Raw genomic sequence first — 56,727 nt, 5'->3', positions numbered from 1 at the left:
AGTCGGACGGGCCGCGGGGCTTCTTCTGGGTGGGGCCCCACCAGTGGCCGGAGCCGAGGAGCAGGGATCGGGGGCGGGTGAAGGCGACGTAGCCGAGGCGGAGTTCCTCGGTGTGCTGGTGGTCCTTCATGGCCTCGTGGAAGGCCTTCATGCCCCGTGCGTCCCAGGAGTCGAGGTCGGGGAGCGTGTCGGCGTCGCCGCGCAGTCCGTGCGGCAGCACCTTGGCCTGCGCGGTCCACTTCTCGCGGCCCTGACCGCTGGGGAAGGTGCCGGTGACCAGGCCGGGAACGACGACGACGTCCCACTCCAGGCCCTTGGACTTGTGCGCGGTGAGCACCTTGACGGTGTTCTCGCCGCCGGGCAGAGCGTTGTCGAGGCCCTTCTCGTACTGGGCGGCGGTGCGCAGGAAGCCGAGGAAGGCCAGCAGGCTCGCCTCGCTCTCGTGGGCGGCGAAGGACGCGGCGATGTCGAGGAAGTTGGACAGGGTCTCGCGGCGGCGGGCGGCCAGGGCGTGCGGGGACGCCGACAGTTCGACCTCGAGGCCGGTGACGGCGAGGACGCGGTGCAGGACGTCCATCAGGGGGTCGGCCAAGGAGCGGCGCAGGTCGCGCAGTTCGGTGGCGAGCCGCGCGAACCGCACGCGCGCGTCCGGCGAGAAGGGCAGCCCGTCGTCGCCCGCGGCGCGGGTGCCGCCGTCGCCGTACAGAGGCGTCTCCAGGAAGGTGTCGAGGGCGTCGGCGAGCGAGATCACCTCGGACGGGTCGACCCCCTCGACGGCCTCGGCGAGGCGGCGGTCCGGGTCGTCGTCGCCGCCCGCGCGGGCGTGGCCGACGAGCAGCCGGGCCCGGCGGCCGAGAAGGGCGAGGTCGCGTGGGCCGATGCGCCAGCGCGGGCCGGTGAGCAGCCGGACCAGGGAGGCGTTGGCGCCGGGGTCCTGGAGGACCTCGCAGACGGCGACGAGGTCGGCGACCTCGGGCAGGTGCAGGAGTCCGGACAGGCCCACCACCTCGACGGGGATGTCCCGGGCGACCAGCGCGCCCTGGATCTCCGCGAAGTCGGTGGCCGTGCGGCACAGGACGGCGATCTCGCCGGGCGCCTTGCCGGTGCGCACGAGGTGCGCGACGGAGTCGGCGATCCAGTCCATCTCCTCGGCGTGGGTGGCCAGGAGGGCGCAGCGGACCACGCCGTCACGTTCGGCGCCGGGGGCCGGTCGCAGGGCCTCCACGCCCGCGTGCATGGCGCGCAGGGGCTCGGCGAGGCCGTTGGCGAGGTCCAGGAGGCGGCCTCCGCTGCGCCGGTTCTCGCTGAGCGACTGGCGCCGCGCCCTGCTTCCGTCGGTGTGCGCGAAGTGCTCGGGGAAGTCGTCGAGGTTGGCGACCGAGGCGCCGCGCCAGCCGTAGATGGCCTGGCAGGGGTCGCCGACGGCGGTCACGGGGTGGCCGGTGCCGCCGCCGAACAGGCCGGCGAGGAGGATGCGCTGGGCCACCGACGTGTCCTGGTACTCGTCGAGCAGGACCACGCGGAACTCGTCGCGCAGGAGCGGGCCCACCTCGGGAACCTGCGCGAGCTGCGCCGCAAGCGCGATCTGGTCGCCGAAGTCCAGCAGGTCGCGCTCGCGTTTGGCGGCCCGGTAGCGCAGCACCAGGTCGGTCAGTTCGCGCCGGGCGGCGGCCGTCTCGGGCACCTTGCGCAGGTCGGCGTTGGTGAGCTTGGCGCCCTCCAGGGTGTGCAGCAGTCCGGCGTCCCACGCGCGCAGTTCCTCGGGGCGGACGAGGTGTTCGGCGAGTTCGGCGTCGAGTGCGAGGAGGTCGCTGATCAGGTCGGCGAAGGAGCGGGTGAGCGACGGGTAGGGGCCGGGGGCCTCGCGCAGCACGCGCGCGGCGAGCTGGTAGCGGGTGGCGTCGGCGAGCAGCCGGGCCGTCGGCTCCAGGCCGATGCGCAGGCCGTGGTCGGTCAGGAGGCGGCCCGCGAAGGCGTGGTAGGTGGAGATCACCGGCTCGCCCGGCGGACGGTCGGGGTCGATGAGGTCGGGGTCGGTGACGCCCGCCCTGATCAGTGCCTTGCGGACGCGTTCGGCGAGTTCGCCGGCGGCCTTGTTGGTGAAGGTCAGGCCGAGGACCTGTTCGGGGGCGACCTGGCCGGTGCCGACCAGCCACACCACGCGCGCGGCCATCACCGTCGTCTTGCCCGACCCGGCTCCGGCCACGATCACCTGCGGGGCGGGCGGCGCGATGATGCAGGCCGTCTGCTCCGGGGTGAAGGGGATCCCGAGGAGCTCCTTGAGCTGCTCGGGATCGCTGATACGGGCGGGCATGGTGAGAGGCTAGCGGCGGGCACTGACAGTCGATGACAAATCGCCCGCCCCGACCGGGAGAAGCGCAGGTCAGCACGGTTGGTGCGGTCCGTCACACGCGTGCCGGGCGGACGGCCCGTCAGTCGACCACGTGCCGTCCTTCGGGCCGGGCGCTGCACGAGGCGCGGAACGCGCAGTGGGTGCACTGCTGGCCGGCGGTCGGGGTGAACCGCTCGTCGAGGACCTTGCCGGCCGCCGTGGCGAGGAGCTCGCCGACCCACTCCCCCTCCAGCGCCTCCTGTGCCTGGACCTTGGGCACGGTGTCGCCGCCGTCCTTCTTGGCGGCGCCCTGGCGCAGCTGGACGAGTTCGGCACCGCCGGGTGCGGGCCGTACGCCGTCGAACGCCTCGTCGACGGCGCCCTCGCGGACGGCGAGCTGGTAGACGGCGAGCTGGGGGTGGCGTTCCACCTCGCGGGCGGTCGGCGTCTGCTTGCCCGTCTTGAAGTCGACGACGTAGGCGCGGCCGTCGCCGTCCGCCTCGACTCGGTCCATCTGGCCGCGGACGCGGACCTCGTAGTCGCCCGCTTCGAGGGTGACGTCGAAGTCGTGCTCACTGGCGACCGGCGTGCGACCCGCGCGGTCCATCACATGCCATTGCAGGAAGCGTTCGAGCGCCACGCGCGCGTGTGCTTTCTCCTGCGTGGACTTCCAGGGCGCGTCGAAAGCGAGGGCGTTCCACACGGAGTCGAGGCGTTCCATGAGGACGTCGAGGTCGGCCGGGGTGTGCCCAGAGGCGACCTCGTCGGCGAGGACGTGCACCACGTTGCCGAAGCCCTGGGCGGCGGTGGCGGGGGCGTCGGCCTTCACCTCGCGCCCCAGGAACCACTGCAGGGCGCAGGTGTTGGCGAGCTGGTCCAGGGCGCTTCCGGAGAGCACGACGGGCTGGTCGCGGTTGCGCAGCGGCACCTTGCTCTCGGTCGGCTCGAACATGCCCCACCAGCGGTACGGGTGGGCGGACGGCACCAGGGGCCTGCCCTCCTCGTCGGCGAGCGCGGCCAGCCGGGCGAGGCGGTGGGCGGCGGCCTCCCGGAGCGTGGCGGAGGCGCGCGGGTCGACCGTCGTGGCGCGCAGTTCGGCGACCAGCGCGGCGACCGACAGGGGGCGGCGCGGGCGTCCCGTGACGTCCTTGGGTTCGACGCCGAGTTCGGTCAGGAATCGGGAGGGCTGGTCGCCGTCGTCGGCGGGCGCCTTGACGGCGGTGACGACGAGACGCTCGCGCGCGCGTGTGGCTCCCACGTAGAAGAGGCGGCGTTCCTCGGCGAGCAGCGCTCCCGGGGTGAGCGGCTCGGCGAGCCCGTCGCGGCCGATGCGGTCGGCCTCCAGGAGCGAGCCGCGGCGGCGCAGGTCCGGCCACAGGCCCTCCTGGACGCCGGCCATGACGACCAGGCCCCACTCCAGGCCCTTCGCGCGGTGGGCGGTCATCAGGCGCACGGCGTCGGGGCGCAGGGCACGCCGGGTGAGGGTGTCGGCGGCGATGTCCTCGGCCTCGATCTCGGCCAGGAAGTTCAGGGCGCCCCGGCCGCCGGTGCGCTCCTCCGCGCGCGCGGCGGTGGCGAACAGCGCGCACACGGCGTCCAGGTCCCGGTCGGCGTTGCGGCCGGCCGCGCCGCCGCGCCGGGCGGCCCGCTCCAGGCGCGCGGGCCAGGGCGTGCCGTCCCAGAGGTCCCACAGCGCCTCCTCGGCCGTACCGCCGCCCGCGAGCCGCGCGCGGGCCGTCGCCAGCAGCGCGCCGAGGCGCTGGGCGCCGCGCGCGTACGTCGGGTCATGGGTGACCAGCCGCTCCGGCTCGGCCAGGGCGCGCGTGAGCAGCTCGTCGGAGGGCGGCGGCAGCGCGTTGCCCGCGGCGCGCTCCTCCTCGCGCAGGGCGCGTCCGAGGCGGCGCAGGTCGGCGGCGTCCATGCCGGCGAGGGGGGAGGCGAGAAGGGCGAGGGCGGTTTCGGTGTCGAGCCAGCAGGCGTCCGTGCCCTCGGCGTCCTGATCCGCCGTCGGCGGCGGCGAGGCCTCCGCCGTCGCGACCGCGCGGAGGGCCGACAGCAGGGGCGCCACCGCCGGTTCGTGGCGCAGGGGGAGGTCGTCGCCGTCGATGTCGAGGGGGACGCCGGCGGCGGTGAGCGCGCGGCGGACCGTCGGGATGGTGCGGGAGCCGGCGCGGACCAGGACGGCCATCTCGCTCCAGGGCACGCCGTCCTCCAGGTGGGCGCGGCGCAGGATGTCGGCGATGTTGTCCAGCTCGGTACCGGCGGTCGGGTACGTGTAGACCTCGACCCGGCCGCCGTAGCGTGCGGCGGCCAGTTCGCGGTGGGCGCGGACCTTCTCGGCCGGCAGGCGGGTCAGCGGCATCCGCTGGGTCACCAGCCGGGTGGCGGCCAGGAGGGCCGCTCCGGAGCGGCGGGAGGTGCGCAGGACCTCGACGGGGGCGGGACGGCCGTCGGGGCGGGGGAAGGCCCCGGGGAAGTCCAGGATGCCGTTCACGTCGGCGCCCCGGAAGGTGTAGATCGACTGGTCGGGGTCGCCGAAGGCGACCAGGGTGCGGCCACCGCCGGCGAGGGCGTGCAGCAGCCGTACCTGGGCCGGATCGGTGTCCTGGTACTCGTCGACGAACACGGCGTCGTACTGCGCGGCGAGCCGCTCGGCGACCTCGCGGCGGTGGGCGAGGAGGACCGCGCGGTGGACGAGTTCCGCGTAGTCGATCACGCCGTGCAGGTCGAGCACGTCGAGGTACTCGGCGAGGAAGGCGGCCGCGGCGCGCCAGTCGGGGCGGCCGATGCGGTGTGCGAAGGCGTCCAGGGCTGCGGGGTCGAGGCCCAGTTCGCGGCTGCGGGCCAGCACCGCGCGGACCTCGTCGGCGAAGCCCCGGGTGGTGAGGCAGGCGCGCAGTTCGTCGGGCCAGCGCACGTGTGCGAGGCCGAGCCGTTGCAGGTCGAGCTGGCCGGCGAGCAGCTCGCGGACGGCCACGTCCTGTTCGGGGCCGGACAGCAGCCGCAGGGGCTCCACGAACAGGTCGGCGTCCTGGTGGGCGCGGACCAGGGCGTAGCAGTACGAGTGGAAGGTGGTCGCCTGGGGCGCGCGGGCGGCGCCCATGCGCTGCGCCATCCGGTCCCGCAGCTCGACGGCCGCCTTACGGCTGAACGTGAGCACCAGGATGCGTGCGGGGTCGCCCCCGCGAGCGATCCGGGCCGCCACGGACTCGACGAGCGTGGTGGTCTTTCCGGTGCCCGGGCCTGCGAGGACGAGCAGCGGGCCGGCGCCGTGGTCAACCACGGAGCGCTGTGCGGCGTCCAGACGAGGGGGATCCGGCCGGGCCGGCGGGGTACGGACCAGTCGGTAAGCGCCACGGTTCCCCTGTCGCCCCTGGGGGTGCGACAGGCGCCTGGTGGAGGAAGAGGAGCTCACGTGGTTCGCCGGTCCTGGTGGGTGTGCTGGTTGACGGAGCGCCGCTTCGGGAGAGCGGTGAGCCCGGGATGAGAGGGACGCGTGCGGCCGACGCTACGCCGACGGGCGGCCCGGAAGGATTGCTTCCGGTTCTTCCCTTGAGGCGCTCAGGGCACTCGAGGCACTTGATCCCCTCAAGACCCTCACAGCCCTCTCGGCCCGTATGCCACGCACGTCCCTCGCCCCTCGAACGTACGCCATGCCACCGACGTGCCCCGTTTGCCCCCATTCCCCCGAACGGGCAGCAAGATCCCCCCGATTCAGTCCGATGGCGAAAGCTGTCAGGTGTGACCTTCCGCGCGTTCGCCGCCGTCCCACCTCGCCCGCTTCATGTCGAGGCGGGGCACATGGCCCTCGGCGGACCTGCTCGCCTGCTTCAGAGGCGTGCCCTCGGCCCGGTAGCGGTCCAGCGCCCGCAGCTCGTGACCCGGCAGCAGCACCCCGTCCGCGCGCACGACACGCCACCACGGGACCCCGCCCCCGTAGAGGGCCATCACCCGGCCGACCTGCCTGGGACCGCCCTCCTCCAGCCACTCCGCGACGTCCCCGTACGTCATGACGCGCCCGGGCGGGATCAGCTCCGCGACCTCGAGAACCCGCTCGGCGTACTCCGGCAGTGCCTCGGTGTGCTCCGGGCGGGCGTCTTCGTACTCCGGTCGGGCGTCGTCCGGAAGGCTCTGCTCGCTCATCCGCCCCATCCTGCCCCACCGCACCGACAATGCGACGGGTCCACGACCCTGTGTGACCCTCGCTCCCGGCCGGTGCTTCAGGCAGACTGTGCGCCCCCGCGTTTGCACCCTGATGCCCCCGTGTGTCGGTGGGGCATGCCACCATCGTGCAGGCGGTGACCGGTGATACGAGATCAAGAAGAGACGATGAAGCAGCAGGGCGTGCATCCTGAGGACGCGGAAGGCACCTCTGATGCTGCGTCGCGCCCCGACACCGCCGAAGAGCCACAGGAAGAGGCGCGCATCGACGAGGTCGAGGGCGACGAACCACTGCTCCCCGCGCGCGTGCACCGCCCCTCCGACCTCATGCGGCTGCTGGTCGGGGTACTCGCCGTCGTCCTGCTCCTGGGCATCGCCGCCTTCGCACACGGGACGACCTCGGGCCTCGAACAGGACATCAACAAGGGCACCGGACAGGCCCCCGATCTCCTCATCAAGATCGCAGGGCTGGCCTCCAGCATCGCGATCCTGCTGGTCCCTGTCGCGTTCGCCATCGAGCGGCTGATCAAGCGGGACGGGCTGCGCATCGCCGACGGCGTGCTCGCTGCGGTCCTCGCACACGGTGTGACCCTCGCCACCGACCTGTGGGTCGCCAAGGCCGCGCCGAACTCGATCCAGGAGGCGCTCACCCAGCCCTCCCCCGGTGACATCCACGCCCTCACCGATCCGGTGCACGGCTACCTGGCGCCCGTCATCGCGTACATGACGGCCGTCGGCATGTCCCGTCGGCCGCGCTGGCGCTCGGTGCTGTGGATCGTGCTGCTCCTGGACGCCTTCTCGATGCTCGTCACCGGCTACACGACGCCGTTCTCGATCATCCTCACCGTCCTGATCGGCTGGACGGTGGCGTACGGCACGCTCTACGCGGTCGGCTCGCCGAACGTGCGTCCCACGGGACGGACGCTGATGGCAGGCCTGCGGCACGTCGGGTTCCACCCGGTGAGCGCGGCCCGCGAGGAGGGGGCGGACGCGGCGGAGAGCGACCGGGGCAGACGCTACTTCGTGTCCCTGGAGGACGGTCCACCGCTGGACGTCACGGTCGTCGACCGGGAACAGCAGGCCCAGGGGTTCTTCTACCGCGCGTGGCGCAATCTGACCCTGCGCGGCTTCGCCACCCGCAGCAGCCTGCAGTCGCTGCGCCAGGCGCTGGAGCAGGAGGCGCTGCTCGCCTACGCGGCCATCGCGGCCGGCGCCAACGCGCCCAAGCTGATCGCGACCTCCGAACTCGGTCCCGACGCGGTGATGCTCGTCTACGAGCACACCGGCGGCCGCACCCTCGACTCCCTGACGGACGACGAGATCACCGACGAGCTGCTGCGCAACACCTGGCACCAGGTGCAGGCCCTGCAGTCGCGGCGCATCGCACACCGCCGGCTCGCGGGTGACGCGATTCTGGTGGATCGTTCCGGCACGGTGATCCTCACCGACCTGCGCGGCGGCGAGATCGCGGCCGGCGACCTGCTGCTGCGCATGGACGTCGCCCAGCTGGTGACGACGCTCGGCCTGCTGGTGGGCGCCGAACGCGCGGTGATCTCCGCGGTCGACGTGCTGGGACCGGACGCGGTCGCGGACTGTCTGCCGATGCTCCAGCCCATCGCGCTGACCCGCTCCACGCGCGCGACGCTGCGCCGATTGGCACGCGAGCGTGCCCAGCGGGAACGCGAGGCGGTGCTGGAGGCCTCTCAGCAGGCCAAGCAGGCCCGGCTGGAGTCGACCGGGAACGACACGGAGACCGTCGCCCTCGAGAAGCCCGACAAGAAGACCGTGCGCGCGGAGGCACGGGCCGAGAAGCGGGCCATCGACGACGCGCTGGAGGAGGCACGCGAGGAGGATCTGCTGACGCAGATCCGGCACGAGGTGCTGCTGATCCGGCCCCAGGCGCCGGTCGAGCCCGCCCGGCTGGAGCGGGTGCGGCCGCGCACCCTGATGAGCTTGATCGCCGGTGCCATCGGCGCGTACTTCCTGCTGACGCAGCTCACCCACATCGAGTTCGGTCCGCTCGTCGCCAACGCCGAGTGGGGCTGGGTCGCCGCGGCCGTCGTGTTCTCGGCGTTGAGTTACGTCGCCGCGGCGATGAGCCTGCTGGGGTTCGTGCCGGAGCGGGTGCCGTTCCCGCGGACCGTGGCCGCGCAGGTCGCCGGGTCCTTCGTGAAGATCGTGGCCCCGGCCGCGGTCGGCGGGGTCGCCCTCAACACGCGCTTCCTGCAGCGGGCGGGGGTGCGACCCGGTCTCGCGGTGGCCAGCGTCGGCGCCTCTCAGCTGTTCGGGCTCGGCTGCCACATCGTGATGCTGCTGTCGTTCGGCTATCTGACCGGCACCGAGAAGACGCCGTCGCTGTCGCCGTCCCGCACGGTCATCGCCGGTCTGCTCACGGTGGCGGTGCTCGTGCTCGTGGTGACCTCGGTGCCGTTCCTGCGGAAATTCGTCTCCACGCGCGTGCGCTCGCTGTTCGCGGGCGTCGTGCCGCGCATGCTGGACGTGCTCCAGCGGCCGCAGAAGCTGGTCACCGGCATCGGCGGCATGCTCCTGCTCACCGCCTGCTTCGTGATGTGCCTGGACGCCTCCATCCGCGCCTTCGGCGACGAGACGACCTCGCTGAGCATCGCCAGCGTCGCCGTGGTCTTCCTCGCCGGCAACGCGCTCGGCTCCGCCGCCCCGACCCCGGGCGGAGTCGGGGCCGTCGAGGCGACTCTGACGGTCGGTCTGATCGCGGTGGGCCTGCCCAAGGAGGTCGCCGCTCCCGCGGTGCTGCTCTTCCGACTCCTGACGCTGTGGCTGCCCGTGCTGCCGGGCTGGCTGGCCTTCAACCACCTGAGCCGCAAGGGCGCGCTGTAGGAGGTCGCGCGCCCGTACCTCGTACGGACCGCGCCCCGCGCGCGTGCCCGCACGCGACCGCAGGATGAGATCATGCCGAACCCCTCCCGCCTGCGCGCCGCCGCCCTGACCGTCACCGCCCTGCTGCTGTCCTCCCTGGTGACCGGCTGCGGAGACGACGCGCAGGACGAGGATCTGACGGCGCAGCAGCTCGGCTGGAAGGACTGCCCGGCCCCGTCCCAGGCGGAGGGCGGCGGCAGCGCCCCGTCCCCGCTGCCGAACGGCGACCAGTGGCAGTGCGCCACGATGAAGGCGCCCCTCGACTGGGACGACCCCGAGGGCGACACCATCGGCATCGCACTGATCCGGGCCCGGGCCGGCGGCGACGAGAGCAGCCGGATCGGCTCGCTGGTCTTCAACTTCGGCGGGCCCGGCGGCTCGGGCGTCTCCACCCTGCCCGCCTTCGGCGACGAGTACGCGGCGCTGCGCACCCGCTACGACCTGGTGAGCTTCGACCCGCGCGGAGTCGGCCGCAGCGCCGGTGTGCGGTGCGAGAACGACCAGCAGCTCGACGCGTACTTCCAGCAGGACGCCACGCCCGACGACGCCGGCGAGCGCACCGCCCTGCTGGACAACACCAAGGACTTCAACGCGGCCTGCGAGAAGAACTCCAGGAAGGTGCTGCCGCATGTGCGGACCACCGACGCGGCCCGCGACATGGACCTGATGCGCCAGGTCCTCGGCGACGACAGGCTGTACTACTTCGGCATCTCCTACGGCACCGAACTGGGCGGCGTGTACGCCCACTTGTTCCCGAGGAACGTGGGTCGGGCCGTCTTCGACGCCGTCGTCGACCCGACGCAGACGTCCGAGCAGGGCTCGCTCGCCCAGGCCAAGGGCTTCCAGCTCGCGCTCGACAACTTCGCCGAGGACTGCACGTCCAAGACGGAGGACTGCCCCGTCGGAGACACCGCACAGGACGTGAAGGACCGGATCGCCCGGCTCCTGACCGACCTCGACGGCAAGCCGATCCCGGGCGTCTTCCCGCGCCCGCTGACCCAGAGCGCCGCCACCAACGGCATCGCGCAGGCCCTGTACTCGCAGGACTTCTGGGAGTACCTCACCGAGGGCCTGGAGCAGGCCTACGCCGGGGACGGCAGGATTCTGATGCTGCTGTCCGACCTGATGAACGGCCGTAGCCAGAACGGCGAGTACAGCAACATCGCGGCCGCCAACGTCTCCGTCAACTGCTCCGACGACAAGGCGCGTCACTCCACCGCCTATGTGGCGGAGAAGCTGCCCGAGTTCCGGGCCGCCTCCAGCCTGTTCGGGGACTTCCTGGCCTGGGGCCTGGTCGGTTGCACCGACTGGGCCGTGCCGGGCGCCGCCGACCACCCGGACGTGAGCGCGCCCGGGTCGGCGCCGATCCTGGTCGTGGGCAACACCGGCGACCCGGCCACCCCGTACGAGGGGGCGCGGAAGATGGTGGCGGCGCTGGGCCGCGGGGTCGGGGTCGAGCTGACGTACAAGGGGCAGGGGCACGGTGCGTACGGCAGCGGGAACCAGTGCGTGCAGGCGGCGGTGAACGGCTATCTGCTGAGCGGCAAGGTGCCCGCCGCCGGGACCGTCTGCTCCTGACTCCCCTCCCGAATTCCCGGAAAACCCGCAGGTCAAAAGGTTATCCACAGGCACCGACGGTCGAGTCGCCAGCCGCCTAATATGGCCTGACAGCCGTTCGCCGCCGAGTGCGGACGGCCTGCGAGGGGGGAAGTGCACATGGTGCGATTCGTACGGTGGACGGCGCTGGGGGCCGCCGCCGCGCTGCTGGTGGCAGGCTGCAGCGGCGGGTCGGACGGCGGCGAGGACGGCAAGGGCTCCTCGGCCGACGCACGACCCTCGACCGACTCCTCCGGGTCGACGGCCACGACGGGGGCCCTGCCCGCCTCCCTCACCGGGCAGAAGCTGGACTGGGGTCGCTGCGAGGGCACTGCGGACTCCGCGGCGCCGGGCAGCGACTGGCAGTGCGCGACGCTGAAGGTGCCGCTGGACTGGTCGAAGCCGGACGGCAACACGATCGATCTGGCCCTGGTGCGCACCAAGTCCAGCGCCGATGGAAGCAAGCGGGCCGGCTCGCTGCTGTTCAACTTCGGCGGCCCCGGCGGCTCGGGCGTGTCGACGCTCCCCGCGTACGGCTCGACGTTCTCCTCGCTGCGCAAGAGCTACGACCTGGTGAGCTGGGATCCGCGCGGGGTCGGCGCCAGCGAGGGCGTCCGCTGCCGCACCGACAAGGAGATCCAGGCCGCCGAGCCCCTCGACTCCACCCCGGACACCCCGGCGGAGGAGCAGGCGTACCTCCAGGACGCCACCGACTTCGGCAAGGGCTGCGAGAAGGCCGCGGGCGAGCTGATGGCCCATGTGTCGACGACCGACACCGCCCGCGACATGGACCTGATGCGCCAGGTCCTCGGCGACCCGAAGATGCACTACTTCGGCATCTCCTACGGCACCGAACTGGGCGGCGTGTACGCCCACTTGTTCCCGAAGAACGTGGGGCGGCTGATCCTCGACGCGGTCGTCGACCCGAGCGCCGACTCGGTGGGCCACGCGCAGAACCAGGCACGCGGCTTCCAGCGGGCGCTCGACGACTACCTCAAGTCGACGGGCGAGGATCCCGAGGCAGGCAGCAAGAAGATCGCGGCCCTGCTGGACGGGCTCGACAGCAAGCCGCTGTCCACGTCGGACGGACGGAAGCTGACCCAGACGCTCGCGGTCACCGGCATCGTCCTGCCGCTGTACAGCAAGGCGAGCTGGCCCAGCCTGACCAGCGCTCTGGAGTCGGCACAGGACGGGGACGGCTCGGAGCTGCTGGCGCTCGCCGACGGCTACAACGAGCGGGACACCTCGGGGCACTACGGCACGACGACCCACTCCCAACGGGTCATATCGTGCTTGGACGACAAGCAGCGGCCGACCGCGGAGGCCACGAAGAAGCTGCTGCCGGAGTTCGAGCAGATCTCGCCGGTGTTCGGGGACTTCCTGGGCTGGGACACGGCCGGCTGGTGCCACGACTGGCCGGTGGCGGGGCAGTACGACACCCCGGAGGTGAGCGCGGCGGGCGCGGCGCCGATCCTGCTGGTCGGCAACACCGGGGACCCGGCGACGCCGTACGAGGGCGCGCGGAAGATGGCGGACGAGCTCGGCAAGGGCGTCGGGGTACTGCTCACCTGGAAGGGCGAGGGGCACGGTGCGTACGGGAGCGGGAGCTCCTGCGTCGACTCGGCGGTGGACGACTACCTGCTGAAGGGGACGGTGCCGAAGGACGGCACGGTCTGCTCATGACGACGGCGGGGGCTTCGCGCACTCGTGGTACGCGAAGCCCCCGCCGATCGAACCGGGAAGCCCGGTGGGCAGAGCGGGCGGTCGGGTCAGTAGACCGGCTTGCTCGGCTCGATCTGGTGGACCCAGCCGATCACGCCACCGCCGACGTGCACGGCGTCCGAGAAGCCCGCGGACTTCAGCACGGCGAGGACTTCCGCACTGCGGACACCCGTCTTGCAGTGCAAGACGATCTTCTTGTCCTGGGGCAGGCCCTCCAGGGCGGTGCCCAGCAGGAACTCGTTCTTCGGGATCAGCTTGGCGCCCGGGATGGAGACGATCTCGTACTCGTTCGGCTCGCGGACGTCGATGATCTCGATGTTCTCGCCGTCGTCGATCCACTCCTTGAGCTGCTTCGGAGTGATCGTGGCGCCGGCCGCCGCCTGCTGAGCCTCCTCGGAGACGACGCCGCAGAAGGCCTCGTAGTCGATGAGCTCGGTGACGGTCGGGTTCTCGCCGCAGACCGCGCAGTCGGGGTCCTTGCGGATCTTGACCTGGCGGTACTGCATCTCCAGGGCGTCGTAGATCATCAGGCGGCCGACCAGCGGCTCGCCGATGCCCGCGAGGAGCTTGATGGCCTCGTTGACCTGGATGGAGCCGATGGACGCGCACAGCACGCCCAGGACGCCGCCCTCGGCGCAGGAGGGGACCATGCCCGGCGGCGGGGGCTCCGGGTAGAGGCAGCGGTAGCAGGGGCCGTGCTCGGACCAGAAGACGGACGCCTGTCCGTCGAAGCGGTAGATCGAGCCCCACACGTACGGCTTGTTCAGCAGCACGCACGCGTCGTTGACCAGGTAGCGGGTCGCGAAGTTGTCCGTGCCGTCGACGATCAGGTCGTACTGGCTGAAGATGTCCATCACGTTCTCGGCCTCGAGCCGCTCTTCGTGAAGGACCACGTTGACGTACGGGTTGATGCCGAGGACGGAGTCACGGGCGGACGCCGCCTTGGAGCGGCCGATGTCGGCCTGACTGTGGATGATCTGCCGTTGCAGGTTCGACTCGTCGACCTCGTCGAACTCCACGATGCCGAGCGTGCCCACGCCCGCCGCGGCCAGGTACATCAGCGCCGGCGAGCCCAGGCCGCCGGCGCCCACACAGAGCACCTTGGCGTTCTTCAGCCGCTTCTGCCCGTCCATCCCCACGTCCGGGATGATCAGGTGGCGGGAGTACCTGCGAACCTCGTCTACGGTGAGCTCAGAGGCTGGCTCGACCAGGGGTGGCAGCGACACGGGGACTCCGTTGGTCGGTCTATCACTACAGTTGTTCTCCTCGTAACACTGCCATGGCCTTCTTCATTCCGAGACACCCGTTCCGATCCGCGAGACGAGTTCGTCCCAGTAGCCGGGCATGCTCTCCCAGGGCCTGCCCGGGCCGCCGCGGTCGGCGCCGCAGGTTCCGTCGGTGAACCAGATCGTCGCGGCGCCCTGCCAGCGGGCGATGCGCAGCGCCTCGTCGAGGTGCCCGCGCGGCACACCGTGCACGAAGTGGCAGAAGCGCTCGGGCGGATGCTCCGCGGTCCACTCGGCCGCCTGCGACCAGCGGTAGTCGTTCCACGACCCGGAGAAGGTGACCAGCTGGTCGGCGTGCTCGGCGTAGTCCGGGTAGGGGTGGGCACCGTGGCCGAGAACGAGGTGGGGCGCGTCGTGCAGGGTGCGCAGCGCGCCGGCCGTGCGGCGCAGTTCGGGGAGCGCGGTGCGCTCGGTCGGGCAGTGGTCCAGGAGGAAGCCGTCGACCTGGTACCAGTCGAGGTACCGCTGCGCGTCGGAGATCACCTCGGCGAAGGAGCGGGCGCCGTAGAGGGTGTCGAGGCGGCCGAGGACGCGCACGCCCGCGTTGCGCAGTCGGCCCGCGTACTCCAGACAGCGCGGATCGGGGCGGACGCCGGGGCCGTCGGCGACGTCGAGGACGACCCAGTGCAGCGGTCTGTCGGGACGGGCGAGTTCGCGCCACTCGGTCGGCGCGACGAGGGGATGGGCGAGGCCGGGGACGCCGAGGCCGGTGCGGACGCCGGTGGTCCCGGCGCTCGCGGTGCCCGCCGGAGTTCCGGTCAGATACGACACGCCGCCTCCATCCAGATGTCGGCGAGGGACTCCTCGAGGTTGATCCGGGGCCGCCAGCCGAGCCGGTCGCGGGCGGTGCGCACATCGGCCTGCTGCCAGCTGCCACAGCCGTCCGGGTACGGGTATGCGACCGGGCCCCCGTGGTCGGGCTCGGGGCGGGGATGGCCGATGGCGGGCCTGAGGTGGCTGCCGGGCTGCCCGTCGAGCTCGTGGAGGGCGCCGCCGTATCCGGCCACGCGCGCGAGGGTCGCGGCGGCGTCGCGCAGTCGCACGGCACGGCCCGAGCCGATGTTGATGACGCCCTGGGCGGCGGAGAGCGAGGCGGCGTGCACGGCGCGGGCCACGTCACGGACGTCGATGAAGTCGCGCTGCACCCCGAGGCCGCCGAGCTTGAGCTCGCCGTCGCCGGACTGCATGGCGCGGCGCATGGCCTCGGCGAGCCGGCCCAGCGGGGAGCCGGCGGGCGTGCCCGGACCGGCGGGCGAGAAGACCCGGAGCACGACAGCGTCCAGACCGGAGCCGAGGACGAGTTCGGTCGCGGCGAGTTTGCTGACGCCGTACGGGCCGCCGGGGCGGGGCACGGCGTCCTCGGCCGTGGAGGAACCGGGCTGGCTCGGGCCGTACTCGGCGCCGCAGCCGATCTGCACGAGCCGGGCGCCGCAGCCGCTGCGGCGCAGGGCCTCGCAGACGGTGGCGACGGCGACGGTGTTGTGCCGGGTGAGCTCGCGGGCGCCGCCGCGGGTGGTGCCCGCGCAGTTGACGACGACCTGGGGGTGGACCGCGTCGAGGAAGCGGGTGAGCGCGCCGGGGCTGCCGGACGCGAGGTCGAAGCGGACGTCGGCGTCGTCGCCGCGGCCGAGCGCGGTGAGCTGGACGGCCGGGTCGGCGAGCAGCCGGTCGGCGACGAATCGACCGAGGTAGCCGTTGGCTCCGATCAGCAGGACCCTCATCGTGCGGCTCCCGGGGTGTGCGCTGGGGTCACCGCTGCCGCCGGGGCTGCAGAGGCTCCGGTCACCCCGGGTGCTCCGGGTGCTCCGAGCACTCCGGGTGCTCCTGTGGCCGCGGGTGCCCCGGTGGTTCCGGTCGCTCCGGATCGGGAGGTGGTCATCTGGTCTCTCCTTCAGGGGTGTTGCGGTGGGCTGCGGCTGGGTGGAGGAGCGCGTGCGGCGTGCCGTCGGGGCACGGTGGGGGCTGCGCTGCGTGCGAAGGCCGGTACGACCGACAGAGACACGGACGGGGACTAGGACTAGGACTAGGACTAGGACGGGGACGGGGATTGGGACGGCTTCGGGTCGGGGGTCGAGTCAGCACGGCCGGTCCGTTCGTGCGTGGGCCGAGGCCCTGGTCAGCGTGCGGCTCGCGTGGATCAGCAGGGTCAGGGCGGCGGTTCCGCAGACGAGTGACGGGACGCCGGCCGGACCCCAGGCGGCCACGAGGGTCTCCACGGGGGTGGCCAGGAAGCCGCAGCCGGGCAGCCGACCCGCGAACACCGTGGCCGGAGCGAGCACCTCGGCCGCGCCGACGACTCCGAGGGCGACCGCCGGGGCGTGGGCGAATCCGTGCACCGTGAGCAGACGGGCGAGGAAGAGGAGGGCGCCCAGGGTGAGGGTGTGCGCGTAGCCGGCGGGCTCGCCCAGGGCCGCGCCGCAGAGGGCGGCCAGTGCGGCGAGCGCGCACATGAACAGGGTGCAGGCGCCGAGCAGCAGCGGTTGCACGGAGGCGGCGAACTCCTCCAGGCCACGGCTGGTGTTCAGGCGGCGCCGGGCGTGCGCGGCGAGGAGGTGGGCGCTCCAGGCGGCGGGCGCGCAGGCCAGGGCGAGGGCCAGCAGGGGGGCGGCGGCCACCGGCCAGGGGCCGTTCGCCGTCCCGTCGGGCAGGCCGTCGGGGCCGCCGCCGACGGCTGCGCGCAGCAGGCTGTCGCCGAGGGCCGCGTAGCCGAGGAGCCAGCAGGTCCAGGCCTCCGTCCGGTGCAGGCCGGGGTGGGCGCCGTGCTGCGGACTCAACGGGCCCCGGCGCAGCGCCGCGTGCACGGCCAGGGCCACGGCGAGGAGGCCTGCGGCGGCTACGAGGAGACACGTGCGTCCGTGGGTGAGGCGGACGCCGGTCACGGTCGCGGCGCACAGGGCGCCCGGCAGGAGGGTGAGCAGCGCCCAGTCCAGGCGGGGCCGCAGGATCTCCGTGGGCGTGGTGAGCGGGGGCGCCTCGCCGTCGCGGGGCACGCGCGCGTACATCTCCTCCGCCAGGGAGAAGACGTCCCGGTGCCGGAAGCGGGCGGCGGTGCGGTCGGTGACTCCGTGGGCCTCCAGGCCCGCCGCGATCTCCAGCGGGTCCACGGCCCGCTCGCACAGCTCGCGGTGCCGGTGCATCAGCGCCTTCACCGGGTCCCCCGCACCGCGCCGCGGGCTGCCCCCGCCCTGCGTGCCGAGTGCCGACCGGTCGACTTCCGGTCCCGGTCGGCCGGCTTCCAGCCTGTCGGCTTCAGGCCGGTCGAGTCCTGACCGGCCGACTTCAGGCCTGTCCAGTCCTGACCGGTCCAGTCCTGACCGGTCCAGTTCGTCGAGCCCGCTCATCGTGCTCCCTCCGTCGCAGCGACCGGCGAAGTGCCCCGTACCGGCGGCCCCGCCGCCCAGCCCGGGCCGCGCCCGGTGCCGACCCGCGCGCCCGGAGTGGTCCAGAGGCCCGGCAGACGCGCCTCGGCCGGGACGGCGAACGGCCGGGGATCGCCGTCGTCGTCGAAGACGAACCGGCTCACCGGGGCCTGGGAGACGAGCTCCAGGTAGATGTCGTGGAACGCCGCGACGTTCTGCTCGACCGTGAACAGTTCGAGGGCGCGTGCGCGGGCGGCAGCGCCCAGGCGCGCACGGCGCTCGGGGTCGCGCAGCAGCGCCACGCACGCCTCCGCGAGTGCGCGCGGATTACGCGGCGGGACGACCAGTCCCGTGCCGCCGATGGCCTCGACCACCGCGCCGACATCGGTCGACACGGTCGCCCGGCCGCAGAACATCGCCTCGACCAGACCGACCGGGAACCCCTCGACCACGCTGGACAGGACGACGACCGCGCCGGCCGCGTACGCCTCGGCGAGGCTGGGCGCCTCCGGGCCGCCGATCTCCTCGAAGGACACCGGGTTGTCACCGACGGCGTGCGGTCCGTCCGCCTCGTCGGGGAAGAGCTGTGCGGCGAGCATCCGGCAGTGGCCGAGGTAGGCCCGGCCCTCCGCGCCGGCCGCCGCGCCGACTATCCGCAGGCGGGTCCGGGGCTCCTCCTTGCGGACCTCGGCGAAGGCGTGCAGCAGGGACACCAGGTCCTTGGCCGGTTCGACCCGGCCGACCCAGACCAGGGTGTGCGGGTCGGCGGCGTCCGGTGAGTCGCCCACCTCGGCGAAGCGGGACGCCTCCATGCCCGGGTAGACGGTGCGCAGTTTCGCGCGGTCGGCGCCGCACCGCTCCTGCCAGCGGCGGGCGTGCGTGTTGCCGGGCGTGATGCACGCCGCCTGCCGGTACACCTCGGCCGCGAGCCGGCCGTGGAAGGCGGCGAGCAGGGCGCGTACGGCGGGTGCGGCCTCGGCGGACGACGGGCTCCCGGAGCCCGTGGGCGACGTCCCGCTCCCCGAGCTCAGGTAGTGCGTCCGCAGCCGTACGCCGTACTCGGTCACGAGGAGCGGCACGTCGAAGAAGTGCCGTGCGAGCAGCCCGGGCAGGGCCGCGGTGCCGCCGGACGTGGCATGGCACAGGTCGACCGAGCCGAGGCCCTCGCCGCCGTCGCCGAGCGCGTCCTCGTACCAGTCGAGCGAGAGGGGGCGCAGGGCGTGTTCGAGGTGCGCGGAGACGGCAAGCAGGTCGGGGACGCGCGCCTCGCGCGCCGTTCGCAGTGCGCCGGGCGCACGACAGGCGCGTTCCAGCGTGCGCACGGCGCTCTCCGAGCGGAGCGCTCCCACCAGCCCGCCCTCGTCCCGGGCGAGTTCGGCGAGGCCGTACAGCGCGTTGGCGAAACGGTCCGCCTGAGCGGCTGAACCGGCGCCGGAAGGGTCCGCCGCGGCCGGCGGCTCCCCCTCGCACAGCGCGGCCACCAGCTCGCCGTGGAACTCCGCGAAGCGCCGACGCGCCCGTCGGCCGTAGGTCACCCCGTCGTCCTCGGCCGTCCACAGCGGCGCCGTACGCACCCGGCTGACCTGCGGCGGAAGCTCGATCCAGCCCGATTCCTCCTGGTGTTCCGCACGACTGAGCGCGTAGACCTCGAACTCGTGCTGCCCGAGCCTGCGCACGAGCCGATCGCACCAGAGCCCGGCGTCACCGCTCACATACGGATAGCCACCCTCCGTAAGCAGTCCGATGCGCACGCGCACCCCCGATCTCCCGTTTGGGGAGCCGCCGTTGACCCGGCGGCTCGCAGCGGGACGAACGTATGCGGACAAGGCGGGGGTGCGATGGACGGTTGTCCGTCGCACCACCAAAAGGGGTGAACGGTCGTAACTTTCCCGTGCGGGTCGCGTTCGGTCGCGCTAAGAGATCATTCGACTGCGAAACGTTACTGCACGGACATCACAGCATGCGTCACGGCGCACGTCCATGGCGCACGTCCATGGCACACGTCCATCGCGTACACCCATGGCGCGCCGCGCCTCACGCCGGACGCCGCCTCAGCTCATGCCGGAAGCCGCGTCAGTTACCCGGATAGGGCCAGGCGTTGGGCAGGCAGTGGATCCCGTCGTGGTCGAGGAATTTCGTCTGCTGCTGCATGACCGGCGCGAGCTCGCCGTCCTTGTCGCAGGTGACATGGCTGTACCCGAGCCGGTGGCCGACCTCGTGGTTGATCAGCATCTGCCGGTAGGCGTACATCGCGTCGCCGAAGGTCTCCGACCCCTGCGCCCACCGGTAGGCGTTGATCATCACGCGCTCGGTGGAGGCCGAGTCGCACGAGACGTTGTCCTCGGTGGTGTCCAGGCCCGACCTGGCGCACCAGTCGGCGGTGGTGCCGGGGCTGGCGAGGGTGATCACGAAGTCGGGGGTGCCCGAGTGGATCCGTTCGAAGGTGCGGGCGCCGTTGTGGGCCCAGCTGCGGTCGTCGTTGAGCGTCACCTGCACGGCTTCGGCGAAGAGCTGTCCGTCGAGCCCGAGGCCCTGCTCCACGTCCACCCGGTAGGTGAACTTCTGTCCCTTGCCGGGCGCCTTGTCGATGCCGGCGATCGCGTCGAACTTCCCCGACCCCTTGAGCTTGGGGCCGAGCACGTACTTCGCGTCCATCTTCTGCGCGTACGTCAGCGTGACGGGGCTGGGCGAGGCGGACGCGGACGCCGACGGGCTCGGCCGGTCGTCCCCGCGCGTGGTGTCGTCCACGGCGTCACGGGCCTGGTCGGTCGCGGACTGCGACTGGACGGAGTCCTCGTCCCGCCCGCCGGTTACCTGCCCGGCCACCACGACGGCCAGCACCGTGGTGACGGCAGCGGCGGCGATGCCGGCGAAAGTGCGCCCCTTGGCGCCCTTGGCGGGCAGGGGCTCCCCGGCGGGCGGAGCGTCGGCGGCCACTTCGACTTCGGGTGGGGCTGTCACACCGGAGATGGTGTCCCAGTCGGGGACCGAGGCGAAGGAGGCGTACCGATCCTGCTCACGCATGCGCGTGAAGACGTCGTCCTCCTCGAAGGCGTCGAGGTAGTCCTGACGGGGGACCCGGCGCGGGCCGCCCGGAGGCGCCTGGCGCTGACGCGGTATCACGGGCGGTCCGGCACCCGGCCCGGCACCCGGCCCGGCCCCTGCCTGACGTCCCCTCAGGTCGCCCCAGCCGCCCCCGGCTTCGCGCTGCTCGGGGTGGCCGCCGCGCACCTGCGGGAACCCGTGGGCGGGCGTCCCGTCGGGTACGGGAAAGCGGGGCACTCCGTGCGACGGAGTGCCGTCCGAGCCCTGGGGCGGCGCCTGGACGCGGGCGCCCCGCATGTCCCCCCGCGCGGCCCCCTGGGGCGGCCCCTGGGCCCCCTCGGGCGCACCCTGGGAGGCGGTGCCCTTGGCGGCGCCCTTGGGCGCAGGCCCACGCCGGCTGTGGCGTCCCACGACGGCCTCAGCCCCTTGCTGTATCGGTCGCGGCAGCCGTCTCAGCGACGAGGTCCCGGAACGCCGTCGCCACCGTCTCGGGGTACTCCATCATCGCCACGTGGCCGGCGTCCGGCAGCGTGAGCAGGCGGGAGTCGGGGAAGGCGCGGGCGGCCCGCTGCGCCATGCGGATGCCGACGAGCTGGTCGCGGCCGCCGTAGACGAGGAGTGTCGGGGCGAGGACCCGCTCGGCCTGCCGCCACAGCCCGTGCTGGCCGCCCAGCGTGTACGCGCTGAGCAGCCCGCGCGTGGTGCGCGTCATCGCGTCCCAGAAGTACGGCAGCTGCAGCCGCCGCTCCAGTTCCTCCACCGCGTGCCGGAACGCCTCCGGGCTGACCCGCCCGGGATCGCCGTAGCAGAGCGCCGTGACGCCCCGGACGCGCTGCTCGGCCGTCCACTCCCGGGTCAACCTGCTGAAGAGCGCGGCCACCCCGGGCAGCCCGACCAGGCCCGTGGGGACCGCGGTGCGCTGCACGCGCAGCTCCGGCAGTGCGGGCGAGACCAGGGTCAGGGTGCGCACGAGATCGGGCCGGACCGCGGCGACGCGCGTGGACACCGCGCCGCCGAGGGAGTTGCCGAAGAGGTGGACGGGCCCGCGCTGGGCGGCATCGAGGTAGCGGATCACGGCACGCGCGTGTGCCGTGATCGAGTAGTTGCCGTCGTCCGGCGGCGGGGAGTCGCCGAAGCCCGGGAGATCGACGGCCTCGCTGGCCACGACCCCGTCGAGCAGCGCCATCAGCGCGGACCAGTTCTGTGAGGAACCGCCCAGGCCGTGCACGTACAGGGCGGGCTGGAGCCCCTCGCGCACGGGAGGCCTGGAACGGACCGCCAGCGTGACGCCGGGCAGCCCGACCGACCGGAGTCGCTCGCCCTCCGCGACCCGCACGGCGGTCACCTTCGGCAGCACGCTGGCGGGCGGCACTGAGGGCAACTCGGTCGAAGACATGCGGCAATGTTACGAGACGATCACGCGCGACTTTGTGTGTTCGCCGTCACACGCGCGGGTCGAACAGATATCGACATCGACCTCCGGCCGACCCCCCACCGATGCCATACCGGCGCGAATCGGGGGCACAGCGCACACCGATCGCATAGCGTCCGAAACGGGTGTCTCCTAGGCTCATACCGAGGGCACCCGCTTGTGGCCCCTGCAACTCGCAGGGACTTTCGTAGGAAGGGAGCCCACCATGGCCGTTGACCCCACCGACCCGGAGACGTTCGAAGAGGACGACGACTTCGGAGAGATCGACGTCGAGGCGCCGGAGAACGACGCAGCCGAGCAGTACGCGGACGTCACACCGGATCGCGACGACTCCCTGGAAGACGCGGACCCCGCCCGGGCCAACGAGGCCGACCTCGCCGAACAGGCCCGCGTCGTCTCGCTCGACGAGGACGACTACCGCTGACGGACGCCGAGCCGGAGCGGGGCCGGAGCATGCCCGGAAGATCCCGTTTCAAAACTGTCTCTGCCGCTACTTCCGTCGTCCAGTCCGTGAAATTCTGCGCTCGCACCGCGCACACCACGGTTACTGAAAAGTACGATGGCGGCGCGGCGCTCACCGCAAGAGGACGACTTTGGGAGGCGGCGTGACAGCCATCGAGCAGACAGAGGCGGCGCGCCCGCGGGGCACTCGCCTGCCGCGCCGTGCCCGACGGAACCAGCTGCTGGGCGCTGCCCAGGAAGTCTTCGTCGCACAGGGCTATCACGCGGCCGCGATGGACGACATCGCCGAGCGGGCCGGCGTCAGCAAGCCGGTGCTCTACCAGCACTTCCCCGGCAAGCTCGACCTCTACCTCGCCCTGCTGGACCAGCACTGCGAGTCGCTCATCCAGGCCGTGCGCGGCGCGCTCGCGTCGACGACCGACAACAAGCAGCGCGTCCGGGCCACGATGGACGCGTACTTCGCCTACGTCGAGGACGACGGCGGCGCCTTCCGCCTGGTCTTCGAGTCGGACCTGACGAACGAGCCGGCGGTGCGCGAGCGCGTCGACAAGGTCACCACCGAGTGCGCCGAGGCGATCTGCGAGGTCATCGCCGAGGACACGGGCCTCTCGCGCGCGGAGTCGATGCTGCTCGCCTCCGGTCTGGGCGGCCTCGCGCAGGTCGTGGCCCGGTCGTGGCTGCACAGCGACCGCAGCGTCCCGCGCGACCAGGCGGTACAGCTGCTGGCCTCCCTGGCCTGGCGGGGCATCGCCGGTTTCCCGCTGCACGGAACCGATCAGCACTGACCCGTGGGGGCGCCCGGCCGTTTGTTCCCGCCCGCTGTTCGCTCCTGGCGTGGACGGCCGGACCGTGTACGTCCCCTCACCGGGCTAATGTGTGCAGCGTACGGCGCGGACGCCCGCGCACCCCATGACCGTCGGAGGGACATAGCCGTGGAGGTCAAGATCGGCGTGCTGCACGCACCCCGCGAGATCGTTCTGGAGAGCGGTCAGACTCCCGAGGAAGTCGAGCGCGTGGTGGCCGAGGCCCTGGCCGGAAAGTCGCAGCTGCTCAGCCTCGTGGACCAGCACGGCCGCAAGGTCCTGGTTCCGGCCGACCGCCTGGCCTACGTCGAGCTGGGCGAGGCCGCCCCGCGCAAGGTGGGCTTCGGCGCGCTCTAGGCGAAGCGACGGAGCGGGGCCCGACGATCGTTCGATCGCCGGGCCCCGCTCCGTTTTCCCCGACGCTCTTCCTCGACGCTCTTCGCCAACCCTCTTCCCGACCCTCTTGGCCGACGCTCTTCGCCGACCCTCTTCGCCGTGGATTTCGCTGTCAGCGTGTTCTCCACAGATGGAGCACAACCCGACCACAGAGGAGGATTGCATTCCGCAGGTCACGGGTAATGACGGGCTACGACCCCGGTGCACAGCCCCGCCGTCTGGGAGGGACCCACATGATCTTGGAAGCGCTCGGCTCCGCTGCGCTAGGTCTCGTGCTCGCATGGGTGGCGGTACGTCGCCTCTCCCACCGCATGCCCGTCCGCTCCCTCGTCTTCGCGACGGGCGTCGCCGGAGCCCTGTTCGGTGACTTCGTCACCCACAGCGCGCTGGGCCCCGGCACCGCTCTGCCGAGCCTCCTCGGCGCGGCGATCGTCTCCGCCGCCTCGCTCTCCCTGCTGCTGCGTCCGGCCGGAAGACTCCGGCGACGATCGGTCCCGGCGTAGCCGCAGCGCTCCGCCCGCTCTGGACCGCCGACGCCGGACCGCCCGCTCTGGACCGCCGACGCCGGACCGCCCGCCGTGGACCGCCCGCGCCGGACCGCCCGCGCTACGCCGCGAGCCCCAGCGCAGCCATCCGCTTGGTGTGCGCCTCGGTGATCCGGGAGAACATCCGGCCCACCTCGGCGAGGTCGAAGCCGTCCGCGACGCCGCCCACGAGCATCGTCGACAGCGCGTCGCGGTCCGCGACCACCCGCTGGGACTGCGACAGGGCCTCGCCCATCAGCCGCCGCGCCCACAGCGCGAGCCGTCCGCCCACGCGCGGGTCCGCGTCGATCGCGGCGCGCACCCGGTCCACGGCGAAGCCGGCGTGACCGGTGTCGTCGAGCACGGCCAGCACCAGCGCGCGGGTGTCGTTGTCCAGACGCACCGCGACCTCACGGTAGAAGTCGCTGGCGATCGAGTCGCCGACGTACGCCTTGACGAGGCCCTCCAGCCAGTCCGACGGCGCCGTCTGCCGGTGGAAGCCGTCGAGCGCGGCGACGAACGGCTCCATCGCCCGCGTCGGCTCCTCACCGATCTCCGTGAGCCGGTCCCGCAGCCGCTCGAAGTGGTGGAACTCGGCCGACGCCATCTTGGCCAGCTCCGCCTTGTCCTCCAGCGTGGGCGCCAGCTTGGCGTCCTCCGCGAGCCGCTCGAACGCCGCCAGCTCGCCGTACGCCAGCGCACCCAGCAGATCCACGACCGCGGCGCGGTACTGCGGGTCGGCGGCGGCCTTCGCCCAGTCCTGCGCGGCGATACCGGTGGCGGTGGCGGTGTTCTCAGGCTTGTCAGAGGTCGTCATGCAGCGCACAATAGCCCGCTCACCGCAGGGTGGAAGTCCCTGGTCAATCAGTGTGACAACGAAGACGTACGGGACCACGCCAGGCACTGTGACAACCACAACGTGACCGAATCGGCCATCGCATGTGCACGATTCCGGGGTATGGTGGTAATGCGCCTGCCGAATATTCGACGGGCCGCACGTATGAGGATGCCCGGTCGGTGGCCCGATCGGCTCCGACCCGACAGCCCTCCTCGTCCGTAAAGCACTGTGCAGTCACGGTGCGTACGGAACCCGGAGGGACCCCCTCAGCGGTACGAGCGCTAGAGCGTCGGCAGAGGTCCCGTGCCATACGGCTTGCCCCAGCGGTTGGCTCGTAAGGCAGCCGACGTCCCCCCGGCACGGTCCGTCAACGACCCCCGCGCTCGCCTCGCACCGCGCACACAGAAGAGGCAGCACCCTGACTACGACGTTCCGAGAGCTCGGAATCCTTTCCGAGACCGCCGAGGCCCTTGAGGCCGTCGGCATCATCAGTCCCTTCCCCATCCAGGAGATGACGCTCCCCGTGGCCCTGACGGGCACGGACGTCATCGGACAGGCCAAGACCGGCACCGGCAAGACGCTGGGCTTCGGCCTCCCGCTCCTCGAGCGCGTGACCGTCCCCGCCGACGTCGAGGCCGGCCGCGCCAAGCCCGAGGACCTCACCGACGCCCCGCAGGCGCTCATCGTCGTCCCCACGCGTGAGCTGTGCACGCAGGTCACCAACGACCTGCTGACCGCGGGCAAGGTGCGCAACGTGCGCGTCCTCGCCATCTACGGCGGCCGGGCCTACGAGCCCCAGGTCGAGGCCCTCAAGAAGGGCGTCGACGTCGTCGTCGGCACCCCGGGCCGACTGCTGGACCTCGCGGGCCAGAAGAAGCTCGACCTCAAGCACATCAGGTCGCTCGTCCTCGACGAGGCCGACGAGATGCTCGACCTGGGCTTCCTGCCCGACGTCGAGAAGATCATCAACCTGCTTCCGGCGAAGCGCCAGACCATGCTGTTCTCGGCGACCATGCCCGGCGCGGTCATCAGCCTGGCCCGCCGCTACATGTCGCAGCCGACGCACATCAACGCCACGTCGCCGGACGACGCGGGCAGGACCGTCGCGAACACCAAGCAGCACGTGTACCGCGCGCACAACATGGACAAGCCCGAGATGGTGGCGCGCATCCTCCAGGCGGAGGGCCGCGGCCTGGTCATGGTGTTCTGCCGTACCAAGCGCACGGCGGCCGACCTGGCCGACCAGCTCCAGCAGCGTGGCTTCGCCTCCGGCGCGGTCCACGGCGACCTCGGCCAGGGCGCCCGTGAGCAGGCGCTGCGCGCGTTCCGCAACGGCAAGGTCGACGTCCTCGTCTGCACCGACGTCGCCGCTCGCGGCATCGACGTCGAGGGCGTCACGCACGTCATCAACTACCAGTCCCCCGAGGACGAGAAGACGTACCTGCACCGCATCGGCCGTACCGGCCGCGCGGGCGCCAAGGGCATCGCGATCACGCTCGTCGACTGGGACGACATCCCGCGCTGGCAGCTCATCAACAAGGCGCTGGAGCTCGAGTTCAGCGACCCGCCGGAGACGTACTCCACCTCTCCGCACTTCTACGAGGAGCTCGGCATCCCCGCGGGCACCAAGGGTGTCCTGCCGCGCGCGGAGCGCACCCGCGCCGGGCTCGACGCGGAAGTGCTCGAGGACCTGGGCGAGCCGGGCGGCCGAGGCGCACGCGGTCGCAACGACCGGGGCGGTCGTGGCGACCGAGGCGGTCGCGGTGACCGCGGTGGCCGGGGCGAGTCCCGTTCCAACGAGCGCACCAGCGAGCGCTCCGACGAGCGTGAGCGTTCGGCCGGTACACCGCGCCGACGTCGTCGGATGCGCAACGGCGCCCCCGTCGACGCCACGTCGGCCCCGGCCGCGACCACGGCGCCGGAGCAGGTGACGGAGGAGGCCGCCGGCCCGCGCACCCCGCGCCGTCGCCGCCGTACGCGCGCCGGATCGGGGCAGGAGGCCGCCGTCGCGGCGAGCACCCCGGTGGTCGTCGAGCCGGTCGTCCAGGCTGCGGAAGCGGCCGTCGCGACGGCGGAGGGCCTCGCCCTCGACACGCCGGAGCAGCCGCGTCGCCGCCGCACCCGCAAGACCGCGGAGGCCGCGCCGGCCACCACCGTGACGCCCACCACCGTGCCGGAGCCGGCTGCCGAAGCCGTCGTCGACACGGTGCAGACGGTCGTCGACACGCAGGAGACGGCGGAGGTCAAGCCGCGCCGTCGCACCCGCAAGGCGACGGCTCCGGCCGAAGCCGCGGTCGCGGTCGACGTCGAGGCAGTCAAGGCCGTCGAGGTCGTCGAGACGGTCGAGCCTGCGGTCAAGCCGCGTCGCACCCGTAAGACGGCTGCCGCCGCCGAGACCGCGGTCGACACCGCGGAAGCGACCGAGGCCAAGCCCCGCCGCACCCGCAAGACCGCCGCCAAGACCGAGACGACGGCCACCACGGCCGACATCCCGGCCCAGGCCACGCAGGAACCGGAGGCGGAGACCCCGGCCGCCGCGCCCCGCCGCCGCACCACCCGCAAGACCGCCGCCACCGCCCCGGCCCCGGCCGAAGCCGTGGTCGCGCTCGACACGGCGGAGGGCGTGGAGCCGACGGAGACCAAGCCGCGTCGCCGCACCACCCGCAAGGCGGCGGCCCCGGCGGAGGCCGCCGTGGAAACGGTCGAGGCCACCGAGGTCAAGCCGCGACGCACCCGTAGGACGGCAGCGACGGCCACCGCGGCCGTCGAGGCTCCGGAAGCCGTCGAGGCCGAGGTCAAGCCCCGTCGCACGCGCAAGGCAGCGGCTCCGGCCGAGGCCGCGGTCGACACGGCCGAGGGCACGGAGACGAAGCCGCGCCGCACCCGCAAGACGGCCGCCAAGACCGTCACGACCGCCACGACCGCCACGGCAACGGAAGCGGAGCCGGTCGCGGAGGCCGCGGTGACCAAGCCGCGTCGCACCCGCAAGACGGCTGCCGCCGCAGAGACCGCGGTCGACACCGCGGAAGCGACCGAGGCCAAGCCCCGCCGCACCCGCAAGACCGCCGCCAAGACCGAGACGACGGCCACCACGGCCGACATCCCGGCCCAGGCCACGCAGGAAGCGGAGACCGCGGCCGCCCGGCCCCGCCGCCGCACCACTCGCAAGACCGCGGCCGCCGTGGAGCCGTCGGAGAGCTGAGGTCACACCCGAGGGCCCGGTCCACCTGTGTGGGCCGGGCCCTCGGCGTTTGCCGGACGTCTCCTCGACAGCCGCCCCGGTCGAGGGCGAGAAGAGGAACGCCGGGTAATCTCCCCCCGTGTCCAAGCCCACCAGGTCGACCCCCTTCCCGCCGCCCCCCGGCGCACGTTCGTACGCCCTGCGCACCGAGCGCGGTGAGTTCGCCGTCGTCGACTCGCCCGTGGCCGCCGGCGTCGAGCCGAGGGGGGTCGCGTTGCTGCTGCCGGGCTTCACCGGCAGCAAGGAGGACTTCCACCGGCTGCACGAGCCCCTCGCGGCCCGCGGCTATCGGACCGTCGCCGTGGACGGGCGTGGACAGAACGAGTCCGACGGACCGGCCGACGACGAATCCCCGTACGCACAGGAGGAGTTGGCGCGGGATGTGCTCGCGCAGGCGGCCGCCCTGGGCACGCCGCTGCATCTCACCGGGCACTCCATGGGCGGCCAGGTCGCCCGCGCGGCCGTCCTTCTGGACCACTCGCCCTTCGTCTCGTTCACGCTGGTCTCCTCGGGCCCGGCCGAGATCTCGGAGTCCCAGAAACAGCGCGTGAAGCTGCTGCACGACGCGCTCGCGGTGATGACGATGCCGGAGGTGTGGGCGGCGATGCAGGCGATGGGACCGCCGGAGGAGGTCGGCGGTCCGGCCCGCGGCTTCGGCAAGCTGGAACAGCTGGAGCTGCGCTGGCTGAACCACAAGCCCGCACAACTCCTCGTCGCCGGACGCCGGTTGTGCGTCGAGCCGAACCGGGTCGCGGAGCTCGCCGCCGTCCCGCTGCCGCTCCATGTCCTGTCGGGTGCTCGGGACGACACCTGGCCGGTGCCCCTCCTCGACGACATGGCCGTGGACCTGCGTGCGCACCGGACGGTCGTGCCGGGCGCCGAGCACTCACCGAACCTGGACAAGCCGCTGCCGACGGCCCATGGGCTGGCCGACTTCTGGGACCGTCACCCGGGATAGCCGGTACCGCCGGGCGGACAGGCCCTGGTACCGCTAGTACTGCGTCTGCACGTGCTCCCAGAAGCCGTCGCGCAGCGCGCGCCGCAGGTCCGCCTGGCCGCGCAGGGAGTACTGCAGGATGCCCTCGGCCTCCACCAGAAGGTCCTGGTCGACGGAGCCGGGGAGGTAGGGGTGGCCCGGCAGCAGCTCGGCCAGGGCCTCTCTGCCCCGCGCCGCCAGCCACTTCGCCGCGATCTGCGCACCGACGAAGCGGACGGCCTCGCGGGTGGGACGGTTCGCGCCGGTCGTCTCATAGGCGGCGGCGGTGCGCCGGGAGACGTACGGCTTGAAGAAGTCGAGGTCGAGGGTGCGCTGACTGTCGACCTCCCAGAGCAGCGGCTCGGCCTGGTTGCGGCCTTCCGGCGCCTCGATGCCCCAGAGGTGGACGCGGGCGCCGTACCCCTGCGCGGCCTCCACCGCCGAGACCAGGTCCTCGTCGCCGCCCAGCAGGGCCGCGTCGCTGATGGCGCGGTGGCGGGCCAGTGACTCCAGGTCCGTCCGGATGAGCGAGTCGACGCCCTTCTGCTGGTTGTTGGCGTTCAGGTTGCCCAACCGCACCTTCACGTCCGGCAGTTCGGCGATGGACTGCTGCTCGGAGGTGTGGATACGGCGCCGGGCGCCGTCGTACCAGTAGACGCGCAGCAGTCGGCTGTCGGCGAAGATCGAGCGGGCGCGGTCGATGAGCGCCTCGATCAGGCCCTCGGCGTCGAGGTCGAAGGCCCGGCGGTCCTCGGTACCTGCCACCAGGCGCCCCGCGGCCGCGTACAGATACCCCGCGTCGACGAAGATCGCGTGGGTCGAGGGCGTCTTGGCCACCTCGGCGAGCATGCGCGTGAGCAGCTCGTTCGTGCGGTCGATGCGGGCGGCGAGGTCCGGCAGGTCGTCGTTCATCACCTCCATTGTCCCGGTGGTCACGCTGCGAACACAACCGGTCCCGTTCAGTCTCCACAAACCGGCTTACTCGTTAGTAATTAGTCGTTCGAAAAATTTCTTTAGCGTAGGGAATGTTTGTAACACGCATCCCGTTGACTACCTACGTAACCAAGTAGTTCTCCTCAGGAGGATGACCAGACGAAGGGAGAAGCCATGCGCTTCGAAATCATGCGACTCGACGACGTCGACGGCACACCCGTGGACAGCACCGTCGTGGACGCCGCCTCCGTCAACCGGATCGTTCAGCAGGCCGCCGCCATCGGGCAGCGGCTGTGGATCCGTCCGGCCGACCCCACGGCCTCGTAACACGGGACACGGTCCCTTACAGGTTTTCAGAGCCCCCTACGGCCATGCCGTAGGGGGCTCTGCGCATACGACCGGGGATCCGGTCAGCTCGCGCGGATCACCTGGGTGACCCCGTTGATGATCTGCTGCACGGCGATCGCGGAGAGCATCATGCCCGCGAGCCGGGTCACCAGGACCACACCACCGTCCTTGATGACCCGGATGATCAGCAGCGAGTACCGCATCACCAGCCACAGCACGACATGGATGGCGAGGATCGCCATCCAGACGGACACCTGCGTCGCCACGCTGTCGGCCTTCTGCACGGCGAGGATGACGGACACGATCGCGCCCGGTCCGGCCAGCAGCGGCATGCCCAGCGGGACGAGCGCGACGTTGACGTCCTTGGTCTGCTTCGGCTCGTCGGTCTTGCCGGTGAGCAGGTCGAGCGCGATCAGCAGGAGCAGCAGTCCGCCCGCGATCATCAGCGCGGGCACGGAGACGTGCAGATAGTCGAGGATCTGGTGCCCCAGCAGCCCGAAGACGGCGATCACACCGCCCGCCACACAGACCGCCTGGAAGGCCATCCGCTTCTGCACCTTGCCGGGACGCCCGGAGGTCAGCGCGAGGAAGATCGGGGTGATCCCCGGGGGATCCATGATGACGAAAAGGGTGAGAAAGAGAGAGCCGAAGACGGCGACGTCGAACATCAGTGCACAGACCTTGCGGGGAAGAGGGCGAACGTGGGCGGAGGGTGAGCCTCAGGCTCCGCCGGTCCCCGGCACCGGGAACGCGCCGGTGGCACGCCGGGTGATCTCCCCGTACACCTCGGGGTCGGTGGTGTACTCGCCGAGCACACACGTCTTGCGGCTGCCGTGGTAGTCCGACGAGCCGGTGACCAGCAGCCCCAGATCGGCGGCCAGCCCGCGCAGTCGGGCCCGCGTGTCCGCGTCGTGGTCCATGTGATCGACCTCGATGCCGTCGAGGCCGGCCGCGGCCAGCTCGGCGATCGCCGACTCCGGCACCGTACGACCGCGCTTGCTCGCGCCCGGGTGGGCGAAGACGGTGACCCCGCCCGCGCCCTTGACCAGCCGGATCGCCTCGAAGGGGTCGGTCTCGTGCTTCGCGACGTGGGCCCGGCCGCCGTCGGCGAGCCAGTCCTCGGTGAAGGCGTCGCTCACGGTCGGCACGACGCCCAGCTCGACCAGGGCGGTGGCGACGTGCGGCCGACCGACGGACCCCTCCCCCGCGATCCGCGCGACCTGCTCCCAGGTGACGGGCACGCCCAGCTCGTTGAGCCTGGCGACCATCCCGCGCGCCCGGGGCACCCGGTCGTCCCGCACCAGCTCGCGCTCGGCGAGCAGCGCGGGCTCCTCGGGGTCGAACAGGTAGGCCAGCATGTGCATGCTGACGCCGTCGATCCGACACGACAGCTCCGCGCCGGTGACCAGGGTGAGCCCCTGCGGCAGCGCGGCGATGGCCTCGGCATGCCCACGGGTGGTGTCGTGATCGGTCAGCGCGACGACGTCCAGACCGGCGGCGGCAGCGTTGCGGACCAGCTCGGCCGGGGTGTCCGTCCCGTCGGAGGCAGTGGAGTGGCAGTGCAGATCGACACGCACGAGCGGACTCCAGACAGCTACGGGACGGAAGCGGACGCTCCAGCATAACGGCTCATCACACCGCCCCTGTCACACCCAAAAGCCTGGAGCACCCCCTACATCCACAGGCCCCGCCGCCCGGCCCTGCAACCCGCCACGGCTTGATACGACCCGCTACGGCTTGAGCAGGCGCGGCGACAGCGCCCCGCAGGGCACCAACTCCAGCTCCGCGCCGGCATCCCGCAGATCCGTCAGCACCAGCTCGTCGTACATCAGCAGCCCCGACTGCTCGGGCCACACCACGGCCCACAGCCACAACCCCCGCGCCTCGCCGGCGAAGACCGCGCGGTCGTCCGGGGTGGCGGAGACATGCCAGAGCGGGGTGGGACGGCCCGCGGCCAGGACCTTCGCCTGCGGAGGTTTCTCGACGCTCATGTACGGACCCGGATCCGGCCCGTCGACACCGGCGTACCGCGCGCCGAGCCCGACGCCCAGCTCCTCGGCGACGAGGATCAGCTCGCCCATCCCGCCGAGCGGCCCCGGTCCGGAGCAGGCCACGACGGTGGCGCGACCGCCACTGCGGTCGTCCCCCGCGTATGTCACGCCCGTGAACAGCCAGCCGACGGGCAGCGGCCACGGCATCCACAACGGCACCTGAGTGCGGTGCACGGCGACGCTGAGGGCCTCGACGCTGGGCGGGATCACGGGCTGCAGCGGATGCACCGTCCCGTGCACATCACACTGCCAGGAATCGGCGAAGAGTCCGGGAGCCCTGACCCGGCCACCACACTTCGGGCAACTGGGTTCGCCCCTCATAGAGCCCCACGGTCCTACCCGAGCCCGCCCACGTCAAGGACGATCACCCGTCCGGGCGGAAACCGATCGACCGGAACCATTTAGATGCAGCTTGCATTAATTAGGTGAGCTAACTTATCGTGTGTATATGCCAACTATATTCATGAGGGGTGCGCAGCCGAAAGCGGTGTGGGCGACGGCCGGCGCGTCCGTCGTCGCCTTCATGGGCATCGGCCTCGTCGACCCGATCCTGCCGTCCATCGCCCAGGGACTGGACGCCACGGCCGGCCAGGTCTCGCTGCTGTTCACCTCGTACTTCCTGATCACCGCGTTCGCGATGCTGGTCACCGGCTTCGTCTCCAGCCGCATCGGCGGCCGCCGGACGCTGCTGCTCGGCCTCGCCCTCGTCGTCGTCTTCGCGGGCCTCGCGGGCACCTCGGGCTCGGTCGCCGAACTGGTGGGCTTCCGGGCCGGCTGGGGACTGGGCAACGCCCTCTTCGTCTCCACCGCCCTCGCGGTGATCGTCGGCGCGGCGGCCGGAGGCAGCGCGGCCGCCGTCCTGCTGTACGAGTCCGCCCTCGGCCTCGGCATGGCCTGCGGGCCGCTGCTGGGCGCGCTGCTCGGCGACGCCAGCTGGCGCTACCCCTTCTTCGGCACCGCGTTCCTGATGGCCGTCGGCTTCCTGTGCATCACGGTGTTCCTGAAGGAGCAGCCGAAGCCCGCCCGCAAGGTCTCGGTCCTCGACCCCCTCAAGGCGCTCGGGCACGGCGGTCTCGCCTCCGCCGCGGCCTCGGCGTTCTTCTACAACTACACGTTCTTCACCGTGCTGGCCTTCACCCCGTTCGTGCTGAACATGACCCCCTACAGGTCCGGGGCGGTGTTCTTCGCGTGGGGTGTGCTGCTCGCCGTCTGCTCGGTCGTCGTGGCGCCGCGGCTGCAGGAGCGGTTCGGTTCGCTCAAGGTGCTCGGCGGCTCGCTGCTGCTGCTCGCCGTCGACGTGCTCGTCCTCGGCTACGGCGAGCACGCCACGGCGATCGTCTGCACGATCCTGTCGGGCGCGTTCATCGGCGTGAACAACACCGTCTACACCGAGTTGGCGCTCGGCGTCTCGGACGCCCCGCGGCCGGTGGCGAGCGCCGGATACAACTTCGTGCGGTGGTTCGCGGCCGCGGCCGCGCCGTTCTTCGCGCCGAAGATCGAGGAATGGACCGACATCCACGTGCCGTTCGTCGTCGCGGCGGCGACGGCGGTGCTCGGCGCGGCCGTGGTCGCCGTACGGCGCAAGGCGCTCACGAAGGACGTCGAGGAGCTCGAACCGGGGCATGCGGCCGAGGACTCGGTCACCGTCTTCGCCAACTGAACGCCTTCGGCCACCTGTTGGTGACCTTCCTCACGAAACGTCATACGAGGCGTCAGTCGAGCGGGACGGACCTGCGGGACGGATCCCGCAGGTCCGTCCCGTTCGTCAGCCAGCGCTCCTGGAGGGCCTGGGCGCCGTGCACGCGCTTCCAGGCGGCCTCGTTCGCGGTCATGGGGAGCAGCGGCAGGAAACGGACCGGGTCGAGGGGCTCGTCGAGGTCGAGATCCTCGACCAGACCGCCCGGCTCGGCGACCAGGACCGAGGTGAACGGTGCGCCGGGCCACAGCGGTTCGCCGACGTCGAGCGAGGCGCCGGGGGCCACGACCACGCCCTCGACCTGCGGGGACGCGGCGAGCACGGCGAGCGGACGGAGCACCTTGTCGGTGTCGGCCACGCCCGGCCGGACCGACAGGACCAGTTCGGCGCGCGGCCCCGCGACCGGATCCGCGAGCACCGCCGTGGGGTCGCTCATCGGCTGCGCGGACATGCCGAGCGTGGCGTAGCGGACGATGTCGCCCTCATGGAAACGGAGTACCTCGACGCGGTCCGTACCGAGGAAGGTGACCGCGGCGCGGGCGTCCGGCTCGCCCAGCGCGGAGCGCAAACGAGCCTCGACCAGAGGAAGAACATCAGCCATGCGGCGAGCATAGAACTCATCGGCACAGGGCAAAGCAGCGCCTTGACACTTCACTCGGCTGGTAGTCTGGCCCGGTGGTTCGGGGCAGCACGCAGAAGCGTCGCTATCTTGCCTCGACGCAGACGAGACTCCCTTACGAGGGACCGGCTGGAGGAGGTGGGGCTGTCATGGATCGAAGTCACCCGTGCAGTACCACTCGCTCTTCCGGCCGCTGATGCAGCTGCTCCGGCTTCTTGGCCCTCGGCTGGTCGCCACCTCTCGCGCTCATCTTCATGCGGAAGAGCACTTCGTTTCGTTTTTTGCCTGATCTGTCTGACCTGATCTGTCTGATCTGCCAGATCTCTCTGATCTGAATCAGTAGCGAAGCTCGCCACCGCGACGGAGCGGTGCTCCCCGCTTTGTGGACGTGCCAAACCTCCGCAGTCAGGACGTCCCCATTCCGGGTAGTTCCACCCGTCGTCGGCGGCCTTTCGTTGCCTGTCACGAAGGAGCCTGCCATGTCGATGATCCGCGACCTCCGTGCCGTCGTCCGCCCCGCCCGCCCCTCCCTGCGCAAGGGGGGCGGGCGCATCGACGGCAGCGCGTACGACACCACCCGTGACCCCGCGACCCCGTCGGCCGTCGTCGACTGCGCCGTCTACCGGGACGGCTCGCGCGTCGCGTGCACACAGTCGCCGACCCCGCAGGAGGCCATGCGCCAGGTGCGGCGCGACGGAGGCTTCGTGTGGATCGGTCTGCACGAGCCGACCGAGGCCGAATTCGCCGGTATCGCAGCCGAGTTCGGGCTGCACCCGCTGGCCGTGGAGGACGCGGTGCAGGCGCACCAGCGGCCCAAGCTGGAGCGCTACGACGACTCCCTCTTCACGGTCTTCAAGACCATCCACTACATCGAGCACGACCGGCTCGAGGCCAACAGCGAGGTCGTCGAGACCGGTGAGGTCATGTGCTTCACCGGCAAGGACTTCTTCATCACGGTCCGGCACGGCGGCCAGGGCTCGCTGCGCGCCCTGCGCCACCGCCTCCAGGACGACCCCGAGCTGCTGATCAAGGGTCCCTCCGCGGTGCTGCACGCCATCGCGGACCACGTCGTCGACGGCTACATCGCGGTCGCGGACGCCGTGCAGGACGACATCGACGAGGTCGAGACGGAGGTGTTCTCGCCCGGGCGCAAGGGCAGCCCGCGCGGCACGGACGCCGGCCGGATCTACCAACTCAAGCGTGAGGTGCTGGAGTTCAAGCGTGCGGTGTCGCCGTTGCTGCGGCCGATGCAGCTGCTGAGCGAGCGGCCGATGCGGCTGATCGACCCCGACATCCAGAAGTACTTCCGGGACGTCGCCGACCACCTCGCCCGGGTCCAGGAGCAGGTCGTCGGCTTCGACGAGCTGCTCAACTCGATTCTCCAGGCCAACCTGGCGCAGGCGTCCGTCGCCCAGAACGAGGACATGCGGAAGATCACGTCCTGGGCGGCCATCATCGCCGTGCCGACCATGGTCTGCGGGGTGTACGGCATGAACTTCGACTACATGCCGGAGCTGCACTGGAAGTTCGGCTACCCCGTGGTGATGTCGGCCATGGTGGCCCTCTGCTTCGGCATCCACCGCACGCTGAAGCGCAACGGCTGGCTCTGACGGCGCTCTGGATAGGCTGAGCGCCATGACAAGCGAGCTGCTCGACCAGGCCCTCGTCACGCAGGCCCTGATCGAGGAGGCCACCAAGAAGTCCGGCCTCATCTGGGTCCAGGGCGCCGGCGAACCGGCCGCGTGTGCGCTGTGGCACGTGTGGCACGAGGGCGCGGCCTGTCTGGTCGGCGACGGGCCCGGTGAGCAGCCGCTGTCCGGGCTCGTCGGCGGAGGGTCGGCCGAGGTCACCGTCCGCAGCAAGGACAAGGGGGGCCGGCTGGTCTCCTGGACGGCGCGCGTCGTGCAGCTCGAGCCTGCTTCCGAGGCGTGGGAGGCGGCCGTCGCCGAGCTCAAGGGCAAGCGGCTCAACGCGCCCGACGGCGAGGCCATGACCGGGCGGTGGGCGCGGGAGTGCCGGGTGCTGCGCCTGGAGCCGACCGGGACCGTCCTGCCGCTGCCCGACGGGGATCTGGCGGCGCGGCCGGTGCCCTCGCCCGCCACCACCCGTGAGCCGGTCCCGGCGGGACTGCCGAAGCTGCTGCTGAAGAAGCGCAAACGCAAGTAACCGGTTGCTAGAGAGTCACGAGAGCCACGAGAGTCACGAGGACGGCAGCTGCTTGCCGTAGTCCACCGTCTCGTCCTTCGCCGGTTCCTCCAGGTCGAAGTCCTTGCCCCAGGCGGAGAAGCTCAGCGTGCCCGCGCCGCCTGCGCGTTCCAGGCGCAGCGGGTACGGCTTGCCCTCCAGCGACACGTCCAGCTTGCCGCCGGAGCCGCCGTCGCCGGTGATGCGGATCGTGCGGACGCCGGACTGCTCGTGGTGACCGTCCGTGGCCAGCGAGCCGTGCAGCGTCAGCAGACCGTCGAGGAGGAGGTCCTTGTCCGTGAAGCCGCTGAACTTCTTGTACGAGGGGTCGCCCGTCGGCACCTTCACGTACTTGCCGTCGAGTTTGTCGGCGGCCGCCGTGTCCGAGCCGTCGCCTGCCTTGCCGTCCTCCTTGTTCCAGAAGGACGCGTCGGCCTTCAGGTACAGCTGCTCGCCGACCCGCAGCAGATGGAAGGCGACCCCCTCCGCGGTGACCGACCCGGTGCCGCCGTCCGCCTTCAGGCTCATGTCGAGCTTGTACGTGTGCCCGCTGGTGACCACGCTGCCCGACAGCCGCACGGCGTCCACGGCGGCCGCGGCCGCCGTCGTCTTCGACTGGATCTGCGCGGCCGGCAGCTTGCCCACCCCGTTCGTGCCCGCGTCCGGATCCTCACTGCACCCCGCCAGTCCCGTACTTCCCACGACCAGTGCGCACAGCGCGCTCACCAACGGGGTCCGGCGAGTACGACCGTGGGGAATCGCAGTCACAGAGAAGGCTGCCTTTCTGCGGGGGTGTGCTGAGCGGCGTACGGCAGCGTACCGGGGTCGCGGGCCCCGAACGGAGCCGGTCCGTCCGGACCGCCCACCAGGGCGTATCCGATCGGGACGGGCTAGCCTGAAGCCCGCAACGGCGGGCAATCGGGACAAGGGCGGAGGTGCGGTCATGGCAGCGGGCGCCCCGCGGATCTTCGTCTCGCATCTCGCCGGCATCCCCGTCTTCGATCCGAACGGCGACCTGGTGGGGCGGGTGCGCGATCTGGTCGTCATGCTGCGGGTGGGGCGGCGGCCGCCGAGGGTGCTCGGGCTGGTCGTCGAACTGTCCACGCGGCGCCGGATCTTCCTGCCCATGACCCGGGTGACGGGCATCGAGTCCGGCCAGGTCATCACCACCGGTGTGGTCAACGTCCGGCGCTTCGAGCAGCGGCCCACCGAGCGGCTGGTGTTCGGGGAGCTGCTCGACCGGCGCGTCACGCTCGTCGAGACCGGCGAGGAGGTCAACGTCCTCGATGTGTCGGTGCGGCAGCTGCCGGCCCGCCGGGACTGGGAGATCGACCGGGTCTTCGTCCGCAAGGGGAGGAAGGCGAGCGCCTTCCGGCGGGCCAAGGGCGAGACGCTGACCGTGGAGTGGTCCTCGGTGACCGGGTTCTCGCTGGAGGAGCAGGGACAGGGCGCGGAGAGCCTTCTCGCCACCTTCGAGCAGCTGCGCCCCGCCGACCTCGCCAACGTCCTGCACCATCTGTCGCCGAAGCGGCGCGCCGAGGTCGCCGCCGCCCTGGACGACGACCGCCTCGCCGACGTCCTGGAGGAGCTGCCGGAGGACGACCAGATCGAGATCCTCGGCAAGCTGAAGGAGGAGCGCGCGGCGGACGTCCTGGAGGCGATGGACCCCGACGACGCGGCCGACCTGCTCTCCGAGCTCCCCGAGGAGGACAAGGAGCGGCTGCTGAGCCTGATGGAGCCGGCGGACGCGGCCGACATGCGGCGGCTGATGGCGTACGAGGAGCACACCGCGGGCGGGCTGATGACCACCGAGCCGATCGTCCTGCGCCCCGACGCCACCGTCGCCGACGCCCTCGCGCGCGTCCGCAACCCGGATCTCTCCCCCGCGCTCGCCGCCCAGGTCTACGTCTGCCGCCCGCCCGACGAGACCCCGACCGGCAAGTACCTGGGCACGGTCCACTTCCAGCGCCTGCTGCGCGACCCCCCGTACACGCTGGTCAGCGCGCTGCTCGACGACGATCTGCAGGCCCTGGCGCCGGACGCGGCGCTGCCGGTCGTCGCCGGGTTCTTCGCGACGTACGACATGGTCGCGGCGCCCGTCGTGGACGAAGCGGGGTCGCTCCTCGGCGCGGTGACCGTGGACGACGTCCTGGACCACATGCTGCCGGAGGACTGGCGGGAGACCGAGTTCCACCTCCAGGACGAGCCCGAGGACGCGACCGGGGCCGAGGACGCGACGGACGCCGGGGCGACGGCCGAGGGGGCTGGTTCCCATGGCTCCTGAGCGCGAGAGCGGCGGCCGCGTGGAGCGCATCCCGGTCGGGGCGACGGCGACCAGCCGGCACCGCCCCCGTCTGGACCAGCCGCGGCCGCGCCGGCGCCCGCTGCTGCCCGAGTGGGACCCGGAGGCGTTCGGACGGCTGTCGGAGCGCATCGCCCGCTTCCTGGGCACCGGACGGTTCATCGTCTGGATGACGGTCGTCATCATCGTCTGGGTGCTGTGGAACATCTTCGCGCCGCGCGACCTGCGCTTCGACAACTATCCGTTCATCTTCCTGACCCTGATGCTGTCCCTGCAGGCCTCCTACGCGGCCCCGCTGATCCTGCTCGCGCAGAACCGGCAGGACGACCGCGACCGGGTCAACCTGGAGCAGGACCGCAAGCAGAACGAACGGTCCATCGCCGACACCGAGTACCTGACCAGGGAGATCGCCGCTCTGCGCATCGGCCTCGGCGAGGTCGCCACCCGGGACTGGATCCGCTCGGAGCTGCAGGACATGGTCAAGGAACTGGAGGAACGGGTCGACGGGCACCGCGAACCTGCCGTATTCCCGGCGGAACGGTCGCGCAGACGTGACGTAGAAGACCGGTGACGGGCTTACCGGGGCCCCCACCGACAGCCGTACCATCGACCTCATGGCTAGCGAAGACGCGGTGCGCGAGGCACTGGCGACGGTGAACGACCCCGAGATCAACCGACCCATCACCGAACTGGGGATGGTGAAGTCGGTGGAGATCGGCGCGGACGGGGCGGTCGCGGTCACCGTGTACCTGACGGTCTCCGGCTGCCCGATGCGCGAGACGATCACGCAACGCGTGACGGACGCGGTCTCCCGGGTGGACGGCGTCACCCGCGTCGACGTCACCCTCGACGTGATGAGCGACGAACAGCGCAAGGAGCTGGCGACCGCCCTGCGCGGCGGCACCGCCGAGCGCGAGGTCCCCTTCGCCAAGCCGGGCTCGCTGACCCGCGTGTACGCGGTCGCCTCCGGCAAGGGCGGCGTCGGCAAGTCGTCGGTGACGGTCAACCTGGCGGCGGCGATGGCCGCCGACGGCCTCAAGGTGGGCGTGGTCGACGCCGACATCTACGGCCACAGCGTGCCGCGGATGCTGGGCGCGGACGGCCGTCCGACCCAGGTCGAGAACATGATCATGCCGCCGTCCGCGCAGGGCGTGAAGGTCATCTCCATCGGCATGTTCATTTCGGGCAACGCGCCGGTCGTCTGGCGCGGCCCGATGCTCCACCGCGCCCTCCAGCAGTTCCTGGCCGACGTGTACTGGGGCGACCTGGACGTGCTGCTGATGGACCTGCCGCCGGGCACCGGCGACATCGCGATCTCCGTGGCCCAGCTGGTGCCGAACGCCGAGATCCTCGTCGTGACGACCCCGCAGCAGGCCGCGGCCGAGGTCGCCGAGCGGGCGGGCTCCATCGCCGTGCAGACCCACCAGAAGATCGTCGGCGTGGTCGAGAACATGTCCGGCCTGCCCTGCCCGCACTGCGGCGAGATGGTCGACGTCTTCGGCACGGGCGGCGGACAGTCGGTGGCGGAGGGACTGACCCGCACGACCGGCGCCAACGTCCCGGTCCTCGGCTCCATCCCGATCGACGTCCGGCTGCGCGAGGGCGGCGACGAGGGCAAGCCGGTGGTCCTGAGCGACCCCGACTCCCCGGCGGGCGCGGCCCTGCGGGCGATCGCGGGCAAGCTGGGAGGCCGTCAGCGGGGCCTTTCGGGACTGTCCTTGGGGATCACTCCGAGGAACAAGTTCTAGCGCCACGAGCTTGAGGCCACGGCCTTGAGGCCACGAGCTCGAGGCCAACGCCGTGAGGGTGCCCACCGGTCGGGGGGCACCCTTCGTCGTGTCCAGGACCTGTCCTAGGCGTACTCGGCGATGTCCTTGATCATGGCGAAGCCGAGCCCGTACGCGCTCATGCCCCTCCCGTACGCCCCCACGTGCACCCCTTCCGAGGTCGAGCCGGCCAGTACCCAGCCGAACTCGGACTCGCGGTAGTGGAAGGGCGTCGGCACGCCGTCGACCGGCAGGGACAGCGTCGACCAGTCCGATCCCGAGAGGTCGTCGGCGAGGACCCACGCCGTCTCGGTCTGCTGGTCCAGCCAGTCGTCGCGCAGGCTGTGGTCCATCTGGCCCGGCCAGGTGAAGGACAGCAGGCCCACCCCCGCGAGCCAGGCCGCCGAGGACACCGAGGTGGCCTCCAGCAGGCCCGTGCCGTCGGCGCTGCGCCGTACGGGGTTCGTGGCGACGGTCACGACGACCGCGAACTTCCCGCGGTCCTCGCCGGCCGTCTCGTGCCGTACGGAGGGCTCGTCACCGTGTCCGATGGAACCGTGCTCGACGGCCCCGTCGGCCGCCGTACCCACCTGCATCAGCCAGCGGGGCCCTGTGAAGGCCTCGTCGAGGCCGTACCAGGGGAAGGGTGCCTCCAAGTAGCCGTCGACCGTACGCCGGGCGGAGGGGACCTGTTGTCCGCCCTCCGCGTCCGGCGTCTGCGCGACTGCCCGACTCGTCGTCTCCATGTGCCCGGACGCCTCCTCGTTCTCGACGAAGCGACCGGCCCGCCCCCCTTCGGGCGTACTCGTCCGCTTCGCACAACAACCAGGCAGCATAGCCACCCCGCTCCGGGCTGCCGGGAATCCACCCGGCGCGTGGGGCGTGCGCCCCCTCACATCGGGGGACGCGGGTGACTCGGGGCAGGCCCTAGGTGGCGTCCGCGTCGAAGGGCGGGCGGTCGTCCTTGCCCGGCTCTTCGGGCTTCTTGGTCATGTCGATCCGACCGTCGCCGGACGAGGACGACCCCGAGGACGAAGAGGACGATCCCGAGGCCGCGGTGTCCGTGTCGCGGCTGTGGACCGCGTCCGTGACCTCGGCCATCTCCTTCTTCAGGTCGAAGCCGTTGCGGATCTCCTTGAGCCCCAGCTCGTCGTTGTCCAGCTGCTTGCGGATGAACGTCTTGGGGTTGAGGTCCTCGAACTCGAAGTCCTTGAACTCCGGTCCCAGCTCGCTGCGGATGTCCGCCTTGGCGCTCTCCGAGAACTCACGGATCTTCCGGACGGTACGCATCATGTCCTGGATGACCTTCGGGAGCTTGTCCGGACCGAAGACGAGCACGGCCAGGACGGCGATCGTCACCAGCTCGAGCGGTCCTATGTCATTGAACACCTGAAGCTCCTTGCGCGATGTCCGCGGTCCTCGGCCCTCGGGCCCTGAGTGATCAAGTGCGGGTCTTCCGTGGTCCGGGCCGGGTCCACGGTACCTGTCGCACCTGTCCGACCGGTACCGTCCCGAGGCCCCCGAATGCGTGTAGGCGGCCGGTTTTTCGCGTTGTTTGCCTTGTGGGACCGCGTTTCGCGGTCTGACCTGTGACGTTTCTGTCAATCGATGGGAGCGGGCTGGCAGCGCCCCGGCCGGACCGGGCTCCCGACCCTGTCCTAGCCGTCGGACGAGCCCAGGACCAGCGTGAGCGTGCGTTCCTGCCCGTCGCGCTGGATCGTCAGCTCCAGGCGGTCGCCGGGGCGGTGGGCGCGGGTCTTGACGATCAGCTCCTCACCGGAGTGGATGCGCTGCCCGTCGACCTCCGTGACGACGTCTCCGGGCCGGATGCCGGCCCGGTCGCCGGGGCCGCCCGCGGTGACCGGCGCGTCTGCGTCACCGCCGGCCGCGCCGACCCGGGCGCCGTCACCGGCGTAGTCCAGGTCGAGGGTGATGCCGATGACCGGGTGGGTCGCCCTGCCATTGTTGATCAGCTCCTCGGCGACCCGCTTGCCCTGGTTGATCGGGATGGCGAAACCCAGGCCGATCGAACCGGCCTGGGCGCTGCCGGAGTCGGTGCCGTCGTCGGCGGAGCGGATGGCGGAGTTGATGCCGATGACATGACCCTGCGCGTCGAGCAGGGGGCCGCCGGAGTTGCCGGGATTGATCGGCGCGTCGGTCTGCAGGGCGTCGACGTACGACACGTCGCTGCCGTCCCCGCTCTCGCCCCCGGCGACGACGGGCCGCTCCCTGGCGCTGATGATGCCGGAGGTGACGGTGCCCTCCAGATCGAAGGGGGCGCCGATGGCGACGACCGGGTCGCCGACCTGGACGTTGTCGGAGTTGCCGAGCCGGAGGGGCTGCAGGCCCTTCACCCCGGTCACCCGCACCACGGCGAGGTCATAGCCGCTGTCCCTGCCGACGACCTCGGCCTCGGCGGTCTGGCCCCCGTTGAAGACGACGGATATCTCGCCGTCGCCGCCGGCGGGCTCGACGACGTGGTTGTTGGTGAGGATGTAGCCGCGCGAGTCGAGCACGAAGCCGGTTCCGGTGCCGGACTCCTCGCTCCCGCTGACATGCAGCGTGACGACGCTGGGCAGGGCCCGTGCGGCGATCCCGGCGACGCTGTCCGCGGCCCGCCCGGTGGGCTCCGCGGAGGCCTGCGGCAGCCGTACGGGGTTCAGCCCGCCGTTGCGCTCCAGATAGGTGCCCACGGCTCCGCCGAGCCCGCCGGAGACCAGCGCGACGGCCAGCGCTCCCCCGACCAGCCTCCCCCGTACCCGCCTGCGCCGCTCCGCCTCGGTGTCCACCCCGGCCCCGGTCTGCTGGAACGGCCCGCCGAGGGCGGCCCCGGCCCCGTGTGCTCCGGCGAGCGGGGCGGGAGCCCAGGGGTCGTAGCGGTGCCAGGGGTCGACGGGTTCGGTCGCGGACTGCTGCGGGATCAGGGGGGACGCGGGCGGTCCGGGGGCGGCCTGGGGCGGGATCGCGGGGGGAACGGGTCCGGGCGGGGGCAGTGCGGTGCCGTGCGCGGGCGTGACCGCAGGGTGCTGGACGGGCGGCGCGGGCGCCCAGGGGCCCGGCTCGCCGTACGGCGGGGTGCTGTAGGGGTCGGGGTCGTGCAACGGCTTGGGACGCTCCCCGGCGACCGGCCCCGACTCCACGGGACCCGCCTCGCCGAAACCCGCACCGTCCTGGACCGCCACGGACTGGCTCGACCCGGCGGCGATGAGAGCCGCCGAGCCTGCTGAGCCTGCCGACTCCGCCGCCTCTACCGACTCCGGCACGGGCTCCGTGGGCGTCGGGCGGGCCAGTTCGAAGTCGCCCTCGTTCGTATCAGCGGGCGGGCTCGCGGCCGTTTCCGGACGCGGGTCCGCGGGGCTCTGTCGCTCCGAGGACGCCTGCGGTCGAGGCCGGCTCCACCACTTCGCCCCCGTGGGCTTCCCCTCGTCCATGCTCTCCCCACGCTCGAGCCCCAGCCCCGACCCGGCTGACTCCAGGCAGGGCACGGTCCACCCTGGATTCAACCAGGTTCGAGGCGGGCCGACGCAGGGCCCGGGTCAGCGGGTGTTCTGCGAGGAAGGCGAGCCGCCGGGAGCGGAGGTGGCGTCGGGGACGGGTGCGGCGAGCAGACCGGGAGCGGTGGCCTCGGTCCCGTTGGTCCAGGCGGTGAGCGCGGTCGGAGCGATCGGCGGCTGCGTGCCGAGCGGGCGTATCAGCGGGGACATGACCGCCGCGCCGGCCACCATGGGCGTGGTGAGCCGGTGCAGGGCCTGCTCGACCTGACCGCCGGCCGGCGAGGGCACGCCGGGCAGCAGCGGCGCGGACACCTCGGTCGGGGCCACCGGGGTGTCGCCGAGCTGGCCGCCCTGGGAGAGCAGGGGGCCGACGGCACGACGGCGCTGGTTCTCCTGCGTCGCCGAGGAACCCGTGCCCGAGCCCGGTGTGCGGGCCGGCGTCACATTGCTCCCGGAACCCGAGCCGCCACGGCCGTCCGCGGTCGTGTCGATGGGGGCGACGGTGGTCATGCCGCCCAGGGCGATCGCGGCCAGCGACACCGCGCCGGCGGCGACGAACGCGAACCGCATGCTGCGCGAGCGCTCGGCGTCGCTGCGGTCGCCGCCACGGCCGACCGGGTGGATGCGGAAACCCCGGTCCGAAGCGGGTGACAGGACGGAGCCGTGGTCGCGGGTCGGCACATAGCCGAACTCGAACGGCTCGTCCCGTCTGCCCCTCATTCCGAAGACTCCGCCGGGGATTCCCTCGGTGAAGGCTCCGCCGCCCAGCGGGCTGCCGCCGTCGCCGGGGTCGCCGCCCCCGGGAAGCCCCTGGAGACGGGCCAGGAAGCTCTCCGAGGGGGCCGGTGGGGCCACCTCCGCGAAGACGTTCTTCAGCCGGCGCTGCGCGTCGACCTCCGATTTGCACTTGGGGCAGGTCGCCACATGCGCCAGCACCCGCTCGCGGGTGTCATGACCGAGCTCGCCGTCCACCAGGGCCGAGAGCCGGTCACCGAGATGCTGCTCCGCGAGGAGCCTCTCGGCTGCGTTGTTTCGGGATCCGGTTCCACTCACGCGGTCGCGCCCCCTCCTCCCAGAGCGGGCACGCGGGGCACGAAGGAGCGTCGCTCCGCGCGTGCCTCGGGCGAGCGGTGTGCGAGGGCCTTGCGCAGCTGCGAACGGCCGCGGTGGATGCGCGAGCGGACCGTGCCCAGCTTGACGCCCAGGGTCGCGGCGATCTCCTCGTAGGAAAGGCCTTCGATGTCGCAGAGGACGACCGCGGCGCGGAACTCGGGTGCGAGGGTGTCGAGGGCCTGCTGGACGTCCGCGTCGAAGTGGGCGTCGTTGAAGACCTGCTGCGGGTTGGGCTCCTTGCTGGGCAGCCGCTCGGCCGCGTCGTCGCCCAGCGCGTCGAAACGGATGCGCTGCTTGCGGCGGACCATGTCCAGGAAGAGGTTGGTGGTGATGCGGTGCAGCCAGCCCTCGAACGTGCCCGGCGTGTACGTCGACAGGGAACGGAAGACACGGACGAAGACCTCTTGGGTGAGATCCTCGGCGTCGTGCTGGTTGCCGGTCAGCCGGTAGGCGAGCCGGTAGACCCGGCCGCTGTGCATGCTGACGATCTCCTCCCACGTGGGCGGAGTCCATGCCTGCCCGTCCGCGTCGGTGGAGAAGGTCGCGGTCTGGGCTGGGCCGTCGGCGATGCCGGCGGCGTGGCTGGGGTCAGCAGCGGTGTCGTTCACGGATTTCGGCCTGCCTGCCGAACCGAGAAAGCGCCGCAGCACTCCTCCCCGATCCACAGGCGCAGCCGCACCTCCCCTGTCGGCTCTGGTGGTGTCCAGTGGAGCCCCTACCATAGCCACCTCGCCCGTTAGCTCCGGATAAGCGGTTTTACGAGAAATTGATCTGGGCTGATACGGCTCATACGGCTGCGTCAGCACTTGCTCGACACCCGGTCCCTCATCGTGATCCAACTGTGTCCCCCCGTCATCGTTCCCACCCCTTCAAACGCCCGGTCCCATCTGCGGGTTCCCGGCGGCAACGGATACAGTCACGCCCAGGCAACCACGGGGACAGGAGAGGGTCATTACCGGCAACCGGCAGGCAAGCTGGGCGTTCGCCGACGCCTATGCCGCCGAGGACGAAGCGCTGCTCTGGGCCCGTGACCGGGCCCGCGACGCAGGGCTGCGCTCGGTGTCGCCCAGCACGGGCGCGGCCCTACGGATGCTCGCCGCCACCGCGGACGCCAAGGCGGTCGCGGAGATCGGTACCGGAACCGGCGTCTCCGGGATCCACCTGCTGTACGGGATGCGCCCCGACGGCGTCCTGACGACCGTCGACCCCGAGCCGGAGCACCAGCAGTTCGCCCGGCAGGCCTTCCGCGCCTGCGGTTTCGCCAGCAACCGGGCCCGTTTCATCCCGGGCCGCGCCCTGGACGTCCTGCCCCGCCTCGCCGACGCCGGCTACGACCTCGTCTTCTGCGACGGTGACCGGCTGGAGCTGATGGAGTACCTCGCTGAATCGTTGCGTCTGCTGCGGCCGGGCGGGCTGGTCGTCTTCGAGGGCGTCTTCGCCAACGGCCGCACGGTCGATTCGGGGCCGCAGCCCACGGAGGTCATAAGGATCCGGGAGCTGCTGCGGGCGGTGCGCGAGAGCCAGGAGCTGGTGCCGTCGCTGATCCCGGTCGGCGACGGCCTGCTGTGCGCGGTCAAGCGCTAGGTCTCGAGCCGCAGGCCGACCTTGGGCCTTTTGAGGCAGGCGGCCGCGGCAAACCCCGAGAGACATGAGAAAACAACTGCTCCGGCATCCCGAAGGATGCCGGAGCAGTCGAAAGAACAGGGTCGCTTGCGCGTCAGCCGACGACCTTCTTGAGGGCGTCGCCGAGCGCGTCGGCCTCGTCAGGGGTCAGCTCGACGACGAGCCGCCCGCCGCCTTCGAGCGGAACGCGCATGACGATGCCCCGCCCCTCCTTGGTCACCTCGAGCGGGCCATCACCCGTCCGCGGCTTCATGGCCGCCATGCTCGTTCCCCTTCCTGAAACCAGCTCATCGCCAAAGCCGACGGCCCGTGGAGGGCAGCCGCAGTCCAGCGTGGGACACGCGACACCGGCATCGAACACATTGCTTCCAAGCCATTATCCCGCATCTCAGGACCCGATGACCAACATCAGTCGGCATCGCTTGGGCAACGCGCGCGAGCAAAACCACTCAATTCGGCGATGTGACTGCGATACTGCGCCGCCGCACGGACTCCCCCCGCCCGGAAACCGTCCCGAATTCTTTGACGCAGGTCACATGTCGGGTCCGGTCCGTGGACGGCGATCTCCGCCATGCTGTCCTCGTACACCGGACGTACCGACCAGTAGTACGTCGGAGCCGCGACACGGAGGGGAAACGCCATGGCCGACACCGTGCTCTACGAGGTGAGCGACGGGCTCGCGACGATCACGCTGAACCGCCCCGAGGCGATGAACGCGCTGAACATCGCGACCAAGGTCGCCCTCCGGGACGCGGTCGGGTCCGCGGCGGCCGACGAGGCCGTACGGGCCGTGCTGTTGACCGCCGCGGGTGAGCGGGCGTTCTGCGTGGGGCAGGACCTCAAGGAGCACATCGGGCTGCTGGCCGAGGGCTCGAAGCAGGTGATGAGCACGGTCGCCGAGCACTACAACCCGATCGTGCGGGCGCTGACGGAGGCGCGGAAGCCGGTGGTCGCCGCGGTGAACGGCGTCGCCGCGGGCGCCGGATTCGGGTTCGCGCTGGCCGCGGACTACCGGGTCGTGGCCGACACGGCGTCCTTCAACACCTCGTTCGCGGGTGTCGCGCTGACCGCCGACTCCGGGGTGTCCTGGACCCTGCCGCGGGTGATCGGCCCCGGGCGGGCCGCCGATCTGCTGCTGTTCCCGCGCAGCATCAAGGCGCAGGAGGCGTACGAGCTCGGCATCGCGAACCGGGTCGTTCCCTCGGCGGAGCTGCGCGTGGAGGGCGAGAAGGTGGCTCGTGCCCTGGCCTCGGGTCCGACGGTGGCCTATGCGGCGATCAAGGAGGCCGTTGCCTACGGGTTCTCGCACTCGCTCTCCGAGACGCTGGAGAAGGAGGACGAGCTGCAGACGCGAGCCGGGGCGTCCGAGGACCACGGGATCGCGGTGCAGGCCTTCATCAACAAGGAGAAGCCCAAGTATCTGGGGCGCTGACGATCCGTGGCGCGGGCGGATACCGCCCCGCGCCCCTAGGCGGGTCTGCTCGCGCACGCTTCCAGGTGGTCGTTGACCAGGCCGCACGCCTGCATCAGGGCGTATGCCGTCGTCGGGCCCACGAACCTCAGGCCTCGCTTCTTCAGGGCCTTCGACAGGGCCGTGGACTCGTCGGTGACGGCAGGGACGTCCGACAGCGTCTTCGGGGCCGGGCCCGCGTCCGGGGCGTGGGACCAGATCAGCTCGTCCAGGTCGCCCGGGGCCCAGTCGGCCAGCAGGCGGGCGTTGGCGAGGGTGGCGTCGATCTTGGCCCGGTTGCGGATGATGCCCGGGTCGACGAGGAGGCGTTCGCGGTCCTCGTCGGTGAAGCCGGCCACCGAGGCGATCTTGAAGTCGGCGAAGGCGGTGCGGAACGTGGGGCGGCGGCGCAGGATCGTGATCCAGGAGAGGCCGGACTGGAAGGCCTCGAGGCTGAGGCGTTCGAAGAGCGCGTCGTCGCCGTGGACCGGGCGGCCCCACTCCTCGTCGTGGTACGTCACATAGTCCGGCGTGGACAGGGCCCAGGGGCAGCGCAGCGCGCCGCCCTCGCCCGGGAGGGCCGTGCCGTCGCTCACTGGTGGTCCTCGGGGGCGGGCTTCTCGAAGGAGACGGCCGAGGTGTGCGCGCCGGACAGGGCGGACTCCAGGTCGGCGATGCGGGCGTCGCGCTCGGCGAGTTCGGCGGCGATGCGGTTGAGGGCGTCGTCCACGTCCGCCATGCGGTAGCCGCGGGTGGCCAGCGGGAAGCGGAGGTGGTCGATGTCCGCCCGGTCGACCGGGCGGTCCGGGGGCAGCGGGTCGTGCAGTCGCTCGGGGGCGACCTCCGGCAGCGGGCCGGTGCCCTCGCCGCCGCCCACCACGGCGAGTGTCACCGCGGCGACCACGACGGCGAGCGCGATGACCAGGAACAAGAACATAACCATCGGTGGGCCCCCACACTCGGTGTGCTCGGAGTGGATGTGTGTGCGTCCGATCGTGCCATGCGGGTCGGACGGTTAGGGTCGCAGGCGGTGGATGTGCAGGCCGTACTAGGAGAGGTCACAGGGGATGCTCAGGCTGGGCAGGCGGGAATTCGGCGCGCACGAGCCGGTGATCATGGCGATCGTGAACCGGACCCCGGACTCCTTCTACGACCAGGGGGCGACCTTCCGTGACGAGCCTGCCCTCGCGCGCGTGGAGCAGGCGGTGGCGGAGGGCGCGGCCGTCATCGACGTCGGCGGGGTCAAGGCCGGGCCCGGCGAAGAGGTGACGGCGCAGGAGGAGGCCCGGCGGACCGTCGGCTTCGTGGCCGAGGTGCGGCGGCGCTTCCCGGACGTGATCATCAGCGTGGACACCTGGCGCGCGGAGGTCGGGGAGGCGGTCTGCGAGGCGGGCGCGGATCTGCTGAACGACGCGTGGGGCGGCGTGGATCCGGGGCTGGCGGAGGTCGCGGCGCGGTACCGGGTCGGGCTGGTGTGCACACACGCGGGGGGCGCGCAGCCGCGCACGCGTCCGCACCGGGTGACGTACGACGACGTCATGGCCGACATCCTGCACGTGACCGTGGGGCTCGCGGAGCGGGCGGCGGCGCTGGGCGTGCCGAGGGAGTCGATCATGATCGATCCGGGGCACGACTTCGGGAAGAACACCCGGCACAGCCTGGAGGCGACCCGGCGGCTCGGGGAGATGGTGGAGACGGGATGGCCGGTGCTGGTGTCGCTGTCCAACAAGGACTTCGTCGGGGAGACGTTGGACCGGCCGGTGAAGGAGCGGGTGGTGGGGACCTTGGCGACGACTGCCGTGTCGGCGTGGCTGGGGGCGCAGGTGTACCGGGTGCACGAGGTCGCCGAGACCCGGCAGGTGCTGGACATGGTCGCGTCCATCGCCGGGCACCGGCCTCCGGCGGTGGCCCGGCGCGGGCTGGCGTAGGCCTCATGCGCCGTACCAGGAGGCTCCGCCCCCTGGACCCCGATCGGCCCTTGAGGGGCCTCGTCCTCGAACGCCGGACGGGCTGAAAGACAGACCCCCGCCCGGCGTTCGAAAGGCGTCCAACGGCCCTAGCGGCCCGCTTCCTTCGACACCAGCGCCACCGCCTCCTCCACGTCGTCCGTGACGTGGAAGAGGAGGAGGTCCTTGTCGGAGGCCTTGCCCTGGGCGATCAGGGTGTTCTTGAGCCAGTCGATCAGGCCGCCCCAGTACTCCGTGCCGAAGAGGACGATCGGGAAACGGGTGACCTTCTGGGTCTGGACGAGGGTGAGCGCCTCGAAGAGCTCGTCCAGGGTGCCGAGGCCGCCGGGCAGGACCACGAAGCCCTGCGCGTACTTCACGAACATCATCTTCCGCACGAAGAAGTAGCGGAAGTTGAGGCCGATGTCGACGTACGGGTTGAGGCCCTGCTCGAAGGGGAGCTCGATGCCGAGGCCGACGGAGATGCCGCCCGCCTCGCACGCGCCCTTGTTGGCCGCCTCCATCGCGCCCGGGCCGCCGCCCGTGATCACGGCCCAGCCGGCGTCGACCAGGGCGCTGCCCAGCCGGACGCCCGCCTCGTACTCCGGGGAGTCCACCGGTGTGCGGGCGGAGCCGAACACGCTGATGGCCGGGGGGAGTTCGGCGAGGGTGCCGAAGCCTTCGATGAACTCCGACTGGATGCGCAGGACCCGCCAGGGGTCCGTGTGGACCCAGTCCGACGGGCCGCCGGCGTCCAGCAGGCGCTGGTCGGTCGTGCTCGCCGTGACCTGGCCCCGCCTCCGGAGGACAGGTCCCAGGCGCTGTTCCTCCGGTGGCTGCTTCTTGCCCTCGGGGTTCCCTGTAGCCATGTGAGCTCCCTCCGCTTGCAGTGGTTCCACCTCAGCGTAGATCTACGCCGGTTACGTGCGGGGGACGTCGGCGTGTCCGCCATGGAGCGCCGCCGCGCCGAACGTCCCCTCAGAGCGTCAGCCAGGTCCTCAGGCGCTCCTCGCCCGCCAGGATCTTGGCCGTCTCCACGCGTTCGTCCCGCTTGTGCGCCAAGTGCGGGTTGCCGGGGCCGTAGTTGACCGCGGGGACGCCCAACGAGGAGAAGCGGCTGACGTCCGTCCAGCCGTACTTGGGCATCGGGGTGCCGCCCACCGCCTTGATGAAGGCCGCCGCGGCCGGGTGGGAGAGGCCGGGGAGGGCGGCGGGGCTGTGGTCGTCGACCACGAACTCCTCGACCCCGCAGTCGGCGAAGACCTCGCGGACATGGGCGACGGCGTCCTGCGCGCTCCGGTCCGGCGCGTAGCGGAAGTTGACGGTGACGACGCACTCGTCCGGGATGACGTTGCCGGCCACCCCGCCCGTGATGCCGACCGCGTTGAGGCCCTCCCGGTACTCCAGGCCGTCGATGACCGGACGGCGCGGCTCGTAGGCGGCCAGACGGGCCAGGATCGGGGCGGCGGCGTGGATCGCGTTGGAGCCCATCCAGCCGCGCGCCGAGTGGGCCCGCTCGCCCTTCGTCCTGAGCAGGACCCGCAGGGTGCCCTGGCAGCCGCCCTCGACCTGGCCGTCGGAGGGTTCGAGGAGGACCGCGAAGTCGCCCGCCAGCCACTCCGGGTGGGCCTCGGCCACGTGCTTGAGGCCGTTGAGGTCGGCCGCGACCTCCTCGTTGTCGTAGAAGACGAACGTCAGGTCGCGGTTGGGCTCCGGGACCGTCGCCGCGATGCGCAGCTGGACCGCCACCCCCGACTTCATGTCGCAGGTGCCGCAGCCCCAGAGCACCCCGTCCTCGTCGAGCCGCGAGGGGACGTTGTCCGCGATCGGGACCGTGTCGATATGGCCGGCGAGGACCACGCGCTCCGCGTGGCCCAGGTTCGTGCGGGCGATCACGTTGTTGCCGTAACGGTCCACCGTGAGGTGGGGCAGCGCGCTCAGGGCGGTCTCGATCGCGTCCGCGAGCGGCTTCTCGGCGCCGCTCTCCGAACGGAAGTCGACGAGCCGCGCGGTGAGTGCGGCGGCGTCCAGAGTGAGGTCAAGCGGGGTGTCGGCCATGCCGTCGACCCTAACGCGCCAGTTGTCGATACCGCTCTTCCCCGCTGTGCGCAAGGGCCTCCTACTCCTCAGTAGTCTCCAGTACCTTGTACGCGTGCCGACGCAGTCCCCCTCCCCCAAGCGCCGCGGCCGCCTCCTCCGTTTCGGGGCGGCCTGCGTGGTCCTGTCCGCCGTCGCGGGCTATGTCGTGGTGCAGTACGTCGCCGGTGGCACCGGAGATCCGGGCTGCAGAGTCGTTTCTGGCGACGGAACCGGGAAGACGTACGAGTTCACGCCGGAGCAGGCGGTGAACGCGGCCACGATCGCCGCCGTCGGCACCGACCGGGCGATGCCCGAGCGGGCCGTCGCCATCGCGCTCGCGACCGCCCTCCAGGAGTCGGGGCTGCGCAACCTGACCCACGGCGACCGGGACTCGCTCGGTCTGTTCCAGCAGCGGCCCTCGCAGGGCTGGGGCACCGTGAAACAGGTCACGGACCCCGCGTACTCGGCGGACATCTTCTACGAGCACCTCGCCAAGGTCGACGACTACACCGAACTCCCGCTCACCGTCGCCGCGCAGCGCGTGCAGCGCAGCGGCTACCCGGAGGCGTACGCCAAGCACGAGCCGGACGCCACCGTGCTGGCCGCAGCGCTGACCGGGACCTCGGCGGCCTCGCTGACCTGCGACGGCCGCTCGGGCCCCACGACGACCACCGGCCCGGCCGCGGTGCAGGCGGCACTGGCACGGGACTTCGGCCGAGTCGCCGACGAGGACACCGACAAGGACACGGCCCCGCCGACCGCCGAGAGCGGCGGGCGGACCGTGACGCTGCCGGTGACCGAGGACACCACCGCGGGCGGACGCAGTGTCAGCGAGCGCGGCTGGCAGCTGGCGCACTGGGCGGTGGCCAACGCCTCGGCGCTGCGCATCGAGCGCGTCTCGTACGCCGGCCGGGTGTGGGTCTCCGGGAGCAGCGGCAGCCAGTGGCGGGCGACCGGTTCGACCACCGCGGAGGCCGCCGGCGGCTCGTCGGCGGGCGGCAGCGCCGACAGCGTGCGGATCGTCACCGCGCAGTAGACCGAGCAGCGGACCCGTGCAGCAGTACGGGCCTTCACCCGGGCGGGTCATGTGCCGGGCGGCCGGGCGGCCGGGAGCTCAGGTTTTCGCGCCGTCACCCTCGTATCCGGGGAGATCCTTGCGAACAAAGGGCTTCGAGGGTTTGACGGACTTTCACATCGGGCCGCTTTTGCCCGTTTTTATCCACAGCCGATAATGCGACGCATTGCCAACTCTTTACGTCGGCCGTGCGCAACCTTCGCGGGCTTCGAGCGGTAGTCACTGCGTCCGGGCCCGGACAGACAGACAGTCACAGCAGTCACAGACAGTCCTTGTTCTCTCCCGTCGAAGGAGCACCATGTCCCTCCCCCTGACCCGCCGGATCGCCCGTGCCGCGCTGCTCGTCGCTGCAGGAGCGGCCGCCGGGGTCGGTGCGGCCGGCTCCGCCAGTGCGGCCCCCGGCCTTCCCGCCGCTCCGAGCCTCGGCGGTCTGACCGCCCTGGACGCGGCGGGCGTCGGCAACACGCTCGACGGCGCGACACAGCACGTCACCGGGCTCGCGGGTGAGACCGGCGGCAAGGCCGTCAAGCAGGCGGTCCCGGCCGCGGGCAAGACCGGCGGCAAGGCGGTGAAGAAGGCCGCGCCCGCGGCGCAGAAGACGGCCGGCGAGGCGGCGGGCTCCGCCGGGGGCATCCTCGGGGACACCGCGTCGACCGCCACGAAGGGCGGGCTGCCGACGGACTCGCTCACCAAGGGTGGGCTGCCGGGAGCGGAGACCCTGCCGGTCAAGGGCCTGCCCCTCGGCTGAGCCACGCCCACGCAGGCACACAGAGCGACGGGGCCCGGGGAATTCCCCGGGCCCCGTCGCTCTGCGCGTCCGGGCGCGGCTACCGCGCCAGACGCTCGACCGCTGCCGCCACCCGCTCGTCCGTCGCCGTCAGAGCCACTCGGACGAAGTTCTCGCCGGCCTCGCCGTAGAAGTCGCCCGGGGCCACCAGGATGCCTCGGTCGGCCAGGTGGGCGACCGTCGTCCAGCAGGACTCGTCCCGTGTGGCCCAGAGGTAGAGGCTGGCCTCGCTGTGCTCGATGCGGAAGCCGTGGGACAGGAGCGCCTCGCGCAGCCGGGTGCGGCGGGCCGCGTAGCGTTCGCGCTGCTCGCGGACGTGGACGTCGTCGCCCAGCGCCGCGACGACCGCCGCCTGGGTGGGCGCGGACGTCATCATGCCGCCGTGCTTGCGGATCTCCAGCAGCGGGCCCAGGACGGCCGGGTCGCCCGCCAGGAAGGCCGCTCGGTAGCCGGCCAGGTTCGAGCGCTTCGACAAGGAGTGCACCGAGACGATGCCCTCGTACGAGCCGCCGTTGACCTCCGGGTGCAGGACCGAGACCGGGTCGGCCTCCCAGCCCAGTTCCAGGTAGCACTCGTCGGAGAAGAGCAGCACCCCGTGCTCGCGGGCCCAGGCGACGGTCCTGGTCAGTTCCGCCTTCGACAGGACCCTGCCCGTCGGGTTGGACGGGGAGTTCAGCCAGAGGAGCTTCAGGCCCGTCGGGTCCAGCTCGGTCGGGTCGTCGTAGACCTCGTGGTCGGCCCGGGCGAGGCGCGCGCCCACCTCGTACGTCGGGTACGCCAGGCGCGGGTAGGCCACCCGGTCGCCGGGGCCGAGGCCCAGCTGGGTCGGGAGCCAGGCCACGAGCTCCTTGGAGCCGACGATCGGCAGGACGTGCCGGTGGGTGACCTCACGGGCCCCCAGACGGCGCTCCAGCCAGCCCGTGATCGCGTCGCGCAGCGCCGGGGTGCCCCAGACGGTCGGGTAGCCCGGGGAGTCCGCCGCGTCGATCAGCGCCTTCTGGATCAGATCGGGGACCGGGTCGACCGGGGTGCCCACGGAGAGGTCGACGATGCCGTCCGGGTGCGCTGCGGCCGTCTTCTTGTACGGCTCCAGTTTGTCCCAGGGGAAGGCGGGGAGGCGGTCGGAGACTACGGAGGACACGGTTACTGGCTCACTTTCGTACGTACGGCAAACGCCTCGGTCCCGTACGGCGATCAAGGGCGATCAGGCCGTACGGGACCGAGGCGGCACGTTGTGCGGACCGCTGACGGGGATTACTCGGCCTGCGGCGGCAGCGCGGCGACGAAGGGGTGGTCGCGCTCGATCAGACCCAGCTTGCTGGCGCCGCCGGGGGAGCCGAGCTCGTCGAAGAACTCGACGTTCGCCTTGTAGTAGTCCTTCCACTCCTCCGGAGTGTCGTCCTCGTAGAAGATCGCCTCGACCGGGCAGACCGGCTCACAGGCGCCACAGTCGACGCATTCGTCCGGGTGGATGTACAAGGACCGCTGGCCCTCGTAGATGCAGTCGACCGGGCACTCCTCGATGCACGCCTTGTCCTTGACGTCGACACAAGGCTGCGCGATGACGTAGGTCACGCTGTCGTTCCTCCTCGATAGGGCGCTGGCGGGCCTCCTCAGGCTCCGCCGCCTGGCGCGCGGGAGCGCGGCGTCGTCGATGCCCGCCCCTAGTATCTCCGTTCTTGGGCATGATCCGAACAGGAGGGGTGAACAGACCTGTGGAAATCTCGGCCGCCGGACGCCTCGAGGTCCGCCTCACCATTGCTGACGTGGGCAAACGTGTCTCTGTGCGCCGCTTGAGCGACCCTGGAGAGACCGGGGGGAAATTCACCGACACGGTGGGTGTTCTCACATCATGGGACGACGGTGTGCTCGCGATCACACGGAAGAGCGGCGAGAGCGTCCGCATTGACGAGTCCTCGCTGGTCGCCGGGAAGGTCGTCCCGGCCGCCCCGGCCCGCCGTCGGGGTCCTGCCGCCTCCTACGAGGAGCTCGCCCGGGTCGCCGCCCGGGGCTGGCGGCCCGTGGAGAGCGAGCGGCTCGGCGGGTGGGAGCTGCGGGCCGCCGCCGGGTACACGCGCCGGGCCAACTCGGTGCTGCCGCTCGGCGAGCCGGGCGTCCCGCTCGACGAGGCCCTGGACGTCGTACGGCGCTGGTACGGCGCGCGTGGGCTGCCGGCCTATGTGCAGACGGCGA

At 71.9% G+C, this 56,727-nt stretch carries 51 protein-coding genes (2 of these 51 cut by a window edge); 22 read left to right on the top strand and 29 right to left on the bottom strand.

Going from position 1 to position 56,727, the window contains the following annotated elements:
- From ABZ725_RS03680 to ABZ725_RS03670, 3 genes are all read right to left on the bottom strand, one after another.
- Nucleotides 1–2,314 carry the 5' portion of an ATP-dependent DNA helicase gene (locus tag ABZ725_RS03680; RefSeq protein WP_358801131.1) on the bottom strand. Its footprint begins 1,244 nt before the window's first position, so 2,314 of the gene's 3,558 nt are visible here — the first part of the coding sequence; its start codon is at nt 2,312–2,314; the stop codon falls past the left edge of the window.
- Nucleotides 2,315–2,432: 118 nt separating this feature from the next.
- On the bottom strand, nt 2,433–5,747 hold the full coding sequence (locus tag ABZ725_RS03675; protein WP_358801130.1) for an ATP-dependent DNA helicase: 3,315 nt from the start codon (nt 5,745–5,747) through the stop codon (nt 2,433–2,435).
- A 320-nt stretch (nt 5,748–6,067) separates the two neighbouring features.
- Nucleotides 6,068–6,475, bottom strand: coding sequence for an MGMT family protein (locus ABZ725_RS03670; protein ID WP_358801129.1), 408 nt, complete (start codon nt 6,473–6,475; stop codon nt 6,068–6,070).
- Between the two features lie 186 nt (nt 6,476–6,661).
- Between ABZ725_RS03670 and ABZ725_RS03665 the strand changes: the two genes are divergently transcribed.
- From ABZ725_RS03665 to ABZ725_RS03655, 3 genes are all read left to right on the top strand, one after another.
- On the top strand, nt 6,662–9,349 hold the full coding sequence (locus ABZ725_RS03665; RefSeq protein WP_358801128.1) for a lysylphosphatidylglycerol synthase domain-containing protein: 2,688 nt from the start codon (nt 6,662–6,664) through the stop codon (nt 9,347–9,349).
- A 72-nt stretch (nt 9,350–9,421) separates the two neighbouring features.
- Complete coding sequence (locus ABZ725_RS03660) at nt 9,422–10,966, top strand: alpha/beta fold hydrolase (protein WP_358801127.1); 1,545 nt, start codon at nt 9,422–9,424, stop codon at nt 10,964–10,966.
- Between the two features lie 138 nt (nt 10,967–11,104).
- On the top strand, nt 11,105–12,667 hold the full coding sequence (locus tag ABZ725_RS03655) for an alpha/beta hydrolase (protein WP_358801126.1): 1,563 nt from the start codon (nt 11,105–11,107) through the stop codon (nt 12,665–12,667).
- 86 nt (nt 12,668–12,753) lie between these two features.
- Here ABZ725_RS03655 and moeZ read toward each other — a convergent pair whose 3' ends face one another.
- From moeZ to ABZ725_RS03620, 7 genes are all read right to left on the bottom strand, one after another.
- Nucleotides 12,754–13,932, bottom strand: coding sequence for an adenylyltransferase/sulfurtransferase MoeZ (gene moeZ / locus ABZ725_RS03650; RefSeq protein WP_351903065.1), 1,179 nt, complete (start codon nt 13,930–13,932; stop codon nt 12,754–12,756).
- A 63-nt stretch (nt 13,933–13,995) separates the two neighbouring features.
- Nucleotides 13,996–14,763 carry a spherulation-specific family 4 protein gene (locus ABZ725_RS03645; RefSeq protein WP_358801125.1) on the bottom strand — a complete coding sequence of 256 codons (768 nt, stop codon included), beginning with the start codon at nt 14,761–14,763 and terminating at the stop codon, nt 13,996–13,998.
- Entirely contained in the window at nt 14,751–15,713 is a 963-nt protein-coding gene (locus ABZ725_RS03640; protein ID WP_358801124.1) for an NAD-dependent epimerase/dehydratase family protein, read from the bottom strand. Before ABZ725_RS03640 ends, ABZ725_RS03645 begins: the two co-directional genes overlap by 13 nt.
- Before the next feature lie 354 nt (nt 15,714–16,067).
- On the bottom strand, nt 16,068–17,333 hold the full coding sequence (locus ABZ725_RS03635; protein ID WP_358801123.1) for a hypothetical protein: 1,266 nt from the start codon (nt 17,331–17,333) through the stop codon (nt 16,068–16,070).
- A complete protein-coding gene (locus ABZ725_RS03630; RefSeq protein WP_358801372.1) occupies nt 17,330–19,102 on the bottom strand; it encodes a DUF3492 domain-containing protein in 1,773 nt (590 codons plus the stop codon). Before ABZ725_RS03630 ends, ABZ725_RS03635 begins: the two co-directional genes overlap by 4 nt.
- 322 nt (nt 19,103–19,424) lie before the next feature.
- Complete coding sequence (locus ABZ725_RS03625; RefSeq protein WP_358801371.1) at nt 19,425–20,693, bottom strand: DUF3152 domain-containing protein; 1,269 nt, start codon at nt 20,691–20,693, stop codon at nt 19,425–19,427.
- A 121-nt stretch (nt 20,694–20,814) separates the two neighbouring features.
- A complete protein-coding gene (locus ABZ725_RS03620; RefSeq protein ID WP_358801122.1) occupies nt 20,815–21,792 on the bottom strand; it encodes an alpha/beta hydrolase in 978 nt (325 codons plus the stop codon).
- 241 nt (nt 21,793–22,033) lie between these two features.
- Between ABZ725_RS03620 and ABZ725_RS03615 the strand changes: the two genes are divergently transcribed.
- From ABZ725_RS03615 to ABZ725_RS03600, 4 genes are all read left to right on the top strand, one after another.
- Complete coding sequence (locus ABZ725_RS03615) at nt 22,034–22,252, top strand: hypothetical protein (protein WP_351903050.1); 219 nt, start codon at nt 22,034–22,036, stop codon at nt 22,250–22,252.
- Nucleotides 22,253–22,433: 181 nt separating this feature from the next.
- Entirely contained in the window at nt 22,434–23,075 is a 642-nt protein-coding gene (locus ABZ725_RS03610) for a TetR/AcrR family transcriptional regulator (protein WP_069771643.1), read from the top strand.
- A gap of 147 nt (nt 23,076–23,222) precedes the next feature.
- Nucleotides 23,223–23,450 (top strand): DUF3107 domain-containing protein, encoded by a 228-nt coding sequence (locus ABZ725_RS03605; RefSeq protein ID WP_189920010.1) that lies wholly within the window; start codon nt 23,223–23,225, stop codon nt 23,448–23,450.
- 272 nt (nt 23,451–23,722) lie between these two features.
- Nucleotides 23,723–23,992, top strand: a complete 270-nt coding sequence (locus ABZ725_RS03600; RefSeq protein WP_351903043.1) for a hypothetical protein — start codon at nt 23,723–23,725, stop codon at nt 23,990–23,992.
- Nucleotides 23,993–24,095: 103 nt separating this feature from the next.
- On the opposite strand, the gene ABZ725_RS03595 is transcribed toward ABZ725_RS03600, so the two are convergent.
- Nucleotides 24,096–24,839 (bottom strand): ferritin-like fold-containing protein, encoded by a 744-nt coding sequence (locus ABZ725_RS03595; RefSeq protein ID WP_358801121.1) that lies wholly within the window; start codon nt 24,837–24,839, stop codon nt 24,096–24,098.
- A gap of 523 nt (nt 24,840–25,362) precedes the next feature.
- Here ABZ725_RS03595 and ABZ725_RS03590 point away from each other — a divergent pair.
- Complete coding sequence (locus ABZ725_RS03590; protein ID WP_358801120.1) at nt 25,363–28,053, top strand: DEAD/DEAH box helicase; 2,691 nt, start codon at nt 25,363–25,365, stop codon at nt 28,051–28,053.
- Between the two features lie 118 nt (nt 28,054–28,171).
- Entirely contained in the window at nt 28,172–29,050 is an 879-nt protein-coding gene (locus tag ABZ725_RS03585) for an alpha/beta hydrolase (protein ID WP_358801119.1), read from the top strand.
- Between the two features lie 33 nt (nt 29,051–29,083).
- Here the strand turns inward: ABZ725_RS03585 and ABZ725_RS03580 are convergent, their stop codons facing one another.
- A complete protein-coding gene (locus ABZ725_RS03580; protein WP_351916710.1) occupies nt 29,084–29,980 on the bottom strand; it encodes an NYN domain-containing protein in 897 nt (298 codons plus the stop codon).
- A 195-nt stretch (nt 29,981–30,175) separates the two neighbouring features.
- On the opposite strand from ABZ725_RS03580, the gene ABZ725_RS03575 reads away from it, so the two are divergent.
- The gene (locus ABZ725_RS03575) at nt 30,176–30,328 is read left to right on the top strand and encodes a hypothetical protein (protein WP_107105381.1); all 153 of its coding nucleotides are present in this window, start codon (nt 30,176–30,178) and stop codon (nt 30,326–30,328) included.
- 83 nt (nt 30,329–30,411) lie between these two features.
- Here the strand turns inward: ABZ725_RS03575 and ABZ725_RS03570 are convergent, their stop codons facing one another.
- The 3 genes from ABZ725_RS03570 to ABZ725_RS03560 all read right to left on the bottom strand — a co-directional run bounded on the left by ABZ725_RS03570 (nt 30,412) and on the right by ABZ725_RS03560 (nt 32,721).
- Complete coding sequence (locus tag ABZ725_RS03570; protein ID WP_351916712.1) at nt 30,412–31,017, bottom strand: MarC family protein; 606 nt, start codon at nt 31,015–31,017, stop codon at nt 30,412–30,414.
- 51 nt (nt 31,018–31,068) lie between these two features.
- Nucleotides 31,069–31,926, bottom strand: a complete 858-nt coding sequence (locus ABZ725_RS03565; RefSeq protein ID WP_358801118.1) for a PHP domain-containing protein — start codon at nt 31,924–31,926, stop codon at nt 31,069–31,071.
- 153 nt (nt 31,927–32,079) lie between these two features.
- The gene (locus tag ABZ725_RS03560) at nt 32,080–32,721 is read right to left on the bottom strand and encodes a DUF6758 family protein (protein ID WP_358801117.1); all 642 of its coding nucleotides are present in this window, start codon (nt 32,719–32,721) and stop codon (nt 32,080–32,082) included.
- A gap of 127 nt (nt 32,722–32,848) precedes the next feature.
- Between ABZ725_RS03560 and ABZ725_RS03555 the strand changes: the two genes are divergently transcribed.
- Nucleotides 32,849–34,060: an MFS transporter gene (locus ABZ725_RS03555; RefSeq protein ID WP_358801116.1), complete on the top strand. Its 1,212-nt coding sequence runs from the start codon at nt 32,849–32,851 to the stop codon at nt 34,058–34,060.
- A 52-nt stretch (nt 34,061–34,112) separates the two neighbouring features.
- Here ABZ725_RS03555 and ABZ725_RS03550 read toward each other — a convergent pair whose 3' ends face one another.
- Nucleotides 34,113–34,697, bottom strand: a complete 585-nt coding sequence (locus ABZ725_RS03550; RefSeq protein ID WP_358801115.1) for a suppressor of fused domain protein — start codon at nt 34,695–34,697, stop codon at nt 34,113–34,115.
- 497 nt (nt 34,698–35,194) lie between these two features.
- On the opposite strand from ABZ725_RS03550, the gene ABZ725_RS03545 reads away from it, so the two are divergent.
- Complete coding sequence (locus ABZ725_RS03545) at nt 35,195–36,325, top strand: magnesium and cobalt transport protein CorA (RefSeq protein ID WP_351916721.1); 1,131 nt, start codon at nt 35,195–35,197, stop codon at nt 36,323–36,325.
- Nucleotides 36,326–36,350: 25 nt separating this feature from the next.
- The gene (locus ABZ725_RS03540) at nt 36,351–36,881 is read left to right on the top strand and encodes a hypothetical protein (RefSeq protein WP_358801114.1); all 531 of its coding nucleotides are present in this window, start codon (nt 36,351–36,353) and stop codon (nt 36,879–36,881) included.
- A gap of 33 nt (nt 36,882–36,914) precedes the next feature.
- Here the strand turns inward: ABZ725_RS03540 and ABZ725_RS03535 are convergent, their stop codons facing one another.
- Nucleotides 36,915–37,667 (bottom strand): hypothetical protein, encoded by a 753-nt coding sequence (locus ABZ725_RS03535; protein ID WP_358801113.1) that lies wholly within the window; start codon nt 37,665–37,667, stop codon nt 36,915–36,917.
- A gap of 175 nt (nt 37,668–37,842) precedes the next feature.
- On the opposite strand from ABZ725_RS03535, the gene ABZ725_RS03530 reads away from it, so the two are divergent.
- The 3 genes from ABZ725_RS03530 to ABZ725_RS03520 are packed head-to-tail and all read left to right on the top strand — an operon-like array spanning nt 37,843 to nt 40,949.
- Nucleotides 37,843–39,183 (top strand): CBS domain-containing protein, encoded by a 1,341-nt coding sequence (locus tag ABZ725_RS03530; RefSeq protein WP_358801112.1) that lies wholly within the window; start codon nt 37,843–37,845, stop codon nt 39,181–39,183.
- Nucleotides 39,173–39,772: a DUF1003 domain-containing protein gene (locus ABZ725_RS03525; RefSeq protein ID WP_358801111.1), complete on the top strand. Its 600-nt coding sequence runs from the start codon at nt 39,173–39,175 to the stop codon at nt 39,770–39,772. Before ABZ725_RS03530 ends, ABZ725_RS03525 begins: the two co-directional genes overlap by 11 nt.
- A gap of 43 nt (nt 39,773–39,815) precedes the next feature.
- Nucleotides 39,816–40,949: an Mrp/NBP35 family ATP-binding protein gene (locus tag ABZ725_RS03520; RefSeq protein WP_358801110.1), complete on the top strand. Its 1,134-nt coding sequence runs from the start codon at nt 39,816–39,818 to the stop codon at nt 40,947–40,949.
- Between the two features lie 104 nt (nt 40,950–41,053).
- Here the strand turns inward: ABZ725_RS03520 and ABZ725_RS03515 are convergent, their stop codons facing one another.
- The 5 genes from ABZ725_RS03515 to sigE all read right to left on the bottom strand — a co-directional run bounded on the left by ABZ725_RS03515 (nt 41,054) and on the right by sigE (nt 46,224).
- Complete coding sequence (locus tag ABZ725_RS03515) at nt 41,054–41,713, bottom strand: hypothetical protein (protein WP_358801109.1); 660 nt, start codon at nt 41,711–41,713, stop codon at nt 41,054–41,056.
- A gap of 181 nt (nt 41,714–41,894) precedes the next feature.
- Complete coding sequence (locus tag ABZ725_RS03510) at nt 41,895–42,356, bottom strand: sec-independent translocase (protein ID WP_358801108.1); 462 nt, start codon at nt 42,354–42,356, stop codon at nt 41,895–41,897.
- A 269-nt stretch (nt 42,357–42,625) separates the two neighbouring features.
- Nucleotides 42,626–44,398 carry a trypsin-like peptidase domain-containing protein gene (locus ABZ725_RS03505; RefSeq protein WP_358801107.1) on the bottom strand — a complete coding sequence of 591 codons (1,773 nt, stop codon included), beginning with the start codon at nt 44,396–44,398 and terminating at the stop codon, nt 42,626–42,628.
- A gap of 105 nt (nt 44,399–44,503) precedes the next feature.
- Complete coding sequence (locus tag ABZ725_RS03500; RefSeq protein WP_358801106.1) at nt 44,504–45,514, bottom strand: zf-HC2 domain-containing protein; 1,011 nt, start codon at nt 45,512–45,514, stop codon at nt 44,504–44,506.
- Entirely contained in the window at nt 45,511–46,224 is a 714-nt protein-coding gene (gene sigE / locus ABZ725_RS03495; RefSeq protein ID WP_351916789.1) for an RNA polymerase sigma factor SigE, read from the bottom strand. Before sigE ends, ABZ725_RS03500 begins: the two co-directional genes overlap by 4 nt.
- Before the next feature lie 235 nt (nt 46,225–46,459).
- Between sigE and ABZ725_RS03490 the strand changes: the two genes are divergently transcribed.
- Entirely contained in the window at nt 46,460–47,158 is a 699-nt protein-coding gene (locus ABZ725_RS03490; protein ID WP_351916791.1) for an O-methyltransferase, read from the top strand.
- Nucleotides 47,159–47,291: 133 nt separating this feature from the next.
- Here ABZ725_RS03490 and ABZ725_RS03485 read toward each other — a convergent pair whose 3' ends face one another.
- The gene (locus ABZ725_RS03485; protein WP_003966491.1) at nt 47,292–47,459 is read right to left on the bottom strand and encodes a DUF3117 domain-containing protein; all 168 of its coding nucleotides are present in this window, start codon (nt 47,457–47,459) and stop codon (nt 47,292–47,294) included.
- A gap of 378 nt (nt 47,460–47,837) precedes the next feature.
- Here ABZ725_RS03485 and ABZ725_RS03480 point away from each other — a divergent pair, with 378 nt between their 5' ends.
- Nucleotides 47,838–48,629: an enoyl-CoA hydratase-related protein gene (locus ABZ725_RS03480; protein ID WP_358801105.1), complete on the top strand. Its 792-nt coding sequence runs from the start codon at nt 47,838–47,840 to the stop codon at nt 48,627–48,629.
- Between the two features lie 35 nt (nt 48,630–48,664).
- On the opposite strand, the gene ABZ725_RS03475 is transcribed toward ABZ725_RS03480, so the two are convergent.
- Both ABZ725_RS03475 and ABZ725_RS03470 read right to left on the bottom strand, forming a co-directional pair.
- Entirely contained in the window at nt 48,665–49,243 is a 579-nt protein-coding gene (locus tag ABZ725_RS03475) for a DNA-3-methyladenine glycosylase I (RefSeq protein ID WP_358801104.1), read from the bottom strand.
- Nucleotides 49,240–49,584 (bottom strand): DivIVA domain-containing protein, encoded by a 345-nt coding sequence (locus tag ABZ725_RS03470; protein WP_351916793.1) that lies wholly within the window; start codon nt 49,582–49,584, stop codon nt 49,240–49,242. The genes ABZ725_RS03475 and ABZ725_RS03470 overlap by 4 nt, the downstream gene beginning before the upstream one ends.
- A gap of 130 nt (nt 49,585–49,714) precedes the next feature.
- Here ABZ725_RS03470 and folP point away from each other — a divergent pair, with 130 nt between their 5' ends.
- Nucleotides 49,715–50,575 carry a dihydropteroate synthase gene (gene folP / locus ABZ725_RS03465; protein WP_358801103.1) on the top strand — a complete coding sequence of 287 codons (861 nt, stop codon included), beginning with the start codon at nt 49,715–49,717 and terminating at the stop codon, nt 50,573–50,575.
- Nucleotides 50,576–50,703: 128 nt separating this feature from the next.
- Here folP and ABZ725_RS03460 read toward each other — a convergent pair whose 3' ends face one another.
- Nucleotides 50,704–51,462, bottom strand: a complete 759-nt coding sequence (locus ABZ725_RS03460; protein ID WP_358801102.1) for a TIGR00730 family Rossman fold protein — start codon at nt 51,460–51,462, stop codon at nt 50,704–50,706.
- Between the two features lie 109 nt (nt 51,463–51,571).
- On the bottom strand, nt 51,572–52,651 hold the full coding sequence (dapE, locus tag ABZ725_RS03455) for a succinyl-diaminopimelate desuccinylase (RefSeq protein WP_358801101.1): 1,080 nt from the start codon (nt 52,649–52,651) through the stop codon (nt 51,572–51,574).
- A 94-nt stretch (nt 52,652–52,745) separates the two neighbouring features.
- Here dapE and ABZ725_RS03450 point away from each other — a divergent pair, with 94 nt between their 5' ends.
- Nucleotides 52,746–53,708, top strand: coding sequence for a heavy metal transporter (locus ABZ725_RS03450; protein ID WP_358801100.1), 963 nt, complete (start codon nt 52,746–52,748; stop codon nt 53,706–53,708).
- A 337-nt stretch (nt 53,709–54,045) separates the two neighbouring features.
- Entirely contained in the window at nt 54,046–54,495 is a 450-nt protein-coding gene (locus ABZ725_RS03445; protein ID WP_358801099.1) for an ATP-binding protein, read from the top strand.
- A 79-nt stretch (nt 54,496–54,574) separates the two neighbouring features.
- On the opposite strand, the gene ABZ725_RS03440 is transcribed toward ABZ725_RS03445, so the two are convergent.
- A complete protein-coding gene (locus ABZ725_RS03440; RefSeq protein ID WP_351916750.1) occupies nt 54,575–55,675 on the bottom strand; it encodes a bifunctional succinyldiaminopimelate transaminase/glutamate-prephenate aminotransferase in 1,101 nt (366 codons plus the stop codon).
- Between the two features lie 113 nt (nt 55,676–55,788).
- Nucleotides 55,789–56,109: a ferredoxin gene (gene fdxA, locus ABZ725_RS03435; protein WP_007495984.1), complete on the bottom strand. Its 321-nt coding sequence runs from the start codon at nt 56,107–56,109 to the stop codon at nt 55,789–55,791.
- A 140-nt stretch (nt 56,110–56,249) separates the two neighbouring features.
- Between fdxA and ABZ725_RS03430 the strand changes: the two genes are divergently transcribed.
- A protein-coding gene (locus ABZ725_RS03430) for a GNAT family N-acetyltransferase (protein ID WP_358801098.1) crosses the window boundary here: on the top strand, nt 56,250–56,727 show its 5' end (the start). 524 nt of this gene lie beyond the right edge of the window; only the first 478 of its 1,002 coding nucleotides appear in the window; the start codon lies at nt 56,250–56,252; its stop codon lies beyond the right edge, outside the window.

This window comes from Streptomyces sp. NPDC006872, assembly GCF_040635845.1.
GTDB lineage: Bacteria > Actinomycetota > Actinomycetes > Streptomycetales > Streptomycetaceae > Streptomyces.
The sequence above is the reverse complement of the archived record's forward strand: the minus strand, read 5'-3'. Positions and strand labels throughout refer to the sequence as shown.

What these genes read in the sequence shown, in the direction of transcription:
- ABZ725_RS03670 (WP_358801129.1), bottom strand. Translation starts at nt 6,475, where the DNA reads ATGAGCGAGCAGAGCCTTCCGGACGACGCCCGACCGGAGTACGAAGAC.
- ABZ725_RS03665 (WP_358801128.1), top strand. Translation starts at nt 6,662, where the DNA reads ATGAAGCAGCAGGGCGTGCATCCTGAGGACGCGGAAGGCACCTCTGAT.
- ABZ725_RS03660 (WP_358801127.1), top strand. Translation starts at nt 9,422, where the DNA reads ATGCCGAACCCCTCCCGCCTGCGCGCCGCCGCCCTGACCGTCACCGCC.
- ABZ725_RS03655 (WP_358801126.1), top strand. Translation starts at nt 11,105, where the DNA reads ATGGTGCGATTCGTACGGTGGACGGCGCTGGGGGCCGCCGCCGCGCTG.
- ABZ725_RS03640 (WP_358801124.1), bottom strand. Translation starts at nt 15,713, where the DNA reads ATGAGGGTCCTGCTGATCGGAGCCAACGGCTACCTCGGTCGATTCGTC.
- ABZ725_RS03635 (WP_358801123.1), bottom strand. Translation starts at nt 17,333, where the DNA reads ATGAGCGGGCTCGACGAACTGGACCGGTCAGGACTGGACCGGTCAGGA.
- ABZ725_RS03625 (WP_358801371.1), bottom strand. Translation starts at nt 20,693, where the DNA reads ATGCGGGGCGCCCGCGTCCAGGCGCCGCCCCAGGGCTCGGACGGCACT.
- ABZ725_RS03620 (WP_358801122.1), bottom strand. Translation starts at nt 21,792, where the DNA reads ATGTCTTCGACCGAGTTGCCCTCAGTGCCGCCCGCCAGCGTGCTGCCG.
- ABZ725_RS03615 (WP_351903050.1), top strand. Translation starts at nt 22,034, where the DNA reads ATGGCCGTTGACCCCACCGACCCGGAGACGTTCGAAGAGGACGACGAC.
- ABZ725_RS03600 (WP_351903043.1), top strand. Translation starts at nt 23,723, where the DNA reads ATGATCTTGGAAGCGCTCGGCTCCGCTGCGCTAGGTCTCGTGCTCGCA.
- ABZ725_RS03590 (WP_358801120.1), top strand. Translation starts at nt 25,363, where the DNA reads ATGACGCTCCCCGTGGCCCTGACGGGCACGGACGTCATCGGACAGGCC.
- ABZ725_RS03580 (WP_351916710.1), bottom strand. Translation starts at nt 29,980, where the DNA reads ATGAACGACGACCTGCCGGACCTCGCCGCCCGCATCGACCGCACGAAC.
- ABZ725_RS03575 (WP_107105381.1), top strand. Translation starts at nt 30,176, where the DNA reads ATGCGCTTCGAAATCATGCGACTCGACGACGTCGACGGCACACCCGTG.
- ABZ725_RS03570 (WP_351916712.1), bottom strand. Translation starts at nt 31,017, where the DNA reads ATGTTCGACGTCGCCGTCTTCGGCTCTCTCTTTCTCACCCTTTTCGTC.
- ABZ725_RS03560 (WP_358801117.1), bottom strand. Translation starts at nt 32,721, where the DNA reads ATGAGGGGCGAACCCAGTTGCCCGAAGTGTGGTGGCCGGGTCAGGGCT.
- ABZ725_RS03555 (WP_358801116.1), top strand. Translation starts at nt 32,849, where the DNA reads ATGCCAACTATATTCATGAGGGGTGCGCAGCCGAAAGCGGTGTGGGCG.
- ABZ725_RS03550 (WP_358801115.1), bottom strand. Translation starts at nt 34,697, where the DNA reads ATGGCTGATGTTCTTCCTCTGGTCGAGGCTCGTTTGCGCTCCGCGCTG.
- ABZ725_RS03545 (WP_351916721.1), top strand. Translation starts at nt 35,195, where the DNA reads ATGTCGATGATCCGCGACCTCCGTGCCGTCGTCCGCCCCGCCCGCCCC.
- ABZ725_RS03540 (WP_358801114.1), top strand. Translation starts at nt 36,351, where the DNA reads ATGACAAGCGAGCTGCTCGACCAGGCCCTCGTCACGCAGGCCCTGATC.
- ABZ725_RS03530 (WP_358801112.1), top strand. Translation starts at nt 37,843, where the DNA reads ATGGCAGCGGGCGCCCCGCGGATCTTCGTCTCGCATCTCGCCGGCATC.
- ABZ725_RS03525 (WP_358801111.1), top strand. Translation starts at nt 39,173, where the DNA reads ATGGCTCCTGAGCGCGAGAGCGGCGGCCGCGTGGAGCGCATCCCGGTC.
- ABZ725_RS03520 (WP_358801110.1), top strand. Translation starts at nt 39,816, where the DNA reads ATGGCTAGCGAAGACGCGGTGCGCGAGGCACTGGCGACGGTGAACGAC.
- ABZ725_RS03515 (WP_358801109.1), bottom strand. Translation starts at nt 41,713, where the DNA reads ATGGAGACGACGAGTCGGGCAGTCGCGCAGACGCCGGACGCGGAGGGC.
- ABZ725_RS03505 (WP_358801107.1), bottom strand. Translation starts at nt 44,398, where the DNA reads ATGGACGAGGGGAAGCCCACGGGGGCGAAGTGGTGGAGCCGGCCTCGA.
- ABZ725_RS03485 (WP_003966491.1), bottom strand. Translation starts at nt 47,459, where the DNA reads ATGGCGGCCATGAAGCCGCGGACGGGTGATGGCCCGCTCGAGGTGACC.
- ABZ725_RS03480 (WP_358801105.1), top strand. Translation starts at nt 47,838, where the DNA reads ATGGCCGACACCGTGCTCTACGAGGTGAGCGACGGGCTCGCGACGATC.
- ABZ725_RS03470 (WP_351916793.1), bottom strand. Translation starts at nt 49,584, where the DNA reads ATGTTCTTGTTCCTGGTCATCGCGCTCGCCGTCGTGGTCGCCGCGGTG.
- folP (WP_358801103.1), top strand. Translation starts at nt 49,715, where the DNA reads ATGCTCAGGCTGGGCAGGCGGGAATTCGGCGCGCACGAGCCGGTGATC.
- ABZ725_RS03460 (WP_358801102.1), bottom strand. Translation starts at nt 51,462, where the DNA reads ATGGCTACAGGGAACCCCGAGGGCAAGAAGCAGCCACCGGAGGAACAG.
- dapE (WP_358801101.1), bottom strand. Translation starts at nt 52,651, where the DNA reads ATGGCCGACACCCCGCTTGACCTCACTCTGGACGCCGCCGCACTCACC.
- ABZ725_RS03445 (WP_358801099.1), top strand. Translation starts at nt 54,046, where the DNA reads ATGTCCCTCCCCCTGACCCGCCGGATCGCCCGTGCCGCGCTGCTCGTC.